The following is a 57,671-nucleotide window of genomic DNA, read 5'->3' as shown; positions in this document are numbered from 1 at the left end:
CCACGTTGACCGGTTAAACCAAAGTGTGTGCCGTGTTCCGGTGCAGAAATCAATGGCATGATGTTGTGCAGGAAGGCACCATTTTCACGAATCATTTTGTTGACTTCGATCAGGTGCTGGTCATTAATTCCGGGAATCATTACGGAGTTGACTTTGCACAAAATGTCGGCTTCTCTGAGTGCTTGTAAGCCTTCCATCTGCTTCTCTAGCAGAATCTTAGCACCTTCAATGCCTCTATAACGTTTGCGCTTGTAGTGAACCCAAGAATAAATCTGAGCGCCGATTTCTGGGTCGATGGTATTTAGGGTGATAGTAACGTGATCTATATTTAGTTGTTTGATGCGATCGATGTATTCGGGTAGCATTAAGCCATTAGTTGAGAGGCAAAGCTTGATATCTGGTGCTTTGTCTGCAATCAACTCAAAAGTACGGAAAGTCTTTTCAGGATTCGCCAATGGATCACCAGGTCCTGCAATTCCCACGACGGTCATTTGGGGAATTTTGCCCGCAATCACCAAAGCTTTGTGTGCTGCTTCTTCTGGTGTCAGCAATTCGCTAACTACTCCAGGACGACTTTCGTTGGCGCAGTCGTATTTACGATTGCAATAGTTGCATTGAATGTTACAAGCTGGTGCAACTGCAACGTGCATTCTGGCGTAGTGGTGATGGGCATCTTCGCTATAGCAAGGATGTTTGGCGATCCGTTCTTGGAGTTTTTCATCCATTTCTACGGTGGTGCTGCTGTCGCATCCGCAATCACCTGATTTTGCTTGGGTAACTGCTAGTTCCTGATTGTTGGAGGAGGTGAGGAGTCCTGAAGACGGTAGTGTCATTGAATTTCGCAAGGGTCGGTGGACTGGATGCCACAGTGGGAGATGCCGTTGCTACTGTCTGTACCCAGGAAGTGAAGTCGCGTCTTTTACTCAGTTATCAGTTAACAGTTATTAGTTTGTTTACTGTTGACTGAGATATAGCTGGTGTGTGTCAACGTTTGGGTTTTGGCTGGGATTAGTTTGTAAGTACAGCCGCGACTTCTATTCACAGAGGCATGGTGCTATCTCATCCCTCCACTCACTCTTCGCTTTTGCTTTCGCTTGGGGCGTTGAGTGATTGGCGATATAAGATTTATAGCAGTTGTGAATAATAGGTCGGCGTGTTGATCTAGGATAGAATTTATTGGATTTATTATGCTTGTACTCAAATTTATAAACCCTAACTGTGTGGGCTTTACAAGCATTAAAAATTTATTTTTCGGGTAGGGGTTCTAGTATTTTTTAGTTGGGGTACGAGTATTTATGAAGAGGGGTTCAGGATTTCTTTGTACTCAGCCGAAATCCAGTGTCAGTCAGGGTTTTAGTTTACTTCACATAGGTTTTGGGTACTTTCAATATGTACTCAAACCCGCCTTAAATCCCCTTTAAAACGACAAATACTCAGGAAATTAAGGAGTGAAAACTGGAGCAGATTTATATTGCACTACTCCAGATACGTGCGAAATTCAATTCTGTATCTAACATATCATTTTTTTGGCAGGAAAAATGCAGTTTATCTTTTTTTAATTTTTGCAGAGAATTAAGCGGTAATAAATCCCTTGAACAGCATTAAACCAGGCTTTCCATTAATATCCATCATATACCTATTGAGAATTTATGGCTACAAGAGAATAATAGGAATTATTGCTTACTGGATTTGTTTGTGAGTAGCAAGACCTACGGTAAGCTATGCTAACGCTTGAGGATTTTGCAGAGTCAGAATTGAGATATCAAGCCAATCTTATTCTGTATCTAACATATCATTTTTTTGGCGATAAAAATGCATTTTATATTTATTTTATTTTTTGAGATAATATTAATTGCTCCCGCTCTTGAGTCATTCACTGTGTTAAATAGGTATACAGATTAATGTACCTATAGATAGAAGTAAAAAATCTACCTAAACATTTAAGATGCCTGTGAATCTGAGACTGGTTATTTATTTTACAATTTAATCTTTGGTATCTCTTAATTTATCGATACAATATAAAACGAACCGCCCGCGCGCAGCGATGCCCGTAAGGGCTGTAGACGCAAAGAGCGCGGAGGAACAATTGAGATGAAATTCAGATACTTCTGTCAAAGGATACTTGCTAAATACCTTGTAATTTAAGGTAATAGTCTCAACTGGAGATTGTTTTAGGGTAGTAGGAAGGATTATGAAGGCAGTTGTTCTTCGTCGGTATGGGTCAGCTGAGGTGTTGCAATATGAAGATGTGACACAACCGCAAATTAAGCCAGACCAAGTGCTGGTAAAAGTTCATGCGAGTAGTGTGAATCCCATTGACTGGAAAACCCGCAAGGGTATGCTGAGTTTGCTCACAGGTAATAAGTTTCCCCTGATTTTGGGGTTTGATGTGGCGGGTGAAGTGGTAGCCGTTGGTTCGCAGGTGTCACGCTTCCAGCCAGGAGATGCTGTTTATGGTAGTACTAGCTTCCCTGGAGGTGCTTATGCTGAATTTGCGGCTGTTCCAGAAAATCTGATTGCTCCCAAGCCAGCGAATTTAAGTTATGAGGAAGCTGCTACCGTACCTTTAGCGGCTTTGACTTCTCTCCAGGCTTTGCGGGATTTAGGAAATATCAAATCTGGTCAAACTGTGCTAGTTAATGGCGCTGCGGGTGGGGTAGGTATGTTTGCAGTACAAATTGCCAAAGCTTTAGGGACAGAGGTAACGGGGGTTTGTAGTAGCAAAAACTTGGAGTTTGTCAAATCTTTGGGTGCAGATAGAGTGATTGATTATACCCAGCAAGATTTTACAGAAGATAATGTACAGTACGATATTATCTTTGATGCAGTTGCCAAGCGATCGCTCTCTAGCTGCAAACGAGTTCTCAAACCCCAGGGAATATATATCTCCACCCTACCCACCCCGGAAGTTCTGCTACAGAGTGTGTTAACGGCTTTTCTTCCTGGACAAAAAGCTAAATTTGTTCTCCAGAAACCCAATACTCAAGACTTACTTTATATGAAAGAATTGATAGAAGCGGGGAAAGTACGAACGGTGATTGACCGTTCTTTTCCCTTGGCTGAACTCGCTGCTGCTCATACTTATAGTGAGAGTGAACGTGCTGTGGGTAAAATTGCGATCGCAATTCATTAAGTAAACATCTTAAAATCGGCGTTATTCGGTGGGTTATACGACTTCATCACCCAGAATCTTCAAGGTTTTTGGGTATTTTTTCATGATAAATTCAACTTTTGCCAAATATACTGATGGCAATGCATATTTCCGTTCACGTACACATATACATATTTGAGTCTGTAAAATAAATGGCTTTTCATACTCCAGGAGAAAATAATCATGTATCCCAAGATTACGTCTGTGGCTAATATAGTTGGTGCTACCGTTGTCACTCTGGGGTTTCTGGGAACAAGTTATCCAGCCTTTGCTTGTCTGCACAACCCAGCTAATCTGGAATTAGGAAGCTGCAAACCAATTCAAATTAGCCAGTTATTAAATCCTTTCACAGACATTGAAGGTGTTCATGGGGAAACAGAAATCCAGCAATTAGCACAACTAGGAGTTATAGATACCACTTCTAGCGAGTTTCAACCATTAGCAGCTATGACCCGTGGCGAGTTTATTGCTTGGTTGGTGAAAACTTACAATGAATTACATCGAGATCCTATTCGCTTACCTCAAGGTGGTACACCAAGTTTTCCCGATGTACCAGTTTCTCATCCCCACTTTACCTATATTCAAGCAGCTCATAATGCTGGGTATTTAGCGGGTTTTGAAGATGGTAACTTAAGACCTGATGAAGTTTTGACCAGAGAACAGATGATTGTTCTCAAAACAAGTTTAGATGCTAATGTTACCCCTAGCGCGCGATCGCCTGAATCATTGCGTAATTTTATTGGTCGCACCAGAGGGTTCACCGACGCTAATCAAATCAGCGAACGTTATCTTCTGAAGATTGCATTTGATTTAGGAAATGGTGCTAGTAATTTTAACTTTGCCCGTGTTTATGGTAAAACTCAAGTTTTTGCTCCCCAAAAACCAGTCACAAGAGCTGAAGCTGCAATTGTTTTGTCTCGCTTCCGTAAGGGTGGAACGGTAGAAAGAGCGCTGCAAATTAGAAATAGAGGTCGATAAAAAGATATATTTTAATCATAGCGATCGCTTGTTGATTGACGTTGATATTAGAGAGCGATCGCTTTAATATTGATGCAGCCAAATCTGAATTTCATTAACCAACCACGCGCATTCTTCTTCATTTAAACGCCAATTTAAGCGCACACGATTTCTATCTGTACGGATAATAACTTGCCAATCATTAACTCTTGTACCATAGCGTCCACTAGATAGATTTTCGCTTTGTTGACATACATAAATAGAGCGAATATTGGCAATCAACTCAGAGCCTGAATCAAACCAGCCAAACCAGCGACTTTGAAAGACAAAACGTTTATTTTTGGCATCAAAACGAATATAACCACCATACTTATCTTTTTTTATTAAATTAACTGCGTTCTCTAATTTTTCTTGTCTGAGTAAATTAACTTCTCTATTTAGAGAATTGTTTAGGATTTTCCCTATAAAAATTAGCCAAGATAACACAATTAATACTGTGATTCCGAAGCCTCCTACTATACTAGGTAATCCCACAAAGAGAACCAAAAACCCGATTATTAATGTTATCCAAGCCTTATTTTCTCCTGGTTGCTTATATCTATAAATTTCTAATTCTTCTGGAGATTTTTTAGTAACTACCAGAAAAGGTCTAACACGATGTATAACTGGATTATTTTTAGAGAACAAAGTTTGACTAGAACTAGACTTTAATCCTTGGTTAATAACTGCAAGAGCCTCATGAGCAGTCGCAAATCTTTTTTCTAAAGCTGGTTCAGTTAGTTTTTGAATCCAATTCACAAAATTATCGCTGACACTGGCGTGATCGGCAAACTGAATCCGCAAATTATTCTGAGGTAATTCAGCCGGAGCTACACCTGTGAGTAAATGAATTAAAGTAGCTCCCAAACCATAAAGGTCAGATGCGGGTACAGCGCGTCCCCAAAACTGTTCCATTGGAGTATAACCAATAGTACCCACTACAGTGAAGGTTAATCCAGTGACAGCCATGCGGTCTTGTACTGCACCAAAATCTACAAGATATATTTGTTTATTTTCTCCCTGGATTAAGTTACTGGGTTTAATATCTCGATGGAGAACCGCAGGATTCAATTGGTGGAGATAAATCAAAATTTGCAAAATATCTCTGGCAATTTTTTTGAGTTCTTGCTCACTAAATCTTGTGCCTTTTGCCAGCAAATCTTGTAAAGTAAAGCCAGGAATATAATCTTGTACCAAACCCCACCAACTCAGACTTGAACCAGGTTGCTGGTCAACTAAAAAATAATCACGGTAGCGGGGTATTCTCTGATGATTGAGATTTTTTAATACTTGGGCTTCGCGTTCAAATAATTTTAAATCGTCCCAATGAAGTTCAGCACTGAAAACTAGAAGTTTCACAATCACTAACTCATGATTTGCATGATTTAAATCCTCCGCTAACCAAGTTTGACGACCTGCGATCGTATTTCCTAACTGTTGTTGCAGTTGATATCGTTCTTGCAAGATTTGTCCTGAGTCGAACACAACATCACTCCTACTTTTATTTAAGGCTATAGCGGCGCTAAATACTTTGATTGATGATGAATTGAGCGGATTTATAAATTAAAAATAAATTCTAACCTATTAGTACTGACTCAGATAACATTTTGTAATAAATTTAATAGTAATTTTTGATACTAATTGCTTTACTAAGGTTTATATGTATTTCTGGGTGTGAGCGATCGCCTATGATTAACTTAGGAATGTGGATTAAATAAAATCCAAAATTATGACATCTGTGGTTTAGTGCGGCAAATATTCATCAAACACAATTTCCATCGGTTGCAGGAAATCCTCTGTAAGTTGACCACCAGTTTTGTCTACTTGATCCAAGACAGTTGTGAATACTTTAATAAAATGTAGGGGTTTAAGTCCTCGGCTTCTATCAGGACGCAAGTGTTGTGGCGGGTTGTAAATCCACGTTACAACACGTAATTGCGAATTGGTTTAATTTCTTCAAGTGAATAATTTATTTTTTAAAAGTTCCTTAGTAGCTATAGTTTTTTTCTATAGAATTAATCAAATATTAATTGAGTATACATATTTATAACTGTAAAATATTCACATATAATACAAAATATTCATATTTTCAGAATATTAAATGTGTCATCAAGAAAAAATAACATCGTTAAATGGATTAACTTCAATTCATATAATTCACTAATTAAAGCCCGCGAAATTAAAAATTACGGTGGGGATTTGACTTCAAAGACTAACAATTAAAATTTTTATATTTATTTATTTGGAATTTTATAAACTCCTGGAGTGCATGGCTATAATTACCGTGCAACCTGCCTTTCTCTGCTATTTTGAATTTTAAAAAACCATGAATTTGATACGATATTATCAGACATGAAAAAGCACAAAAATCAAAAAAATACACCATGAACAATATTACTATTGCCTGGATAGCAATACCTTTATTTTTCGGTTTAGTCATTTATTTGCTGCCGAAATTTGACCGATACATTGCCTTAGCCATAGCCTTTGTTTCAATTGGTTATTCCTTACTATTATTCTTCACACAGTTGCCATTGACGCTGAATTTACTCAATAATTTTGGTGTTACCTTAATAGTTGATCAGTTGAGTAGCTACTTTATTTTGACTAACGCGCTGGTTATAACGGCTGTCATTCTCTACTGTTGGAATACTCAGAAATCGGCTTTCTTTTATGCACAGACAATTATTTTACATGGCAGTATTAATTCTGCGTTTATCTGTGCAGATTTCATCAGTTTATATGTAGCGTTAGAGGTGATTGGGATTGCTTCATTTTTGTTGGTAGCTTATCCCAGAAGCGATCGCTCGATTTGGTTGGCATTGCGCTATATGTTTGTCACTAATACGGCAATGCTGTTTTATCTAATAGGTGCAATATTAATCTATCATGCTAATCATTCCTTTGCCTTTGCAGGGTTAAGAAATGCACCTACCGAAGCGATCGCCCTAATTTTTCTAGGACTATTGACCAAAGGAGGAATCTTCATATCGGGATTATGGTCACCGCTAACTAACTCGGAATCACAAACATCGGTGTCAGCGTTGCTGTCGGGAATTGTGGAGAAAGCCGGAGTCTTTCCCTTAGTGCGTTGTGCATTGATGTTAGATGACATTGATCCCATCGTGAGAATCTTTGCTGTAGCAACGGTGTTTCTGGGACTATCCTATGCAATCATCGAAAAAGATACTAAGCGCACCCTAGCATTTAGCACGATTTCGCAGTTAGGTTGGATCATGGCTGTACCTGTTGTGGGAGGCTTTTATGCCCTAGCGCATGGGTTGGCTAAAACGGCGCTGTTCTTGATAGTGGGTAACTTACCGAGCCGAAATTTTAAAGAACTCCAAGCCCAACCGATGAATACTGCGCTTTGGGCTACCCTATTGATCCCCAGCCTCTCGATTTCCGGCTTTCCTTTATTCGTCGGTTATGGCGCCAAAATTTTGACATTGGACAATGTGTTACCTTGGCAAGACATAATGATGAACGTTGCTGCTGTAGGGACGGCAATTGTGTATGCTAAATTCATCTTTCTGCCGCATGGTTCAAGCCAAGAAATTAGACCTAGTTTTTGGCTACCGATCATCTTATTAGTTGTTGCGCTCATTACCACAAGTGGCTTTTATTTGGAGGCGTATACAGTTGCCAATCTCATCAAAGCACTTGCCATTATCGCTATTGGCTGGATAGCGTATTTTTTAATTTTTCAACGTTATGCACTGATTTTACCCCGTGTCCTTGAGCAATTTGAACATCTGATTGGGATAATGAGTTTGATGTTACTCTTAATTTTTTGGATGTTAACTGCTTAATCATTTCATTTTGGGAATAACTTTTCTGATGCCACTTTTGCCAACGGTATCACCTTTGTAACGAGGTATGACATGAATACTGGTGTGCATAATATTTTGCCCGCCTTCTCGATTAATATTTATACCGACGTTAAAGCCATCAGGTGCAAATTTTGTTTTGAGAATCTCTTGTACTTTATTTGCCATGAACCAACAGGCGGATTGTTCTTTAAATGGTAAATCAAAATAATTACTGACATGACGTTTGGGAATAACTAATGTATGTCCTTTGCTGATGGGATAACCATCGAAAATAGCATAAGCGGTTGCTGATTCGGTTAATATTTTTAAATTTCTATGGGGATTACAAAATATACAATAATTAGATGAATTTCTTTGGCGATTATAATGGATATATTTATATACTTCCCGCATTTCGTCTAGGTAAATAGATTGAAAAGGAAGTTTGGCTATACATTGATATGTAGGTTTTTTATGGACGTAATGTTCTCTAAATCCTTCTTTTTTAATATCCCTCCTCACGGCATAATAAGCTGTACCCTCTGGTTTTAATAGATGTGATATTTCCATCAAAATATTAGCTTGTTCTTCGGGAAATACAACATTTAAAACGTAAAAGCAAATTATAGTATCAAATTTATCATCAGGTAATTCTGTAAAATAATAAGGGTCGTAGCCTGTAATATCAAATCCTTTTTGGCGTAAAATTTTCACATCATTACCGAAGCCACAACCAAAATCTAGTATTTTGCCTTGTAGGAGGTTTTGCTGTAATAAAAATTGGGCTGGGAATGACAGGTATTTTCTTTCTATCGCCGTGAGATGGCTAAATAGATTTTTTTGCTGTTTCATGGATTTGGTAGATTTATGTCACCCTGTCATAGCACATAGAGATTAGGGATTGGGGATTGTTTTCTAACCAAACATTATCCAACATGGGGTTTGTTGCGTTGGGTTGCACTGCGCTTAACCCAACCTACTTTTCTAACCCCTAGCTTCTAATTATTAAGAAACGTATAGTTACACACAGACAAGAAATCCTAAAACAAAATAAAGAAAGACTGTTTTTTATGCACCCAAATCATAGAATAGTAATCGTAGCTGAGTATACAGATATTTGATTTGATACCCCTTTTACCTCATCTTTGCGAGCAAGTGAGTACAACTTAATATATTGCAAAATAACTTGCCTAATTCGCTGCAAACTCTTACAGGTAAAGTTTTTTGTAGTGAGTACAAAAATTCTGTCACCCCTACTCTAAAAACACCAGAACCCCCATTATTAAACACTAGCACCCCTACCCTAAGACAAATTTTAAATTTACCTTAAATCAGGGTTTGAGGTGGTTGAGTACAAATGTAATTAATCCAATAAATCCAATCGGCATTGACTGTACTGTCCTGTTGGGAGTCACCTGATATAAGCAGAAAAATAGCACATGGCTTTTTAAGCAGACACTACCGATGCAACAGTCATTAGATAGTATCAAGAATTGCAAAACAGCAACTAAAGCAAAGGCGAATTTCCTTTTTGGTGGTTTGTTTGAGCCATTATTAAGTGATTTTCAGATCATTTTTGAACGCGATCCAGCCGCACGTAATTGGCTAGAGGTGGTGTTTTGCTATCCAGGGTTGCACGCACTGTGTTTGCATCGTCTCGCCCACTGGTTACACCGTCGGAGAGTGGGTTTCATTCCTCGTCTGATTTCTCATTTGGGTCGGTTTCTCACAGGGATTGAAATTCACCCAGGTGCAAAGATTGGTAGGGGTGTGTTCATCGACCACGGTATGGGTGTGGTGATTGGTGAAACTGCCATTGTCGGAGACTTGACGCTGATTTATCAGGGCGTGACTCTGGGCGGAACCGGTAAGGAAAGCGGTAAACGTCATCCCACTGTGGGTAAAAATGTCGTTGTGGGTGCGGGTGCGAAAGTATTAGGCAATATTCACATTAGCGATCGCGTGCGTATTGGTGCAGGTTCCATTGTATTACGCGATGTTCCCGCCGATTCTACCGTGGTGGGAATACCCGGACGCATTGTTTCTCGTAAAGAAAGCACTAATGTCTGTCCCCTAGAACACGGAAAACTACCCGACGAACAAGCGACTGTAATTAAGTCTTTACTTGACCGCATTGAACAACTAGAACAACAACTGCAAATCCTGAAAACTCCAACCCAGGACAAAGAACTCTTAACCAAGGATCATTAATCATGTTCCCACCTAACAGTTCTGACCCCTTAAGCGAACAAGTTTTGCAGATTCCTTTGTGCGATCGCTGGCGCATTTGTCGGCGTTTACAAGAATTGATGATTCCCTGTTGTTGTCATCCTGATGGTTCTTTACGGGTCAAGGTGAATAATTTGCTAGAAGTGTTGCTCATCCGCAGTACCGTGATGCAATGTTTAGCTTCTCGCCATGAATTAATCGAATGGTTAGAACGTTGCTGGAATTATAGTTCTGAGTGCTAAATCTCCAGTAAGCCAGAACCACAAACAATAAACACGTAGTTATTTCCTCCATCAACAACTTGTAATTCTCAATTATGGCAATCTGTAACAGTGAGAGAAAATTTATCAATTTTTTACATCAGGAACTCGAACTTACAAATGCAGATATTGCTGTAGCGCTACGACATCGAGAATTTGATCATGGGCCATTACCAATGCTGCTTTGGCAATATGGCCTAGTTAACCTAGAGCAACTAGAGCGAATTTTAGATTGGCTAGATGAGCAAAACTAAGAGCTTTTTAGTTTCGCTTTTAGTGGGTTATCCCGGTCACATACAACAAGTAAACCACTTGTAATTATACGAGGAAGCCCCATGATTATTACCTTCATTGCCGGATTTACTATTTTGCTGAGTTTAGGATTTGTTAATAGCTACCTTAGCTATTGGCTATTCGATAAATCCTGATTTAGCAATAGTAAAAGTAATTCTTAAATTATACCTACATTTGGTTTTATGCCATACAGATATGGTGTTTGTGTTTAGCTAAGATTTAATAATCATGAAGATGAACTATTAAATCTGAGAGTTTATAGCATTTACCATTCATCATTCAGCATTTGTATTAGGCATTTACCCTTACCAGCAATTGCAGGTAAATAATTTTCCCAGTAGAAACCAGATTCCGACAGATTCCTAAGAGGGATGTTTGAGATGAATGAAATCTTAATTAATGACACTACATTACGTGATGGTGAACAAGCGGCCGGGGTGGCTTTTACCTTTGAAGAGAAAGTAGCGATCGCTAAATTTCTTGATGCTATTGGTGTCCCTGAACTAGAAGTCGGGATTCCGGCAATGGGTGAAGCGGAAACACAGGCAATTATAGCAATTTGCGACTTGGGACTGCAAGCCAAACTTCTCGGCTGGAACCGCGCTGTCATCTCAGATATTAAGGCTTCTATCACTTGCGGACTGAAGCGAGTACATATTGCTATACCCGTTTCGGGGATTCAAATTGCTTCTAAATTTAATGGTCAGTGTCGGGTAAGCTTACAAAAACTTAAAGATTGTATTAGCTTTGCCGTAGATCAAGGTCTGTGGGTAGCAGTAGGCGGTGAAGATTCTTCAAGAGCTGATCCCAACTTTTTGTTAGATGTAGCATCATATGCTCAAGAATGGGGCGCATCCCGGTTTCGTTTCTGCGACACCGTAGGCGTTCTCGACCCCTTTAGCACCTACGCCAAAGTTAAGGGATTAGTTTCGGCTTTGTCCATTCCCCTAGAAATTCATACCCACAATGATTTTGGGTTGGCAACTGCCAATGCTCTTGCTGGTATCAAAGCTGGCGCAACATCCGTAAATACCACAGTTAACGGATTGGGTGAAAGAGCCGGAAATGCTGCTCTAGAAGAAGTTGTCATGTCCATCAAACGCATTTACGGGATCAATTTAGGCATTGATACACCTCGTTTGGTAGAACTATCACAACTGGTAGCTTCAGCATCAAATTCTCATGTTCCACCCTGGAAAGCAATTGTGGGTGAAAATACCTTTGCCCATGAGTCGGGAATTCATGCTCACGGTGTGATGCAAAACCCTATCACCTACGAACCATTTGCACCAGAAGAAGTAGGTTGGGAACGACGCTTAGTGGTAGGTAAGCATTCTGGCAGACACTTAGTTACTAGTTTGCTACAGCAACATGGTATTTTTTTGAACCCAGAAGAAACCCAATCTGTTTTGGATAAAGTGCGTCAGCAATCGGTCAAGAAAAAACGCAGTTTGACCGTAGAAGAACTTTTGGACTTGGTAAAAGAACAGAGGTATTCTCATGCAACCTGATGAGTTAGAGCTAAATTTACCGCCTGCTTTTGAAATTGGTCAAAAAGTCAGACTTCGCAAACTGATCAAAAACGATGGTACGTTTGCTGGTCAAGAAGTCGGGGCGGTTTTAGGAAACAAAGGAGATATTGGCTACATAGCAAGTATAGGTACTTATTTACAAAATTCCTATATTTATGCGGTGCATTTTTTAGAGAAAGGGTTCGTTGTTGGTTGTCGAAAAAGAGAACTAGAAGCGGTTGAGGAGAATTCATGAAAGTAATGCTACGGATGAATGATGCGGGAAATTTGGTCGCCTATGTTGCCAAAAAAGACTTAGAAGAAGAAGTAGTCAAACAAACAGACAGTAACGATGGAAAAGTTCTTACTTTAGCAAATGGTTGGGAATTAGAATTTCGGGAATTACCAGATACAGCAAGTTTACCTTTAACTGTCGAAGCTAAACGCCTCTCCTAAAAGTCTGACAAGGCATTCAAGAAAGAAGGAATCAGGAAAAATTTGCTTTTTACCTTTTACCTTCTTCTTCTATAGTAGGGAACTGCAAATTACGAATTTCTCTCACCCCATCAGCGTGGGGTTTATTATTTTATTTGGAATGGTGAATTACGGAAATGGGTGACAAATACTTGAGTTTATCGGAATTAAAGCTGGAAGGACAATTTTTAGGTTTTGTGGGTGACAAACCAGGAAAATGTAAATATTTGCAATTAGCAATTTCCTCTGGGAATGTACAAGTTAAACTGCCTAAAGAATTGCGTCGTCCTTTAAGTTTAACTTTAATGCCTGGTGATTTAATTAGCGTTTGTGGTATCAGTAAATTAAACCCCCACACAGGTGAAATTAAACTCAAAGCTCATCAAATCACATCACTTGATGGTTGCCCAAATCAGAAATTACCTTCCCAACCCCACGCCAAAATCATGGTGTGCCAAAAATCTGGCTGCCTGAAGCGTGGTGGTAAAGGATTATTATCAGACTTAGAAAAAACCTTATGCGATCGCGGCTTATTAGATAAAGTCAAAATCGAGCATACCGGCTGCCAAAAACGATGCAGCAGCGCCCCCAACTGTGTTTTAGAGCTTGGTAAAAAGAAATACAAAAAAATGCATCCAGATGCGATCGCATCTCTGCTAGAAAATCACCTCAATAATTTAGGTCTTGGCTAAAGTAATATTGGTAACATTTTTCTTTTTCCCAGGGTTAGATTTTTTGGAGGTTATAGCCTGGGAAAGCATTTATTCTCATGATGCTATCCAGACAATCAACCGAAGTTGTTATGGTAACTAGCTCAAATAGACCAAGGATTAATGATGACAACCCCTGTCCCAGCAAAATCTTTTTCGTTACGGGTGACAAGTAATAGAGAGTTTTGCAAGGCGATCGCTGCAATGAGAGAATCCACAATGGGTAGAGGTCGCCCATTCTGTTCTAATTGTCCGACTAAGTTTCCCCATAACACCATTGTTGGGACATCGATACTGAAGATTCTGCTTTCAAAGCGATTGGGTAGGGTTTCATTTAGCCATTTTGTTAGAGATTTTTTTCGCTGAGAATCGGTAAGTTTGCTGATGCCTTTAGCGATTTCGCCAATTGTGATGACGCTGAGGTGAAGTGTTTCTGGCTTTTGGGCATCTAGCCAATTTAAAACTTGTTGATTTGGTTGTTTGGCAACCATTTCGGAAATTAGGCAGGTATCAAGAAGGTAGGTCATGGGGTGAAGCCATCACGCGGGAGGCTGGGATCTCGGCTCAAGTCGAGTTCTTCGGGGAGTTCAGCCAGTGGGGATTGACGGAAGAATTCTGAAAGTTTACTTGGTTGTTCGGGATGAGTGTTGGATGTGGTCAGGCTTTGGGCTAGGAGTTGGATAATATACAGTTTATCGTTGGGAGGAAGTTGAAGGAGTTGCTGTTCTAGTTCTGGGATAACCATGATGCGGGTTAAGTGGCGGATAATTTTATTTTACATTTGGCTATTCACTTATATCCCCCGGATGAATCCGGGGGTTTTAGGTATCACATCTTATCAAAGCCTTTTGACTTTTGCGTATCCTAACTACCGCCAATTTTCCCAATTTTCATTAAAAATCGAAGTATCGGGGAAAGCCGTAGGATTGCCATTTTGCTCTAACAAACGTTTGAGGGCTTGTAATTGCGGTTCTGGCTTCGGTAAATCGTTGACTAATTCATAAGGTGCAACTTGATTTCTCAAGGAAAAAGCAGCCGTAGTCCCCGCAGCCGCACCAGCAGACCATTCAAACGAGTGTACCCGATAGGCAGCCGCCGCAATGTGACTGGTAGCAATACTTTTACCCCCTACAATCAAATTGTCAATTTTCTGGGGAATCATTGCCCGCAAAGCTATCTGGAACGGATAAGCTTGTCCTGCACCCCGTCGTTCTCCAGGACGTTCTCTGTTACCTGGGGCTTCTGGTGGGCTTTTTTCCATGCAAGGATGAAAGTCGATAGCGTAGTGACCAATGCCCACAGCATCAGGGAAGATGGTAGAACGAGTCCGCCGCATTACTTGGTCTGGTGGCTTTTGTCCTGTAATTACAGATACTGCTTCCAAGCCTGCCAATGCGCCTTGTAGTCTGCGGTACATAGCTGCTGGTAAAGTCTTGCGGTAATATTCATCATTGTAGTCGCGGCGAGAAATATCAATTTCCCAAATCGTAAAACCGTCAGGTTGTCCCCAACTGGGACGGCCAATAATACGTCTTCCTTCGCGCATATAAGGATATTTTGATAAACCATGCGCTGTCCCCATTGGGGAATTTAGCCCAGATAAAAAGCGGTTATTTGTTTGTTGTCGCTTTACATCCTTACCGAGTTGGGAATCTGTAGTCCCAGCTACTAGCCAGTAATAGAAAGAAAGGGCATTTTCTTCACCTTTACGCAGGCTTTCTGTGCGTAGTCCCCCCATCCAGCCGCCTGATTGCAACTGGCGAGTAGCTTGCAACTGTTGGCGAGTATAAACTAAGTTATCTTGGGCTGTGCCTGGGCGGTAGTCGTTACCCCAAGTCCAGTTTTGCATGGAAATATCCCCTGGTGTGGGAGCAGAAAACCTCACGCCGCCGAAGGTTGCAGGTTGTCCTTTTTGGGGACTCCAAATGCGGCGATAGGTGAAAACTAAGTCAAAGTTGGCTAATCTTGATAATTCATAACTGAAATATGGCGAATACTGTAAATAAAATGGGGGCATTGTCTGCGGTTGCGGCCCCTGAGTCGCCTCCATTGCAAAGGTGTAGGTAAAGCCTTGGGTGCAATAAGGATCGTTTTGGGTACTAGATGAAGATGGTTCTAAATGGGTACGAGGATCAATGCCCAATCTGTAGGGAACATCAGCTAGGGCGATAATTTCCCCGGTTTCGCTAGCATCGACAACATACCACTTAGGAGCATTACCTTTACTTTGCTGGGGAACTAAGCGAATAATATTTTTGCTAAATCGAGATGAGTTTTCGTAGCGATAGGCATCTTCAATAGTTTGAGCTAATGTGAAGGTATTTAAAGGTGGTGCGCCTGGGACTGGTTGATGTTGAATTGCGATAGCTTCGCTGACCTGTCGGTTCGCACTACTAATTAATTGTCCCCCGCCATCAACGGTAGAAGGTGTAATTTTTAAATCTTTAATTACTGTATTGGGAAACCATTCTAACTTGCCCCTACCCTTTTTTTCCGCATCTCTCAGCATCTGCGTCATTATGGTATGGGCATCACGGGGAAGAAAGCAAGAGTCACTTACCCAGCAATCACCAGGGTTAAGTTGTCTGTACTTACTTTGAATGCGGTTTCGCAATTCCAAATAGCCGCGAGAATAAAATTGCTGACTGCGCTGGGTTGGTCGTTCGTCTAATGCAGATGTCCCCTGGGAAGAAATTTGTCCTCCCAACCAATCGGTAATTTCTGTGAGACAAACTCTGCGTCCTGCGAGTAACCCCTCGTAAGCTGTTGCTACGCCTGAAAGTCCACCACCCACAACTAAAATTTCACAATTTACGGTTCTGTCTGGGTTTCTTGGTGGTGCGGCGACAATTGCCGCATGGGGTACGAAGTACGTAGATATTAAACTGAAACTGATCAGCGTTGTCAAACTATAAGCTACTTGATGTCTACGTTTCATAATTAGTGAAAGCTTTAAAATCCTACATCAACTTGTAGACGTTAGCATCTGATAAATGTTGATCACAAGTTTTTCTAGGCTATTATCAAAACGAGCCAGTGCGTTGGGAGTCAAAAGTGCTTCATTAAGATAGCGAGGATTAATAGGATTAATATTAGTTCTGTCATCTGGTCTTGAAGTGAATCAAGGCTTGTGCAAAACTGATGATCTTTCGCTTCACAGCCTACATTGAGGATCTAAAACATGGCGCATCTAGCACTGCTGAGTGTATCTAACAAAACTGGTATCGTTGACCTAGCCCGACGCTTGGTGGAAGAATTTGACTTTGATTTAATCAGCAGTGGGGGAACAGCCCAAACCCTCAAGGATGCGGGACTACCAGTGACTAAGGTTTCAGATTACACGGGTTCTCCAGAGATTTTAGGTGGTCGAGTCAAAACTTTGCATCCCCGTATTCATGGCGGCATTTTGGCCAGGCGGGATATTCCCCAACATATTACAGACTTGGAAAATAACCAAATTCGCCCGATTGATTTAGTGGTAGTCAATCTTTATCCTTTTGAGGAAACTATTGCTAAACCAGGGTTAACATTATCTGATGCGGTAGAACAAATTGATATTGGTGGCCCGGCGATGCTGCGGGCATCATCGAAAAATTTTGCCCACCTCACAGTATTATGTGATCCGGCACAGTATGACGAATATTTGCAGGAATTACAGCAAAACAATGGTGTTGCATCTTTAGAGTTTCGCCAAAAATGTGCTTTAAAAGGCTTCTTGCATACTGCTAGCTATGACCAAGCCATAGCAGCTTACCTCAGCCAACAATCTTCAGAACCCCTACCACAGCAATACAATCTTTCTGGACAGCAATTACAATCTCTACGATACGGTGAAAACCCTCATCAACCAGCCGCTTGGTATCAAACAGGGACGACTCCCACAGGATGGGCGGCGGCGACGAAATTGCAAGGTAAGGAACTGAGTTATAACAACTTGGTAGATTTAGAAGCTGCACGTCTGATTATTACTGAATTCACTGATACCCCAGGCGCTACGATTATTAAACATACAAATCCTTGTGGTGTAGCCCAGGGTAATACGCTGGTAGAGGCGTATCAAAAAGCTTTTAATGCTGATTCTGTTTCTGCATTTGGGGGAATTGTGGCACTTAACCGTCCCATTGATGCGGCGACAGCTAATGAGTTAACTAAAACATTTTTAGAATGTGTGGTTGCACCTGGTTGTGAAGCTGACGCCCAAGAAATTCTCTCAGCAAAATCCAAAGTGCGGATTTTGATTTCACCCGATTTAAGTAGTGGCCCCAAAGATACCGTCAAAGCCATCGCCGGGGGTTTTCTCGTCCAAGCAGCCGATGATGCTGTGGCGGATACTAGCCAATGGCAAGTAGTTACTGAACGTCAACCTACTGCTGATGAGTTAGCAGAGTTACTGTTTGCTTGGAAAGTCTGTAAACATGTTAAATCAAATGCTATCGTCGTCACAGGCGATCGCACTACCCTGGGTGTAGGTGCTGGTCAAATGAATCGCGTTGGCTCGGTGAAAATCGCTTTAGAACAAGCTGGTGAAAAAGCTCAAGGGGCATTTCTCGCTAGTGATGGCTTTTTCCCCTTCGATGATTCTGTGAAAACAGCCGCCGCCTCTGGTATTACTGCCATTGTCCAGCCGGGGGGAAGTTTACGAGATCAAGATTCTATCAAAGCTGCTAATGAACTAGGTTTGCTCATGGTGTTCACTGGTATACGTCACTTTTTACACTAAATTATTTTCAGCTAGCTTGTGCCAGTTAGTAAAGTGTCACATTAAATACTTGTGTTTCGATAAAATGCTGGTATTCTCTAGTTGTGTGTGAGGAGCAAGTTAAAAATAAAAAGCGTCTGGGGTGGAAACACGGCCACACTCCCGGACGCTTTTTAATTAACTTCTAAGAATTGTACAGTTAGAAAAGTGTCACTGTGTATACTTGCCATTACTGACACTAGATGATATCTTCGAGTAGTGTGTGAGGAGCAAGTTAAGAATAAGAAGCGCCTAGGGTGGAAACACGGCAACACTCCCAGGCGCTTTTTAATGCAGATAAATTTAACTTTTTACAAAATTCCACTCCAGCACCTTAATAGGTGCTTCCTGGAGGATTTGAGCCAGTTCGTCGTTGCTATCAAATTTTATTTGCGATACATCACAAGCTTCAACGTTAACTGTAAACTCCTGATCTTCAAATGGCCAGGGTTGGACAGTAATCAAGCCATCACGACGCTGCATGATGTCATAACGTTGATCATCAGGCCCCTGACTAATTTCTAAAAACCGCTCATCAGCAGGTAGCTCATGTTGGCATAGTATCAAAGACAAGCGATCGCACCATTGCATAAACGCATAGGCTGCATCCACTGTTTCTTTGTCAATACCCAGTTCCTCGCATAAATTTTGCTGATTTTGCAATTGTTCATCCAGAAAATTATCTAATTCTGGCAGTTTTCCTCGTTGTGGCTCATGCAAACGGCTAATATGCTTAGAAATCAATAAAGTTACCCACCGCCCCCGGTAACGGGCATCTTTTACCAGTTTTACCACTTTATCAACATGAATTTCTTGACTCAAGGTGAAATCCATTGGCGCACCGGCTTTTGTTAGATTATATTCTTCCCATTCCTTCTCTAGATCATCATGATGGGAAATAGCCGCCAGTGTTTCATATAATCTTGCTGGTGCGTTTTTGCGTCGCCATTGTCCTGCTATTTGGGCAGCTAGTAATGCATGGGCACGGTGATAAATAATTTCCCAACCATTTTGTGTGCTATTAACAATCACAAAAACAATCTCCCTCTGTTAATCATATTAATTAGGACTTACGCACTCGCTACGAAAATCAAGGCTTTGAAATGGCTTCCCTACGGTCGCAATGACGAAAATACGTGGTTGGTTACGTAAGTCCTGTTAGGAATGTGGATTGAATAAAATACAGAACCTCACCCCCAACCTCTCTCCTTGGTAAGGAGAGGGGAGACTTTGACGCAAGTCAAAGGCGGGGTGAGGTCACAAACTAGACTTGCATGTTATTTAATTCATGTTCCTTAATAACTCATGCCCAATGACTAATGACATAAAAATAAATGCTGCATATTAACGTTAAAACGCAAATACACAACATTATTATGAATCTGTCTTTGTTCGCCGAGTGTCTTTAAACTGCCTTCTAGTCGCCTAACTTTTCACTGTGTCTAAAAATCTCTCTCCTGCGAGGAGGGTCTACTGCGTTGCGCGGGTTCCCCGTGTTGTAGCAAGTGGCGTGAGAGACTTTGCATTACGTGAAAAGTCAGCTAGGCGCAACTTCCGTGGTTAAGATTGCTGCTTAAGTGGGTCAGCAATGTATTTGAATGTTGGTTCAGAATTCCAAGGGCCGCGCTCATCTTTACCATTACCATTTGTAGATAAGTTGTAGTAAAGATCAACGGTTTCATCGGGTTGAATATTCCCAAACAATGGGTCTGTCAACTTACCTAAAGAATCAAGAGCCTTCATAAACATTTGGGTATGAGAAATTTCCCGTGTTAATAGGTGAACCAAAGTTTCTTTAGTACCCTGATCGGTTGCTAGCTTAATCAATGATTCGTAGGTTTGACGAGCGCCAGCTTCAGCGGCAATATTAGCTCTGAGATCCCGTACGACATCTCCACCTTCATTCAAATAACTAGCAGTCCAGGCGCTTCCTTGACTATCTAGAAAGTGGGGGCCCATGCCTCGTACCGCAAAGAGAGTACTCTTGTACGCTTCGGTTTGATCCACATTTTTGGTATGGCTTTCGATTAGCTTACCGACCATTTCCAAGTGACCAAATTCTTCAATGGCAATGTCCTGGAGCATATCTTTGATGCCAGCATTTTCAACATGAAAGGATTGTACCCAATATTGTAAAGCTGCGGATAATTCTCCTGTGGCTCCGCCAAATTGTTCAAGCAACAATTGAGCAAAACGAGGATTGGGTTCACCAATGTTGACGCTGTGAATGGGATCTTTTTTGTGATAAAACATAGAATGCCTCTGGAACTATTTTTAAAAAATCAAATCAATGAATGATACGGTTAATTAAGGTTACATTTTCTTCTAAATTTGTCTTGGACAGTACAAACAAGCAAAAAGGCATTCTAGATACTACTATCTCGCAGCATCGATGCGTTACATTCGATGTACTAACATCTAGCCTGAAAGAACGTATTGATTCCCGTTAATTATCAATTAGATAACAGGTTTAAGAGAATAGTGTGTGAGAAGATTTACCAAATACGTTCCTCATTATTTAATCATTGCCAGTCGCTTAGGAACACTTAAGCTCTACTGCTTTTGGTGAGTAATCCCCACAAGAAAATCGCAACGATTGAACCAATGACAGCTACAAAAAGCCCAGGAATGCTTAAACTAGTGGCTGTCAGCTGTAACGAACCTGTTTGTAGTAGTGTAAATAAACTACCCCCCACAAAAGCACCGATGATACCTAATATCATTGTGGAGAGGATTCCACCACCTTGATTACCTGGATAAATTGCTTTACCAATGGCACCTGCTATCAATCCTAAAATCGCCCAAGCAATAATATTCATACAAACTCCTCAAATCAAATGTTTTAATTTCAACTGTATTTATAGTATCAAGCCTCATTTACAATTGTTTCTACCAGGCGAGAGAGATATTGCAATCCAAAAGATAGATAATAATTGATATGGATTTATACTCATATCCTCTGATTTAGGATTTTTTAAAGATTAACTTAAATAGACATGAATATGTAAATATTTGATGACAATATACGCCTTAATACCATCAAATAAGCTAATATTATACTGTTTGTTAGTTGATAAGTATAGAGGGTTTTTCACTAGGTTAAAGACATAAATAAATAGCAAATATCGATAACCAAACATTAAAATAATTGGTCATACTATTTCCGCACAACCAATTATTAGTATTGTATATATAATGTAACTTCAGCATTTGCTGTCATTCTGGGTTCAAATTGCCCGCGAAAATTGTCTATCTCTAGTTTGATTATGATTATCAAAAACAACAGCAATATTTCTCACCAGTAACCTACCAATATCTGTGATTTGGATTTGGTTAGTTGATATACTGACAAGTCCATCATCGGCTAAAGGTTCTAATGCCTTTAATTCATGGAAAAAATAGTCATCGAAACTGATGTGATATTTTGCTTCAATGTCTTGCTTATATAAATGAAAGTGAGACATAATGCACATGATAACATCGCGTCGAATTATGTCATCTTGAGTAAGTTTAATACCTTTACTAACTGGCAAAATATTTGCGGCGATCGCCTGATAATAATCCTTTAAGTGCTTGTAGTTCTGTACATAAGCATCATGCAGCATACTAATGGATGTCGCCCCAAAGCCAAAGAGTTCTGTACCAGCGTGGGTGGTGTAGCCCTGAAAATTACGTTGGAGAGTACCATTACGTTGAGCGATCGCTAGTTCATCATCAGGTTTGGCAAAATGATCCATACCAATGAACAGATACTTACTACTCGTCAGTTCCTCAATAGTCATCTTTAAAATTTCCAACTTTTCCTGTGGTTTAGGCAATGCTTCTTGAGGAATATTTTTTTGGGCGGGCTTCATCCACGGTATATAGGCGAAGTTAAATACAACAATACGATTAGGATCTAATTCAATCGTCTTGTGGACTGTTTCTCGAAATGTCTGGAGATTTTGGTAAGGTAAACCATAAATTAGATCTACATTTACACTGTCAAATTGAGCTGCTTTAATCCAACTCATGACATCCAATAGTAATGCTTCTGGCTGGACACGATTTACAGCTACTTGTACTTGGGGGTTAAAATCTTGGATGCCAAAACTAATGCGGTTAAAACCAATTTCTTTCAGCAAGTAAATATATTCTTGATCAACGTAGCTGGGATTAATTTCAATAGAAATTTCTGCCTGTGGATCAATATTAAAATAGCGTGTAATATTTTTCCACAAGAATTTGACTTGATCTTTATCTAAATAATTTGGTGTACCACCGCCCCAGTGAACTTGCCGCACCTTTCTGTTGGGGTCAATCAAGGCTGCCATGTTCTTAATTTCTTGAACTAAATGCTCTAAATAAGGTTTAGCAATATTTTTATTATTGGAAATTACTGTATTGCAGCCACAGAAGTAGCAAGCCGTTTGGCAAAAGGGTATATGGAAATATAAAGATAAGGGAGATTGTCTGTGGTTAGAGGAAGTAATGGCGGCGTGAAAATCAGTTGCAGTAAATTCTGTACTTAACTCTGTAGCGGGTGGATAACTTGTATATCTGGGTGCAGCAGTATCATACTTTTTGATCATATTTAGATCAAATTTGACACCAGGCAAGACAAAGACCATTAAAACCTCCGAGAATTTGGGGAGTAGGGAGTGGGGAGTGGGGAGTGGGGAAATTGAGAAGAAACTTTTTAGCCCCTAGCCTCTATTTCAGTACTACCAGGGTTTTGGGAACGTGTGAGGCTGTTGAATACTACTTGACCGAAGGCTTTGATTAAGTTTCCTTCGAGTTCTTCAGCCATTTGCATGTTGAATTGAAAGGCTTGGTTGGCTTCGGCGACAATTTGGTCTGCGATCGCCTCATCAATGGATAATGTGTTTAATGCCTGACGATACTTGTCTTTAAATGCTTTCTTGTCGGGGATTTGCTCAAAATTGTAAAAAGATGTGCCTTCGTAACCGGATAGCTTTAAGGCTGATTGAGCAATTTTTTGCAGCATCTGACCCCCAGATAGATCACCCATGTAGCGGGTATACGCATGACCTATTAATAAGGCTGGTTCGTTAGCAGATAATTGTTCAATGCGGGTAATGTAAGTTTGGGCAACTTTTGAAGGGCTAATTTGTTTTTGCCAGTCATCCCCATAATAAAATACCATGTCTTTCTCTAAGGAGGCTTGGCGATTCAATTCTGGGAAATAAACTGCACCCAATACCGGATGATGAGCATGTTTCATCAAGTGTGCTTCTAGTGCGCTGTAGATGTAATACAAGTTACTGAGAAACTTGGCAAAGCAATCTCTATCTACAACTCCCTTAAGAAAACATTTCATGAAGCCCACATTTTCGGCTGCTGTGTGAGCTTTTTGAGTGCCAGAACGTAGTTTGATGGCTAGATTGCTACTCATGATTGCTTCCTTCAGATTCAAGCGCAAGGTTTCTCTACAGTCACCGCCTGAAGATGGCTGTCACTTCACAGTCAATGTCAGAGTTAAATGATTGTTATTCTGGGTGGAAAGCGGATCTGCATCACTCTATCTAGCAAGTACCCACGCCGATACAGATTCCAGCTATTTTATTTTTCTCTCACAAAATTATTTAACTATCAATCTTTGTATAACTATAAAGCCATTAATATTTCTTTATATTTTTCTGGTTTTACCCAAATACACTTACCAACTGCTTGTTCTCTGCTTCTACGAGTGATAATGGCTACGTTTTACAAGTTATTGGCAATCAAACTGGACTGTCCTATAAGGTTATTTATCTAAAATAGCTTTTCAATAATTTAACTGATGTGCTGCAATAACATTTTATGTTTATATAACTATTAAAAGATAAAGCAATAAAAGCAGTCTCATGGTTAAATCTCTCGAAACCCCAGAGCCTCAGTTACTGAAGCCAGGTATTAAAGCACCTGTTCAGGAAACATTATTAACACCCCGGTTTTACACCACTGACTTTGATGCAGTAGCCAATTTAGATATTTCCTCGAATGAGACTGAGTTGCAGGCGGTTGTCGAAGAATTACGCGCTGACTATAACCGCCATCACTTTGTGCGTGATGAAGAATTTAAGCAGTGTTGGGATCATGTTGAGGGAGAAAAACGCCGCGCTTTTATTGACTTTTTGGAGCGTTCATGCACCTCAGAGTTTTCTGGGTTTTTGCTGTTTAAAGAATTATCCCGCAGACTGAAAGAAAAGAATCCCCTGTTGGCAGATGCCTTTAATTATATGGCACGGGATGAGGCGCGCCATGCGGGATTTCTCAATAAGTCGATGGCTGATTTTAATCTTTCACTAGACTTAAGTTATTTAACCAAACATCGCACCTATACTTTTTTCCCGCCTGAGTGGGTAATCTACACAGTCTACCTATCGGAAAAAATTGGTTACTGGCGTTATATCTTAGTGCATCGCCATATGCAAGAAAACCCAGAATACCAATTCTATCCTTTGTTCCGTAAATTTGAGAGTTGGTGTCAGGATGAAAATCGACATGGAGATTTCTTTAAAGCCCTGCTGCGATCGCAACCCCGGTTATGGAATAATTGGAGGGCTAGATTATGGGTGCGTTTCTTCTTATTAACTGTGTTTGTTACCCACACCGTGACAGTATTTGAACGGGCGACATTCTATGAAGCCATTGGGATACATCCCCGTAAATACAACAACAAAGTCATTCAAGAAACCAACAATACTTCTGCGCGGGCTTTTCCGCTGATTTTGGATACCAATCACCCGGCATTTTTCTGGCGGTTAGAACAGTGTTTCGTCAACACGCAAAAATTGGCGGAGATTAAGCAAAGTCAGACTTCCCAGTTTATCAAGTTCTGGAAGAAAATTCCTGCCATGTCCGCGATCGTTTGGCATATGTTAAGACTTTACTTGATTAAACCCATTGATGCTGAATCAATCCGAGAAACAGTGCATTAGAACAAGAAGCAATGACTATACCAGGTTTTGGTTGAGTGTTAATTTTGCAACACCAAGGACTTCCAACTAAATAAATGTCCAATCACTGGGTAAGCAGGGGAGCAGCACTTCGGCTACGCTCAGTGGCAGGGAGCAGGGGGGAGAAAGACAACCTTGCATCCCAGTAAATTGGATAATTTAATTTCTGCAAGTCCCCTACCTACCTGGTTTTTTGACAGTTAACCGATCATAAATACAACCCTGATTTCTCACAAGCAGGAAAAAATCAATTTACATGATCTGATGTGAGGATTTTCTTGATACATCATCAATCAAAATCTAGGCGCGGAGATAAATCAAGTATAAAACCGCAGTTATTTTGTACTTATTCTATGGTGAAACCACGAACAAGCCTGTTATATTTGCCAGAAATCAAGCGCACCTTCTGGCAATTTGGCAAGCACTCGATCAAAGGCTTTCTCATCTACGTGTCGTCTCAGGGCAGCGGCTACATCTCTAATTGCTGTTTCAGTAGAAAAATTGTGTTCCCCACGCAATGATTTTACTTCCCTCATCATCTGTTCACGATCTTCAAAAGACTTTTGCGGCTCATTCGTATCCCAGTCAGCTACAAAAAGCGCCCTCAAGCAAATCGGCAGTACATTCGCAAAAGCTATTGCATCTTCAGTGGAAAGCCTACGGCGAAACGTTTGAAAGACCCCTTGAGTCATTGTGTAAGTTACGTGTGTACTCCACAGCCCTGCTATGTCGCGTGCATCTACCAAATACTTATAGAAGTCATCTGAAGCACGCTGGTATTCTGCGGGTACTGGCATAATATCCTCTTTTACGTTTGATTTATTTTTGTATAACGTTCCCAATCACCGGACGTAGATAACTTTAAATGCTCACAAGCAATCTCTTGGTGGTCGGGTGCATTGGGATTGTTAGGCTCCTTCTTCATTTTTTGATTTTGATCACCTAAATTATGATTGTAGAAATACACGGTTCACTCGTTTAGAGACCAGTACTATTCAGCATTCGCATCACCACGTCAATAAATTTTTCGCCCCAAACAATTGATAGTAAGCCACACAATATAACCAGCAATAATGCGACACCTGTTTGAACCAGCCCCCAATCGTTAAATGTCCCATATGTAATAGGGATAAGCACTATAAGAGTGCCAAGTGCAGTCCCCCCAAGAAAACGATAGATAACTTTAGTAAATGAACGTTGTTTAGAATCGGTTTTGTCAGAGGTCATCAGAAATTCCTTCAATATCTTGAGCAATATATATAGTCTAAATTAGAACTGTACACCCAAATCATGAATCTAATATCGCTTGAAAACCCAGACCATTGAGATACATCCGAATACATTCTTCTTTTATCTCATTGCTATAAGTTTTTGATGGCTCATAATCTTGAATAAATTGGCGACAACAATTACAACAAATGTGATTTTGCTTACCTCTTTTTATGCCATTCTTATGGTTGTGACGAGAGCCACATTCAGGACAATTTATGTTTTATTACCCTATGTTCATACCCTATTATGCAACGCCCACTACATTTATGCTAACTTACGTATTAAAGCCATACCAAAATTATTAGGACTGGTTTTAATTTCTACTAAACTTAAATTAGGATTGTGACTTAGCCACTCATCAATGACATATCTTGGCCCATCCCATCCACAATGTTCAGGATAAATATCATGTAACATGATGTATCCGCCTGGAGAAACAAAAGGATAAAAATTCATAAAATCACTAGTACATCCTTCTTGTGTGTGGTCACCGTCAATAAACAGGAAATCAATTGGGTGCAGAATTAACTCTTTAAATCTTCTACCCATTTCCAGGGAATTCATTTTATGAAATGTAATTCTATGTGCTAAACCAGCAGATAATGCACAAGTTTGAGCGTACTTCAACGGATCACTTAAATATCCGTAACGATGAGGTAGCCACGGCAAAATTTCATCAAATAAGTCAATAGAGTGAATGGTTGCTTCACTATCTATTTGTTCTAAACCAGCAGCCATCCAGATTGTAGAAATACCTGTAAAACAGCCAATTTCTACAACATTACTAGGATTAATATTACAAATCATACTTTTGACAAATTCGCCTTGTTCTGGTGATAATGCTGCCGGAAAATTGATTTTATGATTGTACATTTTTACTAAGGTATTAGCCCAAGGTAATGTACAATTTTGTAAGTAATCGGGAATATTATATTTTCTATCTTCGGGTATACCTTTAAAGGAGAATACTTTTTCAAAAATAACTTCTAATTCCAGTTTATTAATGTGAGGAATACCACGTATTTCTTTTCGATTAATATGTGTGCTGACGGCATTATCAAGAAAATTCTCCAATTCTTTAACAGACATATTTATAGGTTGAGATAATTCTTCTAGAGAGTAAAAAATTTCATTTTCATAATTGACGGGCATAAATTTATCCTCAATTTAAAAGGTTCTTTTAGCTTGGAAGGTTCAAGATTATCAACTTCACCCCAGAATATATATTCTTGGTAAAGGCTAGGGTGAATCTTCCTTCTTTAGACCAATTTGAGGTAGCAAAAGAGTATAAAATAAAACATATATAGGGTGCATTACGTTTGAGTTCTTGCTGTAAGGCATTTGTCCAGATTAATTTTTAGTTTTGTGCAAAGTTAGTGCTGCTAGTCTACCCGCAGATATATAAAAATTTGTATCCTAAGTTTAATAGGCCTTAATAGTTCTTTGAAAAACTTGTGCAAGAAGATTTTAGACTAATCGTTGATTTAGTTTCAGTTCTCGCCGTCGCCACCTGTGGAGGACTATTGGCGTCGCTTTTACAGCAGCCTGTGCTGCTAGGCTATCTCATCGGTGGGATGATTGTGGGGCCAACCGGATTGGGAGTGATTAAAGAAGTTATTCAAGTGGAAACTCTGGCCCAGTTTGGAGTCGCCTTTCTGTTATTTGCTTTGGGAGTAGAATTTTCTTTTGCCGAACTGAAAAAAGTCAAGGGAATTGCTTTAGGAGGTGGTGGGCTACAAATTGCCTTAACCATTGGGGTGACAGTTCTTGTCTGTGGACTTACAGGTGCTTGGGAAGAGTTACCCGCTAAAGGTGTATTTTTAGGGTCAATTTTATCTTTATCTTCTACCGCAGTTGTGCTTAAGTGCTTGATGGAGCGCAACGAAACAGAAACACCCCACGGACAAGTGATGTTGGGGATTTTGGTAGTGCAGGACTTAGCACTGGGACTGATGATCGCCGTTTTACCAGCGCTAAACCAACCAGCAGAAACCATTGGTATAGCAGTGTTGACAGCATTACTGCGACTGGCTTTATTTGCCGGCGGTGCAGTAGTAGCGGGGATTTGGGTGATACCGCGTTTGTTGCGACTTTTAGCCCGTACTGAAAGCCGAGAATTATTTTTATTAGGGGTGGTGACGCTGTGTTTAGGTATTGCCCTGCTGACGGAATATTTAGGGTTATCCATCGAAATGGGGGCGTTTGTCGCTGGTTTAATGATTTCTGAAGTGGAATATGCTGACCAAACCCTGACTTATGTAGAACCAGTACGAGATATTTTTGCTAGTTTATTTTTTGCTGCCATTGGTATGTTAATTGACCCAGTGTTTTTGTGGAACAATCTGGAATTGATTTTGGGATTGGTTGCACTGGTGTTTGTCGGGAAATTTTTAATTATCACACCCCTGGTAAAGCTGTTTCGCTACCCATTAAAGACGGCCTTAATCGCTGGATTAGGACTAGCACAAATTGGGGAATTTTCTTTTGTGCTGGCCAGTGAAGGGCAGGCTTTGGGTTTGGTTTCTCGCCGGGTATATTTGCTAATTTTAGGAACCACAGCAGTTACACTGATTTTGACTCCCTTTGTGCTACGGTTAGTCCCATTTTTATTTAACTTTGCCGAATCAATGCCTTGGCTGCAACCTTATTTAGAAGAAGTTTATCCGCGTGATGTATCGGCGGATTTACCGTCCAAAGGCCATGTAGTAGTTTGTGGTTATGGGCGAGTTGGTAAAAACTTAGTGAAGTTGTTGCAACAACATGATTTACCTGTGGTAGTTATCGATCAATCAGAAAGGCGCATCCAGCAATTACGAGAGCAGGGAGTACCTTATGTTTACGGTAATTGTGTGAGTTTCCATGTTCTGGAAACCGCTGGGGTAAATTATGCCAAGGGAATGGCGATCGCTCTTCCTGATGCTATGAGTATCCGGCTTTGTCTCAAAAGATCTTTAGAATTGTGTCCAGAATTAGATTTAGTTGTTCGCGCTACCCAAGATAAAGATATTGAAGTGCTTTATCAATTGGGTGCAAGGGAAGTAGTCCAACCAGAATTTGAAGCTAGTTTAGAAATGGCCACCCATTTATTAACAGGTTTAGGCTTTTTATCGATGGTGGTACAACGGGAAGTCGAGCAAATTCGTAACAATCATTATTTAGCATTACGACCAGAGCAAACACCACTAGAAGTGGCCCATGATTTGCAGCAAGCAACTCGTGATTTAAATCGCCGTTGGTATACCCTACCAAATGCGTCCCCCCTCATTGGCATGAGTTTAGGCGAAGCGGACATCCGCTACTTAACAGGGGCGAGTTTAATGGCTATTCGCCGCGCTAATGAAGAAGAAATAGATTATCCCAATGCTCAAACTAAATTAGAAGCAGGCGATCGCCTATTGGTAGTGGGAGCATCGGAAGAATTAGCAGCGTTAGAAGAATTTGCCCAGGGTAAGGTAGCTGTTCCTGAGGCTAATAACGCTTGTCAATGGGTCACAGTCAATGCTGATTCTCCGGCTTTGGGTATGACTATTATCGATTTGGATCTTCAGCAACAATCTGGAGTCCAAATACAATCCATACGACGAGATGGCAAATTTATCCGTCATCCTGATGACAACACAGATTTAAGAGTTGGTGATCAAGTGCTGTTATGTGGTAGGTGGCCGAATTTAAATCAACTACAATCGTTGTTTGCCACAGTTAACAAAACAACAATTAGCCTTTAGCCTTGATGTAGGCGATCGCGTGTTTCCAAACAGTGGTTTGGTGATTGTTGTCATCCACAAGACACACAGAGTTAGGATCTTGCCAGGCAATCTTCCCTATGAGCAGATCACCGGTTACCAGTTTTAACTCTATAACTGCTGTTTGTTTAATGAGTTCTTGCAGTTGGCGAATGCTAGGTAATGATGTGTCAAATTCCGTTGTAGCCATTTTTGGTTAATGATGTATTAAAAGAGAGGGAGTAGCTGCGCTTACCGCGTAGCTTGTCGTAGGCATCATCCGAAGGGGATAACAAACTTCCCGATACCCAATACCTAATCATTGATAATTCATCACAGGAAAAATGGCAATCGAATTTACGAAGTATCACGGTCTAGGAAATGACTTTATTTTAATTGACAATCGCTTATCGTCAGTACCAGTGCTGACTCCAGAGCAAGCAGTCAAGTTGTGCGATCGCCACTTTGGCATCGGTGCTGATGGTGTGATTTTTGCCTTACCGGGAGAAAATGGCACTGACTACACCATGCGAATTTTTAATTCTGATGGTTCAGAACCGGAAATGTGTGGTAATGGTATTCGCTGCTTAGGTAGGTTTTTGGCAGACTTAGAAGGCGAATCCAGAAACAAAGACTCATATCGCATTCATACCCTGGCTGGTGTGATGACACCCCAACTTATGCCCGATGGTCTAGTTAAGGTGGATATGGGATTACCTAGATTACTGGCTGGGGAAATTCCTACTACCCTTGGTTCTGCTGATACCAAAGTGGTTAATCAAACTTTAGAAGTGGCGGGAAAAACCTGGGAAGTAACCTGTGTCAGTATGGGGAATCCCCACTGTATAACCTTTGTGGAAGATGTCGCCGCCATTTCTTTAGAAGTTATCGGCCCCAAATTTGAACATCATTCAGTTTTTCCCCAACGCACAAATACCGAATTTATTCAAGTAGTCAGTCGAAATTATTTGAAAATGCGGGTATGGGAACGCGGCGCGGGAATCACCTTAGCTTGTGGTACTGGTGCTTGTGCTTCCTTAGTGGCTGGTGTGCTGACTGGAAAGTGCGATCGCACCGCTACTGTAGAATTACCTGGTGGCCCCTTGGAAATTGAATGGTCAGAAATCGACCAACGAGTTTACATGACTGGCCCGGCTGAACGAGTATTCACAGGTAATTCGTAATTCGTAATTAAATGATTTACAATTGCGAGTTACTTTAATTTGCTATTGGCATTACTGAGATAGTAATGCCAGAGTATTCTGGTAGCCACTGCGCGCCAAGGTCGCCAGTTTTGGGCAATTGTTTCTATTTGTGTGGGTGTTGGGCGTGTCGGCAATTTTTTGAGATTTTGGAGAGCGATCGCAATTCCTAAATCACCTTTGGGAAAGACATCAGGACGTTTCAGCGCCATCAGTAAGTAAATATCAACCGTCCAATCTCCGATACCTTTAATTTGCTTGAGCTTATTTCTAATAGCAGTTTCTTCCATTGTTTCTAGTTTGGCTAAATCCAGTTGCTCATTCACAATTGCATCTGCTAAACCACGACAATAAACAATCTTTTGCCGACTCAAGCCAGTTGATTTTAGCTGAACATCTTCAAGTTTCAGTAAGTTTTCTGGTGTTAACGAGACAACCACTGCACATAAACGATTAAACACAGCTTTTGCTGCCGCCAAGGAAACTTGCTGTTCTAAAATTATGTGAATTAGAGTCGGGAAACCTGCTTCTCGTTCCCACATGGGTGGCGTTCCGAATGCCTTTAAAATACTAGCCAAATCGCTATCAATATTAGCTAGCACTTCCAAACCATAGGTAAAACTTTCTCTAGTCAGCGATATCTGGTGAAATTGCTGAGATTTGATATCATTGAGCATCCGTTAACACACCCTTGAGAATATGCCTCGGTTTTTTAGGTTAATCATTACTATAGTTATCTTAGGTGCATTTTTATTCATATCTCAGCAAGCTTGGGCAAGAGATTGGCGACCAGTTCGCGGTGGTATCTCTTTTGGGATTAGTGGGATGGCTTTAGTAGAACAGCAAGATAATACGCTAAATTTTTTGGTTGTTCATGACAATAAACAAAAAAACCAAGGTCGTTTAGCGATTATCAGCATTAAAGGTAAAAACCAACCTGAATATTTTGCTGTGGACTGGCCCAGTAAAACAGAATTACCAATTGACCTAGAGGCTTTAACCTCAGTACCAGGAAAAAATAATACTGAGTTCATCGCTTTAACCAGTTTGGGAAAAGCTTATTATCTGAAGTTAAATTCTGCAAAAAAAACCGTCTCTGTTCTCAAAGAATTTAATTTACCAAATGTTCCTCAAGGCAGTAATTTTGAGGGATTTGGTTTGCAAGATATAGATGGTAAATTAGTTGCTATTTGGGCGCATAGAGGCGCAGAAGAACAGCCAGCAACTGTTTATTGGGGAAATTTTAATCCATTCACATATCAAATTACCCTTGCAGGTTCCAGGGATTTGCAAGTACCCTTCCCCGCTGACAATGTGCGGCATATTTCCGATATTAAAGTAGATTCTGCGGGAATTGTGTATATTACCTCAGCCAGTGATGCTGGAGATGATGGCCCATTTCAGTCGGCTTTATATGTTGCGGGTTACTTAGGATTCAGTGGAAACAAAATCGTCTGGAGACAAAATTCTCAACTTGTTCCTATCTACCGTGCTAATTACCGCAAGATTGAAGGGATGGAACTAGTTCCAGGTAACGCAGGTGGTGTGGTGTTTGGTACAGATGATGAAAGTTTAGGTTCCTATGTCTATTTGATGGGGAGTGGGGGATAAGAAAATAAGGGGATAAGAACGAAAATACTTTCTCATCTCCCTCATTTCAATATTTTTGATCAGCTATGGCAATTTAACCTGTAACAGCTATAGCCCCGGCGATCGCACTGGCGACTAAGGAGGTAAACGCTGTACCAAATAGCCACCAAGCTGCACTGGCTACGGTTTTCTTGACACCTTCAGCTTGTTTTTTGGCTTGTTCTTGGATGGCTTGCAGGCGTTTTTGCGTTTCTTGTTGGATGCGTTCGGCTCTATGTAAGACACTATCCCGTGCTGCTTCTATTTGATTGATAATCCGGTTAGCATCTTCTTGGGAAATATCTTCACGAGAACTCAAGATAGCCACTAAGGTATCACGGTCAAATTGACTCAGGCGATCGCGCAAGGCTTCAAATCCGGCTTGAGGATCATCAAATAATTGACCAAAGTCTTGCTGAATGCCTTCATAACTAAGTTCTGGGCGTTCCAGTGAGTTGAGATAATCGCGCAATCTGCCAAAAATTCCTTCAATTACCGATTCTACTCTTTGCTGAACTTGTTGCAGTTGGCTGACAACTGAATTACGCACAGATTCGATTTGCTCAACAATTTTATTGGCTTCTTCCTCTGAGATATCTTCTCGTTGAGATAATAGAGCCACAAGTGTGGAACGGTCAAATTTAGCCAGGCGATCGCTTAAATTCTCCAGTCCTACTTGTGGATCTTGCAACAGCAATTGCAAATCCCGTTTGATGCTTTCTGGGTTGAGTTCTTCTTTGTCGGTGTAACGCAAGTAATTTTCTACATTGGCTTCAAAATCTGCAACTCGTTTAGCTGTACGACTGGCCAAGCGTCGTGGCGCTTTGACAATGCTTTGAATTGTCTCTTGTACTTGATCAATTACTTGATTAACTTGTTCTTCGCTCAAATCTTCCCGTTGGCCAAGGAGTTTAACTAAAGTCTCACGGTCAATATGAGATAGGCGATCGCGTAATGCTAAAGCACCCACTTGTGGATCAGCCAGTAATGTGGTCAAATCTCGCTTGATACCTTCTGGGTTGAGTTCTTCTAAGTTAGTCTTGCGGAGATATTCAGCTATTGCAGTGGTAGTTTTCTCATATTGATCTGCAACTGCTTGTGGTGCTTGCAAGATGCTGTCCCGTACTGCTTCGAGTTGATCCAGGATTTGGTTGATTTGTTCTTCGCTCAAATCTTGGCGTTGACTGAGCAATTTCATCCATGTATCTCGGTCAAAATGAGATAGGCGGGTGCGGATTAAGCTAATTCCTACTGTGGGGTCATCCAGTAAAGTTCTAAAATCACGTTTAATACCTTCAGGATTCAATTCCTCTTTGTTGGTATTTTGCAAATAATCTTCTACCTTTTGCCCCAATTCATTAACTTTTGCGGTTGCTTGTTCTTGGCGTTTTTTGGCTTGATGCAAGAAGCGATCGCGGATACCTTCGAGTTGACTAATAATATTATTAGCTTCTTCTTCATTCAAATCTTGACGCTGCAATAGTAGCTGCTTAAAGGCATCGCGGCCAAATTCTTGTAAACGAATACTGATATCTGCAAAATCATCTGTTGTTTCTGCCAACAATGCTGAGAAATCCTGTTCGATAGCGTCTGGGTTAAGTTCTGCCTTCCCCGTAGAACGCAAATAATTTTCGATTCCCAAGCGAATTTCTTGACCTTTTCCTTTAACTTCCGCCTGTTGCACCAGTTCTAATACTTCCTGGCGAATGCTTTCCATCTGCTGGGAAATTTCTTTCACCCTAACTTCACTAATGTCATCTCGCTGTGTCAGCAAGTTAGTAAAATATTCTTGATTGATTGCGGCTAATTCCCGGCGTGTAGTTTCCGGATCTGCTTGTGCATCATAGATAACTTCTTGAAACTCATCTTTGATGGTAATTCGGTTGAAATGCCAAGGAAAAGAATTTAAGATGTAGTCTTTGATATCTGCTTTGATCGTGTTATCGGGTGACTCCGGTACAATTTCACTTATTTGATCAGTAGTTTTATCTCTGAATTCTTGTAGTTGGTGAGTGATTTTTTCCACATCAACTTTATCTCGGAGTTTTTGTAGCTGATTTGTCAGATTATTCCAATCAATCTCAGACCAATCCACCCGATCTAGCAATGCTGGCGCAGCAGCACTCAAACCCAACTGCATTCCTTTTTTGATGACGCCATTCTTACCATTACCGTTACCCCCGACAGTCACCAATTGCTGGAGTTGTTCTCCTAAGTTTTCAGAATTTAACTCTTCAGGTGTAGCAGATTTAAGTAAATTAATTACTTGCTCTGTGGGATTTTGCCGCGCAATAGTTTGTTTCCAGGCATCTTCTAGTTGGTCGGCAATTTCATTGATATTTTGTTTCGATAAATTTGTCCGGCTACTAACTAAATCAACAAATGTCTGGCGATTGATGTTTTGTAAAATATCGCTATCAGCTAGAGATTTAAAATCTACATCACTAAGTATCTTGTCAAATTGACCGCGAATTTCTGATAAATCCAGGTTTGGTATTTGCAGAGATTTTAAAGAATTTTGCAGTGTGTTGCTGATATTTTCAGTATCAATACCTGACGTTAGCTCACGTCGAACTGCGGCTGTAATTTCTTCAGCAGTAGCAACTACTTGTTTTTTGGCTGCATTAGCGCCGAGGGTAGAAGTTGCTGTACCCATTAAGGTTTGTAAACCAGCACTAGTCGTATTAATGAAAGAACCAATCAATGAACCTACAGTTGATGAACCTACCCAAACCACCAATGAAAAGTAGGTAGACCAAATGACAACACCGATAATTGCTCCTAAAAACGCACTTTGAATTAAGCTCAGTTTAACTGCCAGAAAACAAGCAGCGAATAAGCCAATACTGGCAGTCATTAATGCCCAAATTCCCACTTTACTTTCAATTTTGCGGATTGCACCATCCCAACTTTCTGAATCAGAATTATCACCATAGTCACTTCCTAAAGATGAAATTCCAACTGCAACTGAAAAATTAGTTAAAAGAAATTGGAAAGCAAAAGCCATTAAAGTGCCAGCTAATAGTGCCACTATAAACTTAGTCCCAGAAAAGACCAATGGAATTTGTTCTGGAGTTAGGAGTTCTGAACTGCCATTTATAGGTGCTATCCCCAGTGATAGACAGCCTCCATGTAAAATAGTGTTAAGACCATAAAACATAATTCTTCTCCTTTAGCCATTTATGCAATCAGCTATTTTTTGATCCCGTGGTCTGATTACTACTCTAGGCATGGATTATCTAGACTTACACCTACTTAAGTAATAAAGATTTTATCCAAAAGTCATATTTTTATGATTTTATTGACTGTTCTTTGTTGTCAATAAGTATTTGGATAATATTTAATTCATTTGGTGAAATAGTAAACAAAAAAAGAATCGAGATTATTATATTTTTGTAAATTTCCAAAAAACTGATAGAAAAACTTGCTTTAAAATATCTTTTTTATTTTTTATCATTTATTATTTAATTTTTATAAATAAGTCAAAGTGCCACTCCGAAATTAAATAAGCAAGCCAAAAAATATTTTAATATATATCTATTTGTCTATGATTTTTGTATAAAAACATCTTTTTTATTTGTTAAAAAAATACACTTATGTCTAATGACATAGATTGTAATTATGCCACGCGATTGATGGAAATTCTCTCTCAACAATGTACAAATAGAGATGTCGGTATTGATATCAATAAATTTGCAAATACAAATTTAACTGATTAGGAGAAAAAAACATGGTTATAGGCGCGCGTAAAAGAGCTGTTGGTGCTTTTTCTCATCGTAGTGATGTAGAAAAGGCGTTGCAAGAACTAAAAGCTTCGGGCTTTTCAATGGATAGAGTTTCGGTCATCGCCAAAGATGCAGACCATAAAGATGATGTTGCAGGTACTGAAGTCCGGGAACGTGTAGGCGATAAAGCCGATGAAGGTGCCGCAGTTGGGGCAGTATCTGGTGGTGTTTTAGGCGGTGTGACTGGCTTGTTAGTCGGACTGGGGACTTTAGCAATCCCCGGAATTGGCCCCATCATGCTGGCTGGCGCAACAGCTACAACTCTAGCTACAACTCTAGCTGGCGCTGGTATTGGTGCAGCAGCAGGTAGCTTAGTTGGTGCATTAATTGGCTTAGGTATTCCCGAAGAAAGAGCCAGAGTTTATAACGAGCGAGTTGAGCGAGGACATTATTTGGTTGTCGTAGAAGGCACAGAGGCAGAACTTGCTAGGGCCGAAATAATTTTCAATCGCCACAGGATCGAAGAATATGGTGTTTATGACTACCCAGAAGACAGAGGTGTAACTACCAATGTTGCTCATAGGGATGTCTCTGCACAAACAACTCAACGGGCAATTGGTGTATATTCTCGTTATCGAGATGCAGAATTAGCAATTAGTGAACTGCGCGATGCCGGTTTCCCAATGGATCAGGTGTCTTTCATTGCTAAAGACACAAATGAGAAATCTATCGCCGGAGTAGATAGAAATACAGAAGTAGGTAATAAAACAGGCGAAGGAGCCAAAGCCGGAGCAGCTACCGGGGGTATGCTAGGTGGTTTAGGCGGCTTATTAGTTGGTTTAGGTGCCTTAGCTATTCCTGGTGCTGGGCCTGTGATTGCTGGTGGTGCAGTAGCGACTGCTTTAGCATCAACCGTAGCTGGCGGAGTCGTGGGTGCAGCGGCTGGTAGTTTAGTGGGTGCATTGGTTGGTTTAGGTATTCCCGAAGACAGGGCGCAAGTTTATAACGATCGCTTCCAAAGAGGTGATCACTTAGTGATTATCGATGGTACACCAACACAAATCCAGCAAGCTGAAGCTATTCTCAGACATCACGGTATTGAAGAATTTGCTACCTATGCTGCTACTGATGTTAATCGGGACTACGGCCAAGGGCTTGATCAAGTAAGACGTGAAGCCACACCTGGTTACTCAGCAACAAGCAGTCAAGATCCTGCGGTAGTGATTATTGACCGTCGGGATGAACGAGTTTAACTCCATTAATTTGGTTATTACTTCTGACAATTTCACTCTGTAGTAGTAGCAGGAGTAAAGAAACTTACTCTATGCTACTGTTGACAAACATCGACACATTTTCGGATTTTCAATTTTCGACCCAGAACTAAAGATATGAAAAAGCTAACTCCTTTCTTAATTAGTTGTGCCTTATTTTTAGGCGTTGCTGCTTGTAATGATACTGCCAGAACAGATAGTGCCGCGCCTGATGCTAACGAAGCTCCAGCAGCACCAACCGCACAAACAACACAAGAATCTCTAGAAGACTCTACAAGCGATACCCGCAGAAGACAGCTAGATGCTGATATTCGCGCTCGTGAAGAGCGAACTGCTGCCTTGAATCAAGCTCCTGGTGAAAGAAGACCAGAAGACTTAGCCAGCGAAGTTCGTTCTAAATTAGAAGCTAATATCCCTGACGGACTACTAACAGTTGAAGCAAACGATGAAGGTGTAGTCACCGTATCAGGAACTGTACCTGATCAGAATCAATTATCTAAAATTGAACCTTTGGCAAAAGAAATTTATGGCGTCAATAATGTAGTTGTGGATGCAGTTGTTGCTCCGCCCCAAGGTTAAGTTGGTGAATCACTAAGCCAATCAATTCACAAGATTGGGATTTTAGATGCGAAATTTTGTGAGCAAATCTCAATCTAAAATCTCAAATTTACAAACATATTATGACCCTGATTTTTCTCTTTATTGACATTCTATAATTTAGATATCAAGGCTGTATTTACACCACGACAAAACTATGGAACTCGAACAACAACAACTAGAATCTGTAAAATCATTCGATGCGATCGCACCAGGTGGTTTGCTAGCTCCCTCAGGAGGAGAAAATGCCGCTGACTTACCCAAGCTCCCCCCTGCTAGTGAACCTGAAAATCAATGGCAACAAACCGCTAGAGAAGTTTCTCGCTTTTTAACGCAAATACCTGAGTATTTAAGTCGGTTTTTTAATCAAAATCAACGTGCTGTAGTCAATATTGTTTTAGTGCTGACAGCAATTATTACCGTCAAAGTAATACTGGCAGTTCTAGATGCAATTAATGATATTCCCCTACTATCACCGCTTTTTGAGTTGACTGGTATTGGTTACTCAACTTGGTTTACCTTCCGTTATCTTCTCAAAGCCGAGACTCGTCAAGAATTAACTGAGGATGTACGCTCCCTCAAACACCAAATTTTGGGTGTTGACGAAGCTTAAAGCTGTTAGAGGATATTGGAAGCAATTTTATTTGATTTCTCAACCTTTAAAGAAGTAGATCCTCGGCTTAATTGAAGAAGTCGGGGATATTTTTATGTATGATTCATGGAAGATTGCTATTGAGCCTACCTCTCTAGATAGAACGGAGAAAATATTTGCCTAAAAATTACTTCTCAAGATAGTAGATATGCCACCTCGAATCCCATAATCTAGTTCAGGAAGTTATTCTACAAAACTCTTTAAAAAGGATATAACTTATGGCTAACGAATCATTTAATAAAGCAGTAGATTCATCCGAACGTGCAGAAGCAGATAATTACGATAGAGGAATAGTCCCTGCTGAAACTGCGGCTCGTAAAGAGAGAGAAGGCGGAAATTACAAAACACTCCCTACAGAAGAAAAACTGGGAGATGCAAAAACAAATGATCAAAGTGATAGCGAGAGCATCAACACCACTGACGGCTACACAATGGATAAAGAAGGCTTATTAAATAATTACGCAGTTGAACCGGAAATGTACTACGAAGTACCGGGAGATGCACGACAAAAAGCAGCAGAAGACAAAGCAGCTCGTGCTGAAGAACTTGCAGAAATTAATCAGGATCAAGAAGGTGAGTTGACAGAAATGGATGACAAGCGGGGTAAGGGGCCTGGAATAGTTTAATGTGAGTTAGAATCGGTCACTCAAAAAGATTTTGCTAAAACACCATCCCTTCTTTTACCCTTCTCTTGCTAATTCAGGAGAGGGTTTTTTAATGAGATTGCCGATTACCCAATGACAAAAGATTCCATTTCAGAATTATGCCATTTTCTTTGATGCCATTCAGCTATCAAAGGACGAACAACAAATTTAAGTTTTCCATCACCTTTAACATCAATGCGTAAACCTGAATAGGGTCGGTGTTTTTTAGAACCACTACCATTGCGACCAATGAAAAGATGCGATCGCGCCACTAGTTTATTTGTCCCGCCAATGGTTTCCCTTAAGTCTGAGCCTTCAGTTCTTTGGCGACGCAGACTATATCCACTACCGCCACAAACTATCCAGTTAATATAAGAATCACCATGTCCAGTATCCCCAGTCTGGAGGTGTTCTAAACAATGGGCGTGACCATTTAAAACTAAATCTACCAGAGGACGGTCTTCAGTGGGGGAACCGACTGCTTGGGCCACTGCATCTAGTACACCACGCAAGCGATCGCGTATAGCTAGAGTTTGCGCTTGTTCCCATTTAGTCGCTTCTGTGACATAGGGTGGATGGTGGAAATAAATCACTCTTCCCCGCACATCTTCAGTATTCCAAGATTCAATTAGTCTGCGTTTAAGCCACTCTAGTTGTTCAACATCAGTTACGGCTGTTTTGTCAGTGTATAACTGCTTGTCGATATCCACAATCAATTCTTCGATTTGCGACAGTTGACCCTGTAAATCATCTAGTCGCTCCGCTTCACTGGGATTATCAGGATTAAGTGTGGCTGAAGTTTCCATAATTTGTTGCTTTTCCTGCTCGAAATCCTGACGGCGCTGTTCTAAAACTCGGCGCTGTTCTTGACCGGCTTTTGTGCTTGGTAGTGGTGGCGGTTCATTAAATGTATTAGAGTCCAGAGCAAAAAAATCAACCCCGCGGTAGCTAAAAGTATAGTAGCGATTGGGCAAGCGGGTAAAGTGTCCTGGTTGATAGCTCAGACAGCGACCAGTGTTGGTTTGGGCTGTATAGTGTTTATCTAAATGTTGAGCTAACTCACTTGGTAGTTGAAACAGTTTTAGATAGTCCAAGAAAGCTTTGGCGTAAGCCCTACCTGTATCAGAACCACGCAAACCCACATCCAAATCTAACTGCGATCGCAATAAACGACGAATAGGTAGCGTAGTTAAGGAAAGTACACTCAAGACAATTGGTAAATCATAGTAATCATGATTTCCCGGTACAGGCAAAATGGGCAACTTAAAAACCATCTTGTCATAAGCAATGTCTTTGTAATGCTCTCCACCTACCAAAAACTCTCGGTAAGGCCGGATGAAATTTTGCTGATAGTATTCACTCGACCCCACCAAATAAATTACATCGCCGGTATGCAGCATAAAACTACATTCTTCATGGTGAGGTAGCATTATTTCCGCCACCTGTCGTTGGGGATTGTGACCCCGGTGACTACCAGTACCACTGTCACCTATAACCAAAAAAGAAAATTCACCATCATTAGCGGTGTCATCATCCAACACCAACCGAGTTTGATCAATACCCCGCTCTAAAATTAACGGGTCTTGCCATTTTACCCGTTGCTTCATCTTGCGAATTTTTTTAGCGATCGCCGGATCAGAAACGAGTTTCAAGGCAATTTACTCCTAAATCTGGTTTACTCTTCCCATCTCTCCATTATTCCTCAGAGTCTTTCATCTCAACTGTCAAATTAGGCAGTCCCTCTAATTTTTCCGTAGGTTCAATTTCTGGATTACCAGGGACAAAAATTTTTAAACCTGCTGGTATACAATAAATTTCAATGGGAGTCGTACCAATCATTTCCCCATCAACAACCACCTTTTGTGGGGGATCAGCGGTAATTTTAAATTTGTCTCCTCGCAAATAGCCAATATCATCTCGTTCTACTGCGTTACCTGTAGCAGCCGTTTGAAATAAGTGAAATGCCGCTGCGATCGCTCCTGCCTTACTTGTTGGGGCTACTATGGTCAAATCTAGTAATCCGTCATCATAAAGGATACCTGCTGGGCCTTGAGCAAAAACTGAACTCGCGGGTGCAGCATTGGCCACTGTTACGGCTGAAGCACTAGTTTTAATTATTCTGTCATCAGTTTCTATTTCTACATCAAAACTCTGTAAATTTCGCAGCTGTTGCACCCCTGCCAAAATATACGCCATGACTCCAAAGCGTTTTTTGGCTTCCCGGTCTGCCAGTTCTACTGTATCAGCTTCAAAGCCCACACCTGCCAATAACACCATCGGCCGACCATTACAATAAGCTGCATCTACACGCCGAGTTACTCCCTGTAAAATAGTTTGACAGGCGGCATCAATTGTGTCAGGAATCGTCAAGGCTGCGGCGAAAGCGTTGGCTGTTCCTCTAGAAATAATCCCAAATGGAATATCAGTCCCTACAACCGCAGTAGCAGCAGCCGAAAGTGTACCATCTCCGCCAGAAGCAATAATCGCATCAACTCCCCGCTCAACTGCCGCCTGAGCCAATTGATCAGCATCAAGTTCTTCAGTTGTAAAGTAAATATCCAGGTCAATTTCTGGCTCTAACATTGCCCGAATCTGCACCAGTTCTGTATCTGGGTCACCCTGACCCGCAACTGGATTAAAGATAAGGCAGGCGGAACGTTTCATAGGGTTAGGGATTACGTTTTGTAAATAAAAGCTTAAATTATTTCTAACTTTAATGTCAGATTATCATTCCCCTCTCAAATTATCACGTCTGTCTGGTGGTAGGTTTGCCTATGTATAGTTAAGAATGCGGATTTAAGAAAATTAGGACTTACTCACTCGCTACGAAAATCAAGGCTTTGACATTGCTTCCCTACGGTCGCAATGACGTTGAGTAATTCAAAAAAATGTAAACAAATGTAAAAAAAGTAAAAATAACCTTTACCTCAATTAGACAATAACAATCCGGTGACTCACCCACTGCGGTAGTCTAGATGAGAGTGAATGTATCGCCTGGTTTGACATATTGTTTTATGACTTCAGTTGTATCCAGTCCCCCACGCACCATCCGTATTGGTTCTCGGAAAAGTCAACTCGCCCTAGTTCAGACCTACTGGGTACGAGAGCAACTTCAAAAAAGTTTTCCTGATATCTGTTTTGAAGTCCATACCATGTCTACCCAAGGTGACAAAATCCTGGATGTAGCATTAGCCAAGATTGGCGATAAAGGACTATTTACTAAAGAACTTGAACTAGGAATGATCAATCAAGAGATTGACTTTGCGGTTCATTCTCTCAAAGATTTGCCGACTAATTTGCCAGAGGGATTAACCCTAGCAGCAATTACAGAACGGGAAAATCCGGCAGATGCTTTAGTGGTACACGAAAAGCATAAAGATAAACAAATTGAGACTTTGCCAGCAGGTGCAGTCATTGGCACATCTTCTTTGAGACGACTAGCACAACTACGTCATCATTTTCCGCATTTTACATTTAAAGATGTCCGGGGAAATTTGAATACACGGATGGCCAAACTAGATGCAGGCGAATATGATGCCCTGATTTTAGCAGCCGCCGGATTAGGGCGTTTAGGCATGGGCGATCGCATTCATCAAGTTCTCTCCAAAGAAATTTCACTCCACGCAGTGGGACAAGGTGCTTTAGGCATAGAATGTCGTGCAGATGACAATGAACTCATCAATTTACTGAAAGCCATTGAACATCCAGCAACGCGCGATCGCTGTCTAGCAGAAAGAGCATTTTTAAGGATACTCGAAGGCGGTTGTCAAGTACCCATTGGTGTAAATACAGAAATTGATGGTGATAACTTAACCCTCACAGGTATAGTTGCTAGCGTCGATGGACAAAAGCTAGTCAAAGACACCATTACTGGGACTGCCAACAACGCCGAAGCTATAGGCGCTGAATTAGCAGAATGCTTGCGACAACAAGGCGCACAAGAAATCTTAGAAGAAATTTTTACCGAGATCCAACGGGGTTCTTAAGCTATAGGGCAAGCAGATGTGCTTAGATAAGTAATCAGTGGACAGTAAACAGTTAACGGTGAAAACCTGATAACTGATAACTGAATAATTGAAAACTGATCAGCCGAACCGGGGAAATAAAAATTACCATGCGGATTCTATTCGTTGCAGCAGAGGCAGCTCCCGTCGCAAAAATTGGAGGAATGGGGGATGTTGTGGGAGCATTGCCCAAAATCTTGAGGAAAATGGGGCATGATGTGCGAATATTCATGCCTTACTACGGCTTCCTACCAGACAAAATGGAGATTCCCAAAGACCCGATCTGCTCTGGATACGCCATGTTCCAGGATTTTGCAGTTTACGAAAGCATTTTGCCTGGTACTGATGTTCCTTTATACTTATTTGGACATCCTGCTTTTTTACCCCGCCGGATTTATTCTGGAGACGATGAAGATTGGCGGTTCACTTTATTTGCTAACGGCGCAGCTGAATTTTGCTGGAATTACTGGAAACCAGAAATTATCCATTGCCATGATTGGCACACCGGCATGATTCCTGTGTGGATGCACCAAGACCCTGATATCAGTACCGTTTTCACTATTCACAACTTGGCTTATCAAGGGCCTTGGCGTTGGTATTTAGAGAAAATTACTTGGTGTCCTTGGTATATGCAAGGACACAACACGATGGCGGCTGCGGTGCAATATGCCGATAGGGTAAATACTGTTTCTCCCACTTATGCCGAGCAAATCAAGACAGCTGCTTACGGTGAAACGTTAGAAGGTTTACTGTCTTTTATTAGTGGTAAGTTATCGGGGATTATCAACGGCATAGACCTAGAAATATATGATCCCACAGACGACAAATACATTGCCCAACAATTCACCATCGATACCCTAGATAAACGACCAGCTAACAAAGTTGCTCTGCAAGAAGAAGTAGGATTAGAAGTGAACAAAAATGCCTTTTTAATCGGCATGGTGACACGCTTAGTCGAGCAAAAGGGTATTGATTTAGTATTGCAAATATTAGATCGCTTCATGGCATATACAGATGCCCAATTTGTACTGTTGGGAACAGGCGATCGCTATTACGAAACCCAAATGTGGCAGTTAGCATCCCGTTATCCCGGACGCATGGCAGTTTACCTACTATATAACGATGCCCTGTCTCGGAGAATTTACGCTGGTACTGATGCCTTCTTAATGCCTAGCCGATTTGAACCCTGCGGTATCAGCCAAATGATGTCTTTGCGCTACGGTTCGGTTCCCATTGTTCGCCGTACAGGTGGATTAGTTGATACTGTATTTCACCACGATCCCATGAATGCTGCTGGTACTGGCTATTGCTTTGACCGCTATGAACCACTAGATTTATTCACCTGTATGATTCGAGCTTGGGAAGGTTTCCGTTTCCAACCTCAATGGCAACAATTACAACAACGTGGGATGAGTACAGACTTCAGTTGGTACCAATCTGCTAAACAGTACGTGAAGTTGTATAGATCAATATTGGGCTTACCAGAAGAAGAGGAATCAACACCAGAACCACAGTTAGCAGTTCCGAGTTCGTAGTTGTTTCATCAGAAAAATGGGTAGAAACCCCGTCCTTCTAGGACGGCTTTACATGGAATTTGGTAAAATGTGAAGTATGGAAAAAGCCTACCGCTACCGTTTTTACCCAACTACCGAGCAAGAACAAATATTGCGCCGGACAATTGGCTGTGTGCGGTTGGTGTTTAACCGAGCATTGGCTTCCCGAACCGAAGCTTGGTATGAAAGGCAAGAACGAGTTGACTACGTTCAAACAAGTGCCATGTTGACACAGTGGAAAAAACTTGAAGCCCTTCAGTTTTTGAACGAGGTGAGTTGTGTACCACTGCAACAAGGCTTGAGACATCTGCAAACAGCGTTCACAAACTTCTCTGCGGGTAGGGCGAAATATCCCAATTTCAAAAAGAAGCGTAGCGGTGGCAGTGCAGAGTTTACCAAGTCTGCTTTCAAGTGGAAAGATGGACAAGTCTACTTGGCTAAATGTTCTGACCCATTGCCAATTAAATGGTCGAGGCAGTTGCCAAGAGGTTGTGACCCCACAACCATCACTGTCAAGTTTGACCCTTCTGGACGCTGGTTCGTTAGTTTGCGGATTAATGATCCTTCTGATGAAACCATGCAGCCAATTGATAGTGCTGTGGGATTGGATGTTGGTATTAGTAGTCTTATGACCCTGAGTACGGGTGAGAAGATTGCTAATCCCAAAGCGTTTGACAAGCACTATCAAAAGCTGAGAAGGGCGCAAAAGTCTTTGAGCCACAAACAGAAAGCCTCTCGCAACCGAGATAAAGCAAGACTCAAAGTAGCTCGTCTTCAAGCTAAAATTTCCGATTCTAGAATTGACCATCTGCACAAACTGACAACTCGACTGATTCGTGAAAACCAAACAATAGTAGTTGAGGACTTGGCAGTTAAAAACATGGTTAAAAATTCCAAACTTGCCCGTGCTATCAGCGATGCTTCCTGGGGCGAGATGATTAGGCAACTGGAGTATAAAGCTCTTTGGTACGGACGAACCTTGGTGAAAATTGACCGATGGTTCCCCAGTTCTAAGCGCTGTAGTAGCTGCGGTCACGTTGTTGATAAATTGCCGTTGAATATCAGGGAGTGGGATTGCCCAAATTGTGGGGCGCACCACGACCGGGACATCAACGCAGCTAAAAACATTTTGGCGGTAGGACACACCGTTACAGTCTGTGGAGCGAACATAAGACCTGATAGGCATAAGTCTAAAGGGCAGTTGCGTAGACCCGAAGGGGCGTGCGTAAGCAAAACCCGTGAGGGAAGGAAACAGAAACCTAAATCGTGAGGTTTAGGAATCACCGTGGCTTTAGCCCGTTGAGGATGTCAAAGTTGAGAATTTAGCCTACGCTCGAAATAGAGACGCTTTTAGTCAAGCGTTGAATTTTCGTAGCGAACCCAACACTTGTCATGCAACTTGCCCCAAAAACCAAGCTTACTCCAGAAACAGCCCCTACTTCCGAGAAAATTATCCTTGATGTTGGCGGAATGAAATGTGCTGGGTGCGTTAGTGCTGTAGAGCGACAGCTAACTCAACATCCAGGAGTCAAGAGCGCCTGTGTAAATCTGGCTACAGAGGTAGCTGTTGTAGAGTCGGAAGCTGGTGCAGTAGATGCAGATGCCTTAGCACAGCGATTAACAACAGCGGGATTTCCCTCTCAACCCCGTCAAGCTAGCAATCAAGTTGCAGGTGGCACAACCCTCCAAGATCCCGAAGAACGGCAGCGCCAAGAAATGCGTTCTGCCCGCCAGCAGTTGATGATTGCGGGGATATTGCTAGTTTTGTCGGGAATTGGTCACTTTACCAGCATGGGTGGGGCTGTATTACCAGTATTAAATAACATCTGGTTTCACTGTGGATTAGCCACAGTTGCCATCCTGATTCCCGGACGACCGATTTTAGTGGATGGTTGGCGGGGCTGGCGACGCAATGCGCCCAATATGAATACCTTGGTGGGTTTGGGAACATTAACAGCCTACACAGCAAGTTTAGTGGCGTTGTTGTTTCCCCAAATTGGTTGGGAATGCTTCTTTGACGAACCAGTGATGATGTTGGGCTTTATCCTTTTGGGTAGGACATTAGAAAAACAAGCCAGAGGAAGAGCCGCCGCCGCATTCAGACAATTGTTGGCACTCCAACCCCAAGTAGCGCGATTGATTCCCAACCCAGACCCAGAGAAACTAGGATTAGGGTCAAATATTGTCGAGATACCCGCCGAACAGGTACGTGTGGGTGAATGGTTGCAGGTACTACCAGGGGATAAAATTCCCGTTGATGGTGAGGTGCGCTTTGGGCAAACAACAATAGATGAATCGATGTTGACGGGAGAAGCCGTACCAGTTATGAAGCAGCCAGGGGATGTAGTGGCAGCAGGCACTTTAAATCAATCAGGAGCGATCGCTATCCAAGCCACCCGTATCGGTAGTGATACCACCTTAGCTCACATCGTCGCCTTAGTCGAAACTGCCCAAACTCGTAAAGCCCCAGTCCAGAAATTAGCTGATACAGTCGCCGGTTACTTTACCTACGGTGTGTTAACAGCCTCAGTTTTAACGTTTATCTTTTGGTACTTTTTCGGCACTCACATTTGGGATCTTGCCACCTCTAGTGGCATGGAAATGGCTCATCATTCCCCACTCCCTACTGCCGATTCCCGATTCCCCACTTCTCCACTCCTCACCAGCTTAAAACTAGCGATCGCCGTGATGGTTGTGGCTTGTCCCTGTGCTTTGGGGCTAGCTACTCCTACAGCTATTCTTGTGGGTACTGCCATCGGTGCAGAACGAGGTCTATTAATTAAAGGTGGTGATGTTTTAGAAAAAGTACATCAGTTGGATACAGTTGTCTTTGATAAAACAGGCACTCTGACTACAGGTAATCCCACGGTTACCGATTGTCTACCCCTTGGGGAAATAGGTAACGGCGAACCCCAGACACTGCTCCAACTAGCCGCAGCCGTAGAAAGTGGTACTTACCACCCCCTAGCAAAAGCGATTCAGCAAGCAGCGCAGCAACAAGATTTATCTATCCCCGATGCAGTGGACTTTCACACTGAACCCGGATTGGGTGTGTCGGCCATGGTTGAAGGTAAGTTTGTGCTGTTAGGGAATTGGGAATGGTTGAGTAAACACGGCGTCCCTCTCGATGAAACCGCACAACAGTTAGCGCAGCAGCTAGCAGCAGCAGGTAAAACAGTGGTGGGTGTAGCAGTAGAGGACAGTTTAGCAGGATTAATTGCCGTTCAAGATACCCTCAGAGCAGATGCCCAAAGTACAGTAGATCAGTTACGCCAGATGGGTTTACGGGTAATACTTCTCAGTGGCGATCGCCCAGAAGCAGCTCATGCCATAGCTCAACAATTAGGTCTAGATAGTACGGATGCGATCGCAGGTGTTCTCCCCAGCAAAAAAGCGGCTGTTATTCAAGAATTACAAGCCAAATCTGCATCTCATGTGGCAATGGTGGGTGATGGTATTAATGATGCTCCAGCCTTATCACAAGCAGATGTGGGAATTGCCTTATATTCCGGCTCAGACGTAGCTATGGAAACTGCCGAAATTGTCTTGATGCGGGATTGTTTAAATGACGTTGTGGCATCCATTCAACTGAGTCGTGCCACCTTCAACAAAATCCGCCAGAATTTATTCTGGGCTTTTGCCTATAATACTATCGGCATTCCTTTAGCCGCAGGTGTTTTGTTACCCACTGTTGGTTTTGTCCTCAGTCCCTCCGGCGCAGCAGCATTAATGGCTTTTAGCTCTGTGAGTGTTGTCACCAACTCAATTTTATTAAGGCGGCTAGCTCATCGCTTGTGAAAAACTGCCAGTGAATATGTCAACCAAATACTGATTTTTGCCATCTCAGGTTAAACTAAATCGATAGTTAGGTGTTACGCATCTTATAAAATTTGTTGAGATTCCTTCTGGAGCTACAACAATCATAGAGTAGAGCAACCATGTTCTACTCTTACGAGTAAGTAGGTATTTGATTCTGATTCCCACTCAAGACTACAGACTGTAGTGCATGATCGGGGCAGAAAAAAATACCGCACAAATCTTGATTAATTACACTTCCAGCGACTGTAGCAAAGATGCATCAATGGCAACTGAAACTAATGAAAACCATCTACTAATTCTTGAAGACGACCAAGGTCGTAAGGAATTTTCTTTGGAACATCCCATCTACTCCCTGGGTAGAGACCGCGAGTGCAATATCCGTTTAATGTCTCAGTTTGTCTCTCGCCGCCATGCTACATTAGTGAGACTGCCACGAGACAATAATAGTCGTAGCTATTATTATCGGATTGTCGATGGTGATGCCAAAGGTAAGTCTAGTGCCAACGGTCTGATGATTAATGGACGCAAGATGCCAGCTCACGATCTCAAAAATGAAGATGAGATCGTTTTTGGGCCTCAGGTACGTGCTATTTATTATCTATTAAAAAATACTGAGCGGTCTAGTCAAACGGATTCTAGCGAGTATGATATTACACTCATTAATCCTGGAATGACAGAAGACTTAGAAGATTGAAAAGATTTCTGTTTAGCTAGGGTTTCATTATTAGCTGACGGAATTTTTTAATTTCAGATGTGTGGCTAGCTAACTTTTCACGGTATCTGGAAAACCTCTCTCTAAATCTCTCTCCTGCGAGGCGAGAGACTTTGAATTGCTGATTTGGAAGTTGGATTTTCCGGGGACTTTTCCACATGACGTGAAAAGTCAGGTGTGGCTAGAGCTAACTTTAGCCACATTAGATTTTTTGGTTATCGAGTAGTTGCCGAGTAGCTTATGGCAAAAATAAATTATCATAAGTTTTGTTCAACATTACTCTTTCAACTAGCAAGACTTTCAATCAGATGCCAATGACGACAATCTTCAATTGACTGTTTAACGAATTCAAATAATTTTCGACAGTGATTATTTACTTGCAGTGGTAGTTCCTCATTTTTCATCACAATGCTCATTCGGGTTTCTGTTTCGGTAGCAGTCGATCTATCAATCAAAACTTCTACTTTGACCATCTTAGAAAAAGAAATACTACCAGGAATTTCACGAGCCAAAATGTAATCAGTTGTGTAGTATTGAAGTTCCAAATCACAATCCTGAAGAAGTTCTCCAACTAAAGGCTGGAGATGTTCAATAGGAATAGCAAGAAGAAATGAACATATATAGCGAGCCATAATAGCCCCACACCTTGCAACAATCCGTTCATCATATAATACCCTGGTATCTTGACAAATCTATTATCGACCCCACCAAGCAAGGGCAAATTGCGCCATCAAAATTGAAACCACCAAATCGCCAGATAATGTAAGTTAAAAATTAGATAAAAAATTTTAGAATAAGAGTTTGCCGGAGGAGCAGATGAAGGTAGCAATTACTGGAGCAACAGGATTTGTCGGTAAACGTTTAGTAGAAAAACTCCAGAAAGATGGTCATAGAGTACTGGTGTTAACCCGTAATACCACCTCTGCTCAGAAAATTTTTCCATCTGGGACTTTTCCTAATGTAGAAATTGTTGCTTATACACCCACAATATCTGGTGCTTGGCAGGATGCGATCGCTGGTTGTGATGGAGTGGTAAATCTAGCCGGAGAACCCATTGCCGAGGAACGCTGGACACCAGAACAAAAACAGAAAATCCTCAACAGCCGCCAGCTAGGTACACAGAAAATAGTCGAAGCCATAGCTAAAGCTAGTCCTCAGCCTACTGTTTTAGTCAATGCATCGGCTATTGGCTACTATGGAACCAGCGAAACTGCTACCTTTGATGAAAATAGTTCATCCGGTAACGATTTTTTAGCTCAAGTCTGTCAAGCCTGGGAAGCAGAAGCGCAAAAAGTAAAAACCGCTGGTGTGCGCCTAGTCGTTTTGCGTTTTGGCATTATTTTAGGTAAAGGTGGTGCCTTAAGTAAAATGATTACGCCTTTCCAACTGTTCGCAGGTGGGCCCATTGGTAGTGGTCGGCAGTGGTTTTCGTGGATTCACGTAGATGATGTAGTAAATCTAATACTTCAATCTTTAACTAAAGCCGAAATATCAGGAGTATATAATGCCACCGCACCTCATCCCGTACGTATGGCAGATTTCTGTCACACCTTGGGACAAGTGATGCATCGTCCTTCCTGGTTACCTGTTCCTGGCTTTGCACTCGAAGCCCTTTTAGGAGACGGGGCAATGGTAGTTTTAGAAGGTCAACAAGTCATACCTAAACGTACCTTAGAGGCAGGTTTTGAGTATGAATATCCTCAGTTACCATCAGCACTGACACAAATTATTTCCCCACAAGGGAGCGGTGACTAATCAGCCTGAAATTTGCGGGAAACCCAACTGATCAAACCGCTAAGAATAGCACCACCCATGAGGATGCCTATTGCGGGGTTAAACACAGGCTGCCAAAGTTGATGCCATAAATCTAGACCGAGGTTAACACCCGCAGCATCGCCAATGGCGGCGATGACTAACCAGCCAAAGCCAAACAAAACTAAGAACACGTCAGCAACTAAAACTAGGTTGAGCCAGTTTAAAAATTTGTCTTTCATAAGGGATTGGGGAACTCGGGGCCCCCTCTGGGGATAAGGGGTAATGGGGACTGGGGTAATAGGGACTGGGGTTCATTAGCCCCTAGCCCCTAGCCTTTACTCTTCAAACAACCAATTTTTGACCTTTACCAAACTCTGCCAATCTGGTTTTCTGGTTAAACCATCTTCAATGCTGTCTTTGATTTCATCGTGCCATTCTTGGTTGACAAACATTAATTGTTTGACAAAATCAATGTGCTGTCGCAACCCTTTTTGACCCGTTTCTAACATTGATAGGGCGAGATTAACTCTCGCTTGTGGGTCTTGGGGATTTAACTTTACTGCCTTCTGTGCCGCTTTGTAAGCCAAGTTAGCCTTGTTCTCTAGCAAATACAACCAAGCTAGACAAATCCAAGCTGAACTGGTTTTAGGGGCGCGATCGCACACTTCTTTAAATACAGGGATTAAAGATTCTGGTGATTCGCCAGCTTTATAGCGTTCCAAACCTGTATCAAACAGGAACTCAACTGTTTGAGCCATAAGAAATTTAGTTAATAGTCATTTAGTCGGTCGTTAGTGGTCAGTTACCATTGACCACTGACAACTGATAATCTTACACTCCAAACGACTTGCCGCAACCACAGGTTTGAGCGGCATTGGGATTAGTGAATTGAAAACCGCCACCAATCATGGCATCGCTGTAATCGAGCATTAAGCCGTAGAGATATAACAGGCTCTTGCGATCGCAAACGATTTTAAAACCGTCATAGTCAAAAACTTCATCCTGAGGGGTGATCTTACTAGTGTCCTCAAAGTCCATCATGTAAGACATTCCAGAACAACCACCTTGACGAACTCCCACTCGTAAGCACAGTTCGTTACCTTGCTTTTGCTGCAAGGATTTGACTTGGAGCAAGGCTGATTCACTCAGTTGAATTCCCCGCTGTTGAGACTGAGTTACTTGTGTCATTTGCTTATTCAACTCCTGAAGTAGTTTAACCCGTAACCTGTATAGGCTGTTATGACCTAAAGTTACTATGCTAGTTTTTGTATACATTCTAGCGACATTGATATCGTTAAAGTTGCCAAATTGTAAACACTCCGTCAAAAGTAGCCAAAGATTTTTATTCTAGAATTGAGGGATTCGGTATTTCTGGAGTGCAAGCCTTGTGTCCACCTGAGTTACATGCATTCTTCAGGTTAGCCAGGAAAATTTTACCTGAGGCTAGTCATTCCCAATAATTTACTGCCAAATAGCTTCTTTTTCTACTCTATGACAAGTTTTAATCGCTCTACCAGTCGTCGATTGAAGACATTAACTCAAATTCCTTCTGTATGGGAGGGCGATCGCCGTCCAATGTCGTCATCACAAATGCAACATTCAGATTCAGAGGGTACAGGTGAATGTATTCTTTGGGTAGATGGCTCACAAGGTGTTGTCCGCGGCATGGACATGGTACCCCCAGAAACTGGCCCTGAGGCAATTGTTCGCACCTTAATGCGCGCTATGGAGCATCCTCACAGTCCCGGCAAACCTGCTAGACCCCAAAAAATTTTAGTCAAAGACCGGGAAATTCAATTTTACCTGCGCGGCGTATTGCAAGATTTGGATATTGCCATTGACTATGCCCCCGAATTGCCTTTGATAGATGAACTGTTTCGTGGGTTTAACGAAATCCTCGATAGTCAAACTCCCGATTTACCCCCACAGTATGCACAAGCCTTGCATGAGAAAGCTTTAGCGCTTTGGCAAGCAGCACCTTGGGAATTTTTAGAAGAACAACAAATCTTGTCCATAGAGATTAATAAGTGGGATATTGGTACACTTTACGCCTCAGTGATGGGAATGCTGGGGATGGAATATGGGGTATTATTTTATCGCTCGGAAGATTCTTTAAAGCAGTTCCGCGCCGCAGTTTTACAGGATGACGATTCACAAGGGCGTTTAGAAGCAGCTTTCCTTCAGCAAGATTGCTTTTTTCTCACCTTTGAGGATGAAGACGACAGCGATGAATATGAGGATGAAAATGATTTTTTAGATTTATCCTCATCAGAAATGACGGCAACGTTTGGCAATATTCATCCCTTAGAAGGCCTGCGTTCGGTTTTGTATGAAGAAGAAGCACTGGCAGTTTTTGTGGCTTTAGAAAGTCTTTGCCGCTTTATTCGTGATCATCGCCGCCAATTGAATAATGACACTGACACCTTTGCCAGTCTTAGCCGTCGCTATCGCATTTCTCCTCCTAAATCAGAAGATTCATCAATTAAAGCCGTGTCTGTAACTGTCTCTACCATGCCGCAGTTGGCAGATGAATTAGAGGAAATGGCAGGCTTTGATGTTCATGAGCTAGAAATGGAGGAAGAAGACTTACCTATTTTTCCTTCTTTGCGAGATGATTTGATACCAGAAGACTCTTTTCTCAGTCTGGGAGTCATCTCTTGGGAAATGCTAGATTACTTGCGACAAGGTGTGAAACATCGGCAAGCGGGTGAAGTACCAAAAGTTGGTGATGGATTGCCGATAATTTTAATTCAAACTTCCCGCCCCAAGGCTAAAAATGTCATTGAAAATATTGAAGCAGCAGGCGGACTCCAAGCAATTTGCTTTAACCCTGGGACTGATCCTTTCGATGGCGATCGCTACGACTTGGGTTTGTTGCAAACTCAAAATAGCGAATTATTTTTGTTTGGTGAATTTTTAGATGAAGATCCAACTCATATGGAAGCCCGGCAAAAATGGAATCAACGGTGTAAGAATACCAAGGGTTATTGTGGTTTGATTATTGCCAAAGGATTAACAGGAGCTTCCCGAGGAAATCCTCAATTGCGAGATATGATGGCTTTGTTTGAGGCGCGATCTCTGTCACCTCAAGAGTTAGGTCTTGGTACTCTCCAACTTATGCCGCAATTAGAATTGGAATAAAAACCGACAATAACTACATATTAAGGATAAAAATCACCAAGCTCTATGTCTAACGGCAGGCTGATGCTCATGGGTGCTTACCGCCCTTGGCTTGCCTGAGGCATCACCCGTTAAGCTGAAAAACTGGCATTTTTGCCTTGCAGTCACCACAAGAGAGAAAACCCACAAGGTGCTGCTCTCTCAATTTAACAATTAATGAATCTATAGGATTCCTATTTGATTTTTGAACAAATTAAGTACCAATCGAAAAGGCTTATTCCCTACTCCCCACTCCCTATTCCCTACTCCCAGCCTACGCAAGTCAGTTCAATAATCAAAGCGGATCACTATAGTACTCCAGGGTATAAATGTGGATACCCTTTTAAAAGGTTCAAAAGCCCAAGATAAAAGCTTTTTGACTTTTGCCAAAAGTTGTAAGGAAAGAAATCCTCCTGGCAAGCTTTTTAATACAAATTTTGGCTTCCGCATTGCGGTACTAGTAATACCTATAAGAATCATATTTGATTTATGAAAAATCTCAGTACAACATAAAAAGCCTTTTTCTCACTCCCTACTCCCTACTCCCCACTCCCAGCCTACGCAAATAATTTTAGGAATCAAACCGGATTCCTATATGATCGGACAATACTTCATGGCAATTTCATAAAGTATGTATATTCTCATTGTTATTCAGTAAATTTATAGGCAAATTAAGCCACGTAAAAATATCTAAATGCTCAATTAATAAGCAGCAAAAATTTGTGTTTTATCAATTTAATCTCGATAGTCTTAATATCTTCATATATTATGAGGTTTTGAAACTTATATAGCTTCATAATCTGTCAACAGAGTTAACTCAAACTTTAGATATTATATTTTTACTTCATGTTTTTTTTATAAAGTAACAAGTTTTTCTAAAACAGCTTTTTAATAAAGATTATTTAAAGTATAAAAATCACAGTTATAATAGCCTTAACACTGAAAGCAGAGGTCGTTATGCCTGGACAATAACACTAGCTAATGGATAGTCTTTATCGATATTAGGAGGAATACAATAATAGTTTTCGCCAGATTTGTAGATGCTAGTTAAGCCAATCTCCAAAAATATGTCACATTTGGATAAAACATCATGACCCATTAAATGCCAAGTTCAGATAAAGTATCATTCCCCAGTAAACCAGACAAACTTAAGTAATTCATCTCCATTCTCATGATTCAATAATTAAAAGAATGAGAATCATTCTTGTCATCTTCTAACTCTTGCTTAAGGATGATAGTGTGAATGTCTCATTAATCCGCTTGTGGTAAACAGTGGTTTATTGTAAAAAGTTGTTCATCCAAGAAAGTTTGGTTGCCTACATTCCATATCAGCGACTTCTCCTAATTTATTTGAGAATCAAGACTAGTACCCCCAGGCGGACGCTGAAAGTCAAAAAGCTTATATAAACAGCTTTTCACTTCTTGAAAAGGGTTACTCTGTTTACGTCTTGGAGTACTAGTTAATTGCTACCATCGCCTTGAGAAATGAAACTGCTAGCTTGTACTAGATAATTAGTTTGTACTTTGTGGACTTGAAAAAGCAGAAGATAGTATGAGACAACAGGAAAAAATGACTTACTTTGATCTAGTAATTTGAGGTCATTGGCTAGGTAACTATCCAGTTGTCATGGCATGGAATAGATGAAGACAAAACCTAAATTTCATCTGAATCGCCATTGCTTATTAGTGAAGTACTTGAAGGTGATTACTCACCATACTAGTAAATGTACGTACACTAGAGCCAGTCTAAATGCTATTAATTTCCTGTCTATCCACAAATATTTTCTCATACAAGGTTCCTTAACCTTTAAAGGCAGAAAACGTCAAATTATTTTTATCTAGATAAATTGGAGAAATCTTGATTAAGTGAATAATAGATATTTCAGTTCATTTAGAGAATTGAATTGTCAAGCTTTGATGAACATCTTGCTGGTGTCATTGTTATTACCACAGAGTCTGTGATACCTTCCCTGTCACAACGGTGATTCTATTCTTATACTTTATTGGACAATGATCAATACATTTGACAAAGAGGACTTTTTTCATGTTCACGGCATTACTTGTTTCTGGTCACAAACTCTGATAATGTTATCGTCTTCATGGTGAGTAAATTGGTTTTTTAATGGTGTTAATATACAGCAGATAGCATGATAATGACTAATAAAAAATGGGCCGTAAAACGTATCACTGTCAATTTGGCAACACAGGAAGCAGAAAAACTAGAAAACTATTGTCAGATGACAGGTAGACCTGCAACCGATGTGATTCGTGAACTGATTAGAGGGTTACCTGTTTCAGATGACGGTAAAGAAGCAAACAAATAAGTAGGAATTGTGGTTTTACGGCTTCGTAGATCATCACTTTTTCCCACAAAAAATACTTGTCATGCTCTTTCTAGTCTCCATCCACTAAAGAGAGTTTGTATTCCCAATAAAGACGCTTTGGCACAAGATGAGCGAGTTGTTCATCAGAGTTCCAAGAAGTAATAAAGGGAAATTTATTATCAGAAGGCATTATCAGCCTGTTGTGCATCTACATACTCAAAAATACCCAGTGAAAAAATGATGGCGACAGATGGATGAAAGGAACCCATGTGTACGAAGAGATTCCCATTATTGCTGATTCAGCAGTTGCTAATGGAGAGGTTTTACATTCGGTACAATGGGTTACCCAACTTGTAGCACGTGGTCTGGAAATCCCTAATACTGTACTACTTCACCAAAATCTCAAATCTTCCATCCAAAATGGTATGACTTGAGAGCAGTAGGCAATTCCGACACCAACCCAGCTTAGTGGTGCAGAAAAGTCTTGAACCGCTTGTATACCAGGAGTCTGACTG

50 protein-coding genes and 2 pseudogenes (1 of these 52 running past the window's edge) are annotated in these 57,671 nt (G+C 41.2%); 28 read left to right on the top strand and 24 right to left on the bottom strand.

The genetic code is table 11. The features are described from left to right. On the bottom strand, positions 1–833 hold the 5' portion of the coding sequence (gene nifB, locus ACM0OS_RS11080) for a nitrogenase cofactor biosynthesis protein NifB (RefSeq protein WP_414543236.1). The gene continues 619 nt to the left of window position 1, outside the view; 833 of the gene's 1,452 nt are visible here — the first part of the coding sequence; its start codon is at positions 831–833; the stop codon falls past the left edge of the window. Between nifB and ACM0OS_RS11075 the strand changes: the two genes are divergently transcribed. From ACM0OS_RS11075 to ACM0OS_RS11065, 3 genes are all read left to right on the top strand, one after another. Then, positions 827–967 (top strand): hypothetical protein, encoded by a 141-nt coding sequence (locus tag ACM0OS_RS11075; protein WP_414543235.1) that lies wholly within the window; start codon positions 827–829, stop codon positions 965–967. The two genes, nifB and ACM0OS_RS11075, sit on opposite strands and share 7 nt — an antisense overlap. 1,224 nt (positions 968–2,191) lie before the next feature. Continuing rightward, the gene (locus ACM0OS_RS11070; protein WP_414543234.1) at positions 2,192–3,133 is read left to right on the top strand and encodes an NAD(P)-dependent alcohol dehydrogenase; all 942 of its coding nucleotides are present in this window, start codon (positions 2,192–2,194) and stop codon (positions 3,131–3,133) included. A 201-nt stretch (positions 3,134–3,334) separates the two neighbouring features. After that, the gene (locus tag ACM0OS_RS11065; protein ID WP_414543233.1) at positions 3,335–4,129 is read left to right on the top strand and encodes an S-layer homology domain-containing protein; all 795 of its coding nucleotides are present in this window, start codon (positions 3,335–3,337) and stop codon (positions 4,127–4,129) included. Between the two features lie 63 nt (positions 4,130–4,192). On the opposite strand, the gene ACM0OS_RS11060 is transcribed toward ACM0OS_RS11065, so the two are convergent. Beyond that, positions 4,193–5,632 carry a serine/threonine protein kinase gene (locus tag ACM0OS_RS11060; RefSeq protein ID WP_414543232.1) on the bottom strand — a complete coding sequence of 480 codons (1,440 nt, stop codon included), beginning with the start codon at positions 5,630–5,632 and terminating at the stop codon, positions 4,193–4,195. A gap of 899 nt (positions 5,633–6,531) precedes the next feature. Between ACM0OS_RS11060 and ACM0OS_RS11055 the strand changes: the two genes are divergently transcribed. Then, positions 6,532–7,959, top strand: coding sequence for a cation:proton antiporter (locus tag ACM0OS_RS11055; RefSeq protein ID WP_414543231.1), 1,428 nt, complete (start codon positions 6,532–6,534; stop codon positions 7,957–7,959). On the opposite strand, the gene ACM0OS_RS11050 is transcribed toward ACM0OS_RS11055, so the two are convergent. Further along, the gene (locus ACM0OS_RS11050) at positions 7,960–8,811 is read right to left on the bottom strand and encodes an HIT domain-containing protein (protein ID WP_414543230.1); all 852 of its coding nucleotides are present in this window, start codon (positions 8,809–8,811) and stop codon (positions 7,960–7,962) included. Between the two features lie 612 nt (positions 8,812–9,423). Between ACM0OS_RS11050 and cysE the strand changes: the two genes are divergently transcribed. The 7 genes and pseudogenes from cysE to ACM0OS_RS11015 all read left to right on the top strand — a co-directional run bounded on the left by cysE (position 9,424) and on the right by ACM0OS_RS11015 (position 13,419). After that, complete coding sequence (gene cysE, locus ACM0OS_RS11045; RefSeq protein WP_414543229.1) at positions 9,424–10,170, top strand: serine O-acetyltransferase; 747 nt, start codon at positions 9,424–9,426, stop codon at positions 10,168–10,170. 2 nt (positions 10,171–10,172) lie between these two features. Further along, a complete protein-coding gene (locus tag ACM0OS_RS11040) occupies positions 10,173–10,430 on the top strand; it encodes an Asr1405/Asl0597 family protein (protein WP_414543228.1) in 258 nt (85 codons plus the stop codon). A 74-nt stretch (positions 10,431–10,504) separates the two neighbouring features. Further along, positions 10,505–10,702 (top strand): DUF2949 domain-containing protein, encoded by a 198-nt coding sequence (locus ACM0OS_RS11035; RefSeq protein ID WP_414543227.1) that lies wholly within the window; start codon positions 10,505–10,507, stop codon positions 10,700–10,702. Between the two features lie 420 nt (positions 10,703–11,122). Continuing rightward, positions 11,123–12,253, top strand: a complete 1,131-nt coding sequence (nifV, locus tag ACM0OS_RS11030) for a homocitrate synthase (protein ID WP_414543226.1) — start codon at positions 11,123–11,125, stop codon at positions 12,251–12,253. Continuing rightward, positions 12,243–12,531 (top strand): annotated as a pseudogene (locus ACM0OS_RS11025) (nitrogen fixation protein NifZ). Before nifV ends, ACM0OS_RS11025 begins: the two are co-directional and overlap by 11 nt. Further along, entirely contained in the window at positions 12,506–12,709 is a 204-nt protein-coding gene (nifT, locus tag ACM0OS_RS11020; protein WP_414543225.1) for a putative nitrogen fixation protein NifT, read from the top strand. Before ACM0OS_RS11025 ends, nifT begins: the two are co-directional and overlap by 26 nt. A 155-nt stretch (positions 12,710–12,864) precedes the next feature. Next, the gene (locus ACM0OS_RS11015) at positions 12,865–13,419 is read left to right on the top strand and encodes a (2Fe-2S) ferredoxin domain-containing protein (protein WP_414543224.1); all 555 of its coding nucleotides are present in this window, start codon (positions 12,865–12,867) and stop codon (positions 13,417–13,419) included. A gap of 122 nt (positions 13,420–13,541) precedes the next feature. On the opposite strand, the gene ACM0OS_RS11010 is transcribed toward ACM0OS_RS11015, so the two are convergent. The 3 genes from ACM0OS_RS11010 to ACM0OS_RS11000 form a co-directional block, all read right to left on the bottom strand. Next, positions 13,542–13,964: a type II toxin-antitoxin system VapC family toxin gene (locus ACM0OS_RS11010; RefSeq protein ID WP_414543223.1), complete on the bottom strand. Its 423-nt coding sequence runs from the start codon at positions 13,962–13,964 to the stop codon at positions 13,542–13,544. Further along, on the bottom strand, positions 13,961–14,182 hold the full coding sequence (locus ACM0OS_RS11005) for a hypothetical protein (protein WP_414543222.1): 222 nt from the start codon (positions 14,180–14,182) through the stop codon (positions 13,961–13,963). The genes ACM0OS_RS11010 and ACM0OS_RS11005 overlap by 4 nt, the downstream gene beginning before the upstream one ends. 123 nt (positions 14,183–14,305) lie before the next feature. Next, on the bottom strand, positions 14,306–16,375 hold the full coding sequence (locus tag ACM0OS_RS11000; protein ID WP_414543221.1) for an FAD-dependent oxidoreductase: 2,070 nt from the start codon (positions 16,373–16,375) through the stop codon (positions 14,306–14,308). Between the two features lie 243 nt (positions 16,376–16,618). Here ACM0OS_RS11000 and purH point away from each other — a divergent pair, with 243 nt between their 5' ends. Then, positions 16,619–18,157, top strand: a complete 1,539-nt coding sequence (purH, locus tag ACM0OS_RS10995; RefSeq protein ID WP_414543220.1) for a bifunctional phosphoribosylaminoimidazolecarboxamide formyltransferase/IMP cyclohydrolase — start codon at positions 16,619–16,621, stop codon at positions 18,155–18,157. Positions 18,158–18,478: 321 nt separating this feature from the next. Here the strand turns inward: purH and ACM0OS_RS10990 are convergent, their stop codons facing one another. From ACM0OS_RS10990 to ACM0OS_RS10970, 5 genes are all read right to left on the bottom strand, one after another. Further along, complete coding sequence (locus ACM0OS_RS10990) at positions 18,479–19,207, bottom strand: DUF3891 family protein (protein WP_414543219.1); 729 nt, start codon at positions 19,205–19,207, stop codon at positions 18,479–18,481. Positions 19,208–19,735: 528 nt separating this feature from the next. After that, positions 19,736–20,428, bottom strand: a complete 693-nt coding sequence (locus tag ACM0OS_RS10985) for a manganese catalase family protein (protein ID WP_414543218.1) — start codon at positions 20,426–20,428, stop codon at positions 19,736–19,738. Between the two features lie 293 nt (positions 20,429–20,721). Continuing rightward, positions 20,722–20,994, bottom strand: a complete 273-nt coding sequence (locus ACM0OS_RS10980) for a GlsB/YeaQ/YmgE family stress response membrane protein (RefSeq protein ID WP_414543217.1) — start codon at positions 20,992–20,994, stop codon at positions 20,722–20,724. 408 nt (positions 20,995–21,402) lie between these two features. After that, positions 21,403–22,785, bottom strand: a complete 1,383-nt coding sequence (hemN, locus tag ACM0OS_RS10975) for an oxygen-independent coproporphyrinogen III oxidase (RefSeq protein ID WP_414543216.1) — start codon at positions 22,783–22,785, stop codon at positions 21,403–21,405. Between the two features lie 68 nt (positions 22,786–22,853). After that, positions 22,854–23,570 (bottom strand): heme oxygenase (biliverdin-producing), encoded by a 717-nt coding sequence (locus tag ACM0OS_RS10970; protein WP_414543215.1) that lies wholly within the window; start codon positions 23,568–23,570, stop codon positions 22,854–22,856. Positions 23,571–24,021: 451 nt separating this feature from the next. Between ACM0OS_RS10970 and acsF the strand changes: the two genes are divergently transcribed. Further along, on the top strand, positions 24,022–25,098 hold the full coding sequence (acsF, locus tag ACM0OS_RS10965) for a magnesium-protoporphyrin IX monomethyl ester (oxidative) cyclase (protein ID WP_414543214.1): 1,077 nt from the start codon (positions 24,022–24,024) through the stop codon (positions 25,096–25,098). Between the two features lie 395 nt (positions 25,099–25,493). Here acsF and ACM0OS_RS10960 read toward each other — a convergent pair whose 3' ends face one another. From ACM0OS_RS10960 to ACM0OS_RS10945, 4 genes and pseudogenes are all read right to left on the bottom strand, one after another. Then, positions 25,494–25,913: a DUF2267 domain-containing protein gene (locus ACM0OS_RS10960; RefSeq protein ID WP_414543213.1), complete on the bottom strand. Its 420-nt coding sequence runs from the start codon at positions 25,911–25,913 to the stop codon at positions 25,494–25,496. Positions 25,914–26,094: 181 nt separating this feature from the next. Continuing rightward, on the bottom strand, positions 26,095–26,343 hold the full coding sequence (locus ACM0OS_RS10955) for a hypothetical protein (RefSeq protein WP_414543212.1): 249 nt from the start codon (positions 26,341–26,343) through the stop codon (positions 26,095–26,097). Positions 26,344–26,416: 73 nt separating this feature from the next. Next, positions 26,417–26,605, bottom strand: a pseudogene (locus ACM0OS_RS10950) (IS1 family transposase); the annotation flags it as partial. Positions 26,606–26,652: 47 nt separating this feature from the next. Further along, entirely contained in the window at positions 26,653–27,540 is an 888-nt protein-coding gene (locus ACM0OS_RS10945) for an O-methyltransferase (RefSeq protein WP_414543211.1), read from the bottom strand. Positions 27,541–27,842: 302 nt separating this feature from the next. Between ACM0OS_RS10945 and ACM0OS_RS10940 the strand changes: the two genes are divergently transcribed. Next, positions 27,843–30,113 (top strand): cation:proton antiporter, encoded by a 2,271-nt coding sequence (locus tag ACM0OS_RS10940; protein ID WP_414543210.1) that lies wholly within the window; start codon positions 27,843–27,845, stop codon positions 30,111–30,113. Here ACM0OS_RS10940 and ACM0OS_RS10935 read toward each other — a convergent pair. Further along, a complete protein-coding gene (locus ACM0OS_RS10935; RefSeq protein ID WP_414543209.1) occupies positions 30,103–30,321 on the bottom strand; it encodes an Hfq-related RNA-binding protein in 219 nt (72 codons plus the stop codon). The two genes, ACM0OS_RS10940 and ACM0OS_RS10935, sit on opposite strands and share 11 nt — an antisense overlap. A gap of 133 nt (positions 30,322–30,454) precedes the next feature. On the opposite strand from ACM0OS_RS10935, the gene dapF reads away from it, so the two are divergent. Continuing rightward, on the top strand, positions 30,455–31,294 hold the full coding sequence (gene dapF, locus ACM0OS_RS10930; RefSeq protein WP_414543208.1) for a diaminopimelate epimerase: 840 nt from the start codon (positions 30,455–30,457) through the stop codon (positions 31,292–31,294). A gap of 29 nt (positions 31,295–31,323) precedes the next feature. On the opposite strand, the gene ACM0OS_RS10925 is transcribed toward dapF, so the two are convergent. Next, positions 31,324–31,989 (bottom strand): DNA-3-methyladenine glycosylase family protein, encoded by a 666-nt coding sequence (locus tag ACM0OS_RS10925; RefSeq protein WP_414543207.1) that lies wholly within the window; start codon positions 31,987–31,989, stop codon positions 31,324–31,326. 22 nt (positions 31,990–32,011) lie between these two features. Here ACM0OS_RS10925 and ACM0OS_RS10920 point away from each other — a divergent pair, with 22 nt between their 5' ends. Next, positions 32,012–32,923 (top strand): hypothetical protein, encoded by a 912-nt coding sequence (locus ACM0OS_RS10920; RefSeq protein ID WP_414543206.1) that lies wholly within the window; start codon positions 32,012–32,014, stop codon positions 32,921–32,923. Positions 32,924–32,996: 73 nt separating this feature from the next. Here the strand turns inward: ACM0OS_RS10920 and ACM0OS_RS10915 are convergent, their stop codons facing one another. After that, a complete protein-coding gene (locus ACM0OS_RS10915; protein WP_414543205.1) occupies positions 32,997–36,101 on the bottom strand; it encodes an MFS transporter in 3,105 nt (1,034 codons plus the stop codon). Between the two features lie 570 nt (positions 36,102–36,671). Between ACM0OS_RS10915 and ACM0OS_RS10910 the strand changes: the two genes are divergently transcribed. The 4 genes from ACM0OS_RS10910 (at position 36,672) to ACM0OS_RS10895 (ending at position 39,812) form a co-directional block, all read left to right on the top strand. Then, complete coding sequence (locus ACM0OS_RS10910) at positions 36,672–37,919, top strand: general stress protein (protein WP_414543204.1); 1,248 nt, start codon at positions 36,672–36,674, stop codon at positions 37,917–37,919. Positions 37,920–38,054: 135 nt separating this feature from the next. Then, the gene (locus ACM0OS_RS10905; RefSeq protein ID WP_414543203.1) at positions 38,055–38,516 is read left to right on the top strand and encodes a BON domain-containing protein; all 462 of its coding nucleotides are present in this window, start codon (positions 38,055–38,057) and stop codon (positions 38,514–38,516) included. 175 nt (positions 38,517–38,691) lie between these two features. Next, a complete protein-coding gene (locus tag ACM0OS_RS10900; RefSeq protein ID WP_414543202.1) occupies positions 38,692–39,147 on the top strand; it encodes a CAAD domain-containing protein in 456 nt (151 codons plus the stop codon). A 257-nt stretch (positions 39,148–39,404) separates the two neighbouring features. After that, a complete protein-coding gene (locus tag ACM0OS_RS10895; protein WP_414543201.1) occupies positions 39,405–39,812 on the top strand; it encodes a hypothetical protein in 408 nt (135 codons plus the stop codon). Positions 39,813–39,916: 104 nt separating this feature from the next. On the opposite strand, the gene ACM0OS_RS10890 is transcribed toward ACM0OS_RS10895, so the two are convergent. Both ACM0OS_RS10890 and ACM0OS_RS10885 read right to left on the bottom strand, forming a co-directional pair. Next, entirely contained in the window at positions 39,917–41,482 is a 1,566-nt protein-coding gene (locus tag ACM0OS_RS10890; RefSeq protein ID WP_414543200.1) for a metallophosphoesterase family protein, read from the bottom strand. A gap of 43 nt (positions 41,483–41,525) precedes the next feature. Further along, the gene (locus tag ACM0OS_RS10885; RefSeq protein ID WP_414543199.1) at positions 41,526–42,494 is read right to left on the bottom strand and encodes a YegS/Rv2252/BmrU family lipid kinase; all 969 of its coding nucleotides are present in this window, start codon (positions 42,492–42,494) and stop codon (positions 41,526–41,528) included. Between the two features lie 350 nt (positions 42,495–42,844). Between ACM0OS_RS10885 and hemC the strand changes: the two genes are divergently transcribed. From hemC to ACM0OS_RS10860, 5 genes are all read left to right on the top strand, one after another. Next, positions 42,845–43,816 (top strand): hydroxymethylbilane synthase, encoded by a 972-nt coding sequence (hemC, locus tag ACM0OS_RS10880; protein WP_414543198.1) that lies wholly within the window; start codon positions 42,845–42,847, stop codon positions 43,814–43,816. 128 nt (positions 43,817–43,944) lie between these two features. After that, positions 43,945–45,369, top strand: a complete 1,425-nt coding sequence (gene glgA / locus ACM0OS_RS10875) for a glycogen synthase GlgA (RefSeq protein ID WP_414543197.1) — start codon at positions 43,945–43,947, stop codon at positions 45,367–45,369. A gap of 76 nt (positions 45,370–45,445) precedes the next feature. Continuing rightward, positions 45,446–46,657 carry an RNA-guided endonuclease InsQ/TnpB family protein gene (locus ACM0OS_RS10870; RefSeq protein WP_414543196.1) on the top strand — a complete coding sequence of 404 codons (1,212 nt, stop codon included), beginning with the start codon at positions 45,446–45,448 and terminating at the stop codon, positions 46,655–46,657. A 122-nt stretch (positions 46,658–46,779) separates the two neighbouring features. Continuing rightward, positions 46,780–49,185, top strand: coding sequence for a heavy metal translocating P-type ATPase (locus tag ACM0OS_RS10865; protein WP_414543195.1), 2,406 nt, complete (start codon positions 46,780–46,782; stop codon positions 49,183–49,185). Between the two features lie 208 nt (positions 49,186–49,393). Next, positions 49,394–49,900, top strand: coding sequence for an FHA domain-containing protein (locus tag ACM0OS_RS10860; protein ID WP_414543194.1), 507 nt, complete (start codon positions 49,394–49,396; stop codon positions 49,898–49,900). Positions 49,901–50,202: 302 nt separating this feature from the next. On the opposite strand, the gene ACM0OS_RS10855 is transcribed toward ACM0OS_RS10860, so the two are convergent. Further along, on the bottom strand, positions 50,203–50,550 hold the full coding sequence (locus ACM0OS_RS10855) for a hypothetical protein (protein WP_414543193.1): 348 nt from the start codon (positions 50,548–50,550) through the stop codon (positions 50,203–50,205). A 184-nt stretch (positions 50,551–50,734) separates the two neighbouring features. On the opposite strand from ACM0OS_RS10855, the gene ACM0OS_RS10850 reads away from it, so the two are divergent. Further along, the gene (locus ACM0OS_RS10850) at positions 50,735–51,673 is read left to right on the top strand and encodes a TIGR01777 family oxidoreductase (protein WP_414543192.1); all 939 of its coding nucleotides are present in this window, start codon (positions 50,735–50,737) and stop codon (positions 51,671–51,673) included. On the opposite strand, the gene ACM0OS_RS10845 is transcribed toward ACM0OS_RS10850, so the two are convergent. From ACM0OS_RS10845 to ACM0OS_RS10835, 3 genes are all read right to left on the bottom strand, one after another. Beyond that, positions 51,670–51,912, bottom strand: coding sequence for a hypothetical protein (locus ACM0OS_RS10845; RefSeq protein WP_414543191.1), 243 nt, complete (start codon positions 51,910–51,912; stop codon positions 51,670–51,672). The genes ACM0OS_RS10850 and ACM0OS_RS10845 overlap by 4 nt on opposite strands. A gap of 96 nt (positions 51,913–52,008) precedes the next feature. Beyond that, positions 52,009–52,431, bottom strand: coding sequence for a tetratricopeptide repeat protein (locus tag ACM0OS_RS10840; RefSeq protein ID WP_414543190.1), 423 nt, complete (start codon positions 52,429–52,431; stop codon positions 52,009–52,011). Positions 52,432–52,504: 73 nt separating this feature from the next. Next, positions 52,505–52,861, bottom strand: a complete 357-nt coding sequence (locus ACM0OS_RS10835; protein WP_414543189.1) for an iron-sulfur cluster assembly accessory protein — start codon at positions 52,859–52,861, stop codon at positions 52,505–52,507. 303 nt (positions 52,862–53,164) lie between these two features. Here ACM0OS_RS10835 and ACM0OS_RS10830 point away from each other — a divergent pair, with 303 nt between their 5' ends. Together ACM0OS_RS10830 and ACM0OS_RS10825 are read left to right on the top strand one after the other, a co-directional pair. Next, positions 53,165–54,814, top strand: a complete 1,650-nt coding sequence (locus ACM0OS_RS10830; protein ID WP_414543188.1) for a DUF6930 domain-containing protein — start codon at positions 53,165–53,167, stop codon at positions 54,812–54,814. A gap of 2,165 nt (positions 54,815–56,979) precedes the next feature. Next, a complete protein-coding gene (locus ACM0OS_RS10825; RefSeq protein WP_414543187.1) occupies positions 56,980–57,156 on the top strand; it encodes a CopG family transcriptional regulator in 177 nt (58 codons plus the stop codon). The last annotated feature ends 515 nt before the right edge of the window (positions 57,157–57,671 follow it).

Source organism: Nostoc sp. CCY0012, from assembly GCF_963920855.1.
Classification (GTDB): Bacteria; Cyanobacteriota; Cyanobacteriia; order Cyanobacteriales; family Nostocaceae; genus Cyanocohniella.
The sequence above is the reverse complement of the archived record's forward strand: the minus strand, read 5'-3'. Positions and strand labels throughout refer to the sequence as shown.

Excerpts from the sequence above, each read along its gene's own strand:
- ACM0OS_RS11070 (WP_414543234.1), top strand. The coding sequence starts at position 2,192 with ATGAAGGCAGTTGTTCTTCGTCGGTATGGGTCAGCTGAGGTGTTGCAA.
- ACM0OS_RS11065 (WP_414543233.1), top strand. The coding sequence starts at position 3,335 with ATGTATCCCAAGATTACGTCTGTGGCTAATATAGTTGGTGCTACCGTT.
- ACM0OS_RS11055 (WP_414543231.1), top strand. The coding sequence starts at position 6,532 with ATGAACAATATTACTATTGCCTGGATAGCAATACCTTTATTTTTCGGT.
- ACM0OS_RS11050 (WP_414543230.1), bottom strand. The coding sequence starts at position 8,811 with ATGAAACAGCAAAAAAATCTATTTAGCCATCTCACGGCGATAGAAAGA.
- cysE (WP_414543229.1), top strand. The coding sequence starts at position 9,424 with ATGCAACAGTCATTAGATAGTATCAAGAATTGCAAAACAGCAACTAAA.
- ACM0OS_RS11040 (WP_414543228.1), top strand. The coding sequence starts at position 10,173 with ATGTTCCCACCTAACAGTTCTGACCCCTTAAGCGAACAAGTTTTGCAG.
- ACM0OS_RS11035 (WP_414543227.1), top strand. The coding sequence starts at position 10,505 with ATGGCAATCTGTAACAGTGAGAGAAAATTTATCAATTTTTTACATCAG.
- nifV (WP_414543226.1), top strand. The coding sequence starts at position 11,123 with ATGAATGAAATCTTAATTAATGACACTACATTACGTGATGGTGAACAA.
- nifT (WP_414543225.1), top strand. The coding sequence starts at position 12,506 with ATGAAAGTAATGCTACGGATGAATGATGCGGGAAATTTGGTCGCCTAT.
- ACM0OS_RS11015 (WP_414543224.1), top strand. The coding sequence starts at position 12,865 with ATGGGTGACAAATACTTGAGTTTATCGGAATTAAAGCTGGAAGGACAA.
- ACM0OS_RS11010 (WP_414543223.1), bottom strand. The coding sequence starts at position 13,964 with ATGACCTACCTTCTTGATACCTGCCTAATTTCCGAAATGGTTGCCAAA.
- ACM0OS_RS11005 (WP_414543222.1), bottom strand. The coding sequence starts at position 14,182 with ATGGTTATCCCAGAACTAGAACAGCAACTCCTTCAACTTCCTCCCAAC.
- ACM0OS_RS11000 (WP_414543221.1), bottom strand. The coding sequence starts at position 16,375 with ATGAAACGTAGACATCAAGTAGCTTATAGTTTGACAACGCTGATCAGT.
- purH (WP_414543220.1), top strand. The coding sequence starts at position 16,619 with ATGGCGCATCTAGCACTGCTGAGTGTATCTAACAAAACTGGTATCGTT.
- ACM0OS_RS10985 (WP_414543218.1), bottom strand. The coding sequence starts at position 20,428 with ATGTTTTATCACAAAAAAGATCCCATTCACAGCGTCAACATTGGTGAA.
- ACM0OS_RS10980 (WP_414543217.1), bottom strand. The coding sequence starts at position 20,994 with ATGAATATTATTGCTTGGGCGATTTTAGGATTGATAGCAGGTGCCATT.
- hemN (WP_414543216.1), bottom strand. The coding sequence starts at position 22,785 with ATGGTCTTTGTCTTGCCTGGTGTCAAATTTGATCTAAATATGATCAAA.
- ACM0OS_RS10970 (WP_414543215.1), bottom strand. The coding sequence starts at position 23,570 with ATGAGTAGCAATCTAGCCATCAAACTACGTTCTGGCACTCAAAAAGCT.
- acsF (WP_414543214.1), top strand. The coding sequence starts at position 24,022 with ATGGTTAAATCTCTCGAAACCCCAGAGCCTCAGTTACTGAAGCCAGGT.
- ACM0OS_RS10960 (WP_414543213.1), bottom strand. The coding sequence starts at position 25,913 with ATGCCAGTACCCGCAGAATACCAGCGTGCTTCAGATGACTTCTATAAG.
- ACM0OS_RS10955 (WP_414543212.1), bottom strand. The coding sequence starts at position 26,343 with ATGACCTCTGACAAAACCGATTCTAAACAACGTTCATTTACTAAAGTT.
- ACM0OS_RS10945 (WP_414543211.1), bottom strand. The coding sequence starts at position 27,540 with ATGCCCGTCAATTATGAAAATGAAATTTTTTACTCTCTAGAAGAATTA.
- ACM0OS_RS10935 (WP_414543209.1), bottom strand. The coding sequence starts at position 30,321 with ATGGCTACAACGGAATTTGACACATCATTACCTAGCATTCGCCAACTG.
- dapF (WP_414543208.1), top strand. The coding sequence starts at position 30,455 with ATGGCAATCGAATTTACGAAGTATCACGGTCTAGGAAATGACTTTATT.
- ACM0OS_RS10925 (WP_414543207.1), bottom strand. The coding sequence starts at position 31,989 with ATGCTCAATGATATCAAATCTCAGCAATTTCACCAGATATCGCTGACT.
- ACM0OS_RS10920 (WP_414543206.1), top strand. The coding sequence starts at position 32,012 with ATGCCTCGGTTTTTTAGGTTAATCATTACTATAGTTATCTTAGGTGCA.
- ACM0OS_RS10915 (WP_414543205.1), bottom strand. The coding sequence starts at position 36,101 with ATGTTTTATGGTCTTAACACTATTTTACATGGAGGCTGTCTATCACTG.
- ACM0OS_RS10910 (WP_414543204.1), top strand. The coding sequence starts at position 36,672 with ATGGTTATAGGCGCGCGTAAAAGAGCTGTTGGTGCTTTTTCTCATCGT.
- ACM0OS_RS10905 (WP_414543203.1), top strand. The coding sequence starts at position 38,055 with ATGAAAAAGCTAACTCCTTTCTTAATTAGTTGTGCCTTATTTTTAGGC.
- ACM0OS_RS10900 (WP_414543202.1), top strand. The coding sequence starts at position 38,692 with ATGGAACTCGAACAACAACAACTAGAATCTGTAAAATCATTCGATGCG.
- ACM0OS_RS10895 (WP_414543201.1), top strand. The coding sequence starts at position 39,405 with ATGGCTAACGAATCATTTAATAAAGCAGTAGATTCATCCGAACGTGCA.
- ACM0OS_RS10885 (WP_414543199.1), bottom strand. The coding sequence starts at position 42,494 with ATGAAACGTTCCGCCTGCCTTATCTTTAATCCAGTTGCGGGTCAGGGT.
- hemC (WP_414543198.1), top strand. The coding sequence starts at position 42,845 with ATGACTTCAGTTGTATCCAGTCCCCCACGCACCATCCGTATTGGTTCT.
- glgA (WP_414543197.1), top strand. The coding sequence starts at position 43,945 with ATGCGGATTCTATTCGTTGCAGCAGAGGCAGCTCCCGTCGCAAAAATT.
- ACM0OS_RS10870 (WP_414543196.1), top strand. The coding sequence starts at position 45,446 with ATGGAAAAAGCCTACCGCTACCGTTTTTACCCAACTACCGAGCAAGAA.
- ACM0OS_RS10865 (WP_414543195.1), top strand. The coding sequence starts at position 46,780 with ATGCAACTTGCCCCAAAAACCAAGCTTACTCCAGAAACAGCCCCTACT.
- ACM0OS_RS10860 (WP_414543194.1), top strand. The coding sequence starts at position 49,394 with ATGATCGGGGCAGAAAAAAATACCGCACAAATCTTGATTAATTACACT.
- ACM0OS_RS10855 (WP_414543193.1), bottom strand. The coding sequence starts at position 50,550 with ATGGCTCGCTATATATGTTCATTTCTTCTTGCTATTCCTATTGAACAT.
- ACM0OS_RS10850 (WP_414543192.1), top strand. The coding sequence starts at position 50,735 with ATGAAGGTAGCAATTACTGGAGCAACAGGATTTGTCGGTAAACGTTTA.
- ACM0OS_RS10845 (WP_414543191.1), bottom strand. The coding sequence starts at position 51,912 with ATGAAAGACAAATTTTTAAACTGGCTCAACCTAGTTTTAGTTGCTGAC.
- ACM0OS_RS10840 (WP_414543190.1), bottom strand. The coding sequence starts at position 52,431 with ATGGCTCAAACAGTTGAGTTCCTGTTTGATACAGGTTTGGAACGCTAT.
- ACM0OS_RS10835 (WP_414543189.1), bottom strand. The coding sequence starts at position 52,861 with ATGACACAAGTAACTCAGTCTCAACAGCGGGGAATTCAACTGAGTGAA.
- ACM0OS_RS10830 (WP_414543188.1), top strand. The coding sequence starts at position 53,165 with ATGACAAGTTTTAATCGCTCTACCAGTCGTCGATTGAAGACATTAACT.
- ACM0OS_RS10825 (WP_414543187.1), top strand. The coding sequence starts at position 56,980 with ATGATAATGACTAATAAAAAATGGGCCGTAAAACGTATCACTGTCAAT.